The sequence below is a fragment of the Nocardiopsis ansamitocini genome (assembly GCF_030268225.1).
Taxonomy (GTDB): domain Bacteria; phylum Actinomycetota; class Actinomycetes; order Streptosporangiales; family Streptosporangiaceae; genus Nocardiopsis_D; species Nocardiopsis_D ansamitocini.
On record NZ_BSQG01000003.1, the window covers coordinates 1 to 54,935 of the forward strand.

Genomic DNA, 54,935 nt, shown 5'->3' on the forward strand with positions numbered 1-54,935 from the left:
CAGCGCCGATGGTACTGCCTCCTTGCTGGGGTGGGAGAGTAGGACGCCGCCGTAATTGATGTTGGTTGGGCTCGTTTGGTTGCCTCTTGTGGGGGTGGCTGGGCGAGCCCTTCCGCATTTGTGGGGGAAATCGAGAAAATATCGGAACGGGCCGCTCCGGTTCTTCCTCCGCACAACCAGTACGAAGGAAGAACCAGTAACCGGACGTCAATCGGCCCGGTCAGGCCGAAGGGCTGTCGCGCGGGTTTTCCCGAGAACCTTCGTGCCGTTCAAGGTAGTCCAGATAGACCGGACGCAGCGCCTCGCGCAATTCGTGATCGCCTTCGCGTTCGGCGATCAGTTCGCTGAACAGATTGGATGCCTTCAGCGCACCGGTCTCCCCGGCTTCTTGACGACCGGTGGCGGCCTCCGCAGCCGGAATGCTTTGCACCAGTTCCCAGAGGTAGGTCGCGTCCCATCGCTCACGGGCCAGGGCGACAGCGCGCCGCCGAAGTTCGTCGGTGTCGAGTCGGTCGAGATCTGCACTCATTCCCCTCCCTTACCCGTAGTGCCACGGCGTAACTTCTTCCACGCAGATCCCCGGGCCGGCTCCAGGGCGGGAAAGCCTCCTGCTGAGAGCCCCGGAGGCCCGCAACCGCGGCGGGATAAGGGAAACCGGTCCTCGCCGCACCGTCATTGACGGTGTGCCCCCGGGAGGTTTGGGAACATATAGCGCCATGGCCCTCCAGCGCTCCACGGCGGCGGGTGCCGCCGCTTTCCTGGTGCTGTGCGCGCTCTCCGGATGCGTTTCCGCCCCCCAAGACGATCCCGGTTCATCGCAGACGCAGGCCCCTCCGAGCGGGGCGCCCCCGCAAGGGGGGGATTCCCCGAGCCCTCCGGCCCCCGACCCCGGTCCGGTCGAAGGGGACCCCGACACCCCCATCCCCGCCCCGGACGCCCCGCCCGAGACACCCGGCGACCTGGTGTCCGCGATCCAACGGGCGGTACTGACCAGAGAGACCGTCCGCTACCAGGCGACCGCTTCCCTCGGCGGTATCCGCAGGGCAGAGGCCAGCGGTGGTTACGTCTTCCACGCAAAAGACTCCATCGACTTCACCGCGGACCTCGACATGCGCAGCAGGAGCGGTGACGATTACGCAGCACAGGCCGTTGCGGTGGGTGACAGGTTCTTTCTCAAGCCACCGACCACCGACGGCCTTCCTTCGGGGGCCGAGTGGGTCGGCCGTTCACGTGCGGACTTCGAGGACCCGCCCGAGCCCAGGGCCCTCTACTCCGAGGCCATCCGTGCGATCTCGGGGATCCGGGACTGGAGCATGATCGCCGCCTCCAGCGAGCTTCTTCCCTCCGGTCGGCGCACCGTGAACGGGGTGACCGGCCGTGGCCACCGGGCGACCTTCTCAGTCGTGGACGGCATGAACAACGTGAGCGGTACGGGAGGCGCATGGCGAGTGCTACAGGACCTGTCCGCCCAGGGGGTCCGGCAGATCACCTTCACACTGTGGGTCGATGACGACTATCTGCCCGTTGCGGTGATCGTGCAGATGAAAAGCGAGGACGGTCCGGCTCACGTGGATCTCACCTTCACCGACTGGGGGGACACCCTTGAATTCCCGGTCCCCGACCCGGGGGAAGTATGGAATCGGTCCTGAAACCCACGTTTCACACCCCGCGTTTCCGCCCGTGCACATAACGTGGCATTGAGTGAGCGGGCCGGTACCCGCACGCTCGGCCGAGGGCATAGGCTCGAAGCTCCGCATGACATCCGTTCAGCAAGGGGTGCAAAGACTGGTGACGACGACCAACGGCGCGGCTAAGCAGATCACGCAGCACACCCTGGACAATGGACTCCGGTTGGTGATTGCTCCGGCCGCAACCGGTCAGGTGGCCGCCGTCAACCTCTGGTACGGGGTCGGCTCCAGGCACGAGGTCCCGGGCCGCACCGGGTTCGCGCACCTCTTCGAACACCTGATGTTCCAGGGAAGTGGCAACGTCCCCAAGGGGGACCACTTCGATGCGATCGAGCGACTGGGCGGCGACATCAACGCCTCCACTTCGAGTGACCGCACCAACTACTACGAGACGGTTCCCGAACACGCCCTCGACCTCGCCCTGTGGCTGGAGGCCGACCGTCTCGCCACCCTGCGCGAGGGAATGGGGCAGGAAGTCCTGGACAACCAGCGCGACGTCGTCAAGAACGAGCGTCGCCAGCGCTACGACAACATCCCCTACGGAACTGCCTTCGAGCGCATCCTTTCCCACGCCTACCCGCCGGGGCATCCTTACCATCACCCGACTATCGGTTCCATGGCGGACCTGGACGCTGCCGACCTCGAGTACGTGCTCTCCTTCCACAAGGCGCACTACGGTCCGGACAACCTGGTCCTCACCGTGGTCAGTGCCCTCGACCCCGACGACGTGCACGAGCGGGTCAAGCACTATTTCGGCGGCATCCCTGCGCGCGACGTCATCGCCGAGGCGCCCGACGCCACCCTGGAAGGACCCATCGGCGGGCCCAAGAGCGAGGTCGTCACCGAGAACGTCCCCGCGCCCGCGGTCTTCCTCATCTACCGGGTCCCCGCCTACGGCACGCGCGAGTTCGACATCATGCAGTTGGCCTCCGCCGTACTCGGCCAAGGACAGGGCAGTCGGCTCTACCGCAGGCTCGTCGTCGAGCGCGGCCTCGCCAACGACGACGGTGGTTCGGCAGCCGACCTGGTCAATTTCCGTTACACCCCCGGCCTGTTCTTCGTGAGCATGATCGCCAGGGACGGCGTCACCGGCGACCAGCTGGAGGAGGCCATGCTCGACGAGATCTCGACCCTGGCCGACGGCATCAGCGAGGAGGAGATGGAGCGGGCCCGCGCCGTTCTGGAGCGCGACCACCTCCAGTCGATCTCCACTCCCGGAGGGCTCGCGGACTCCCTCGGCAGCTGCACGCAGCTGTTCGACGACCCCACCCTCGTCTACACCTGGCCGCAACGTTGGGCCGCCATCAGCACCGACGAAGTCGTGGAGTACGCCAAGCGTCTTCTCACTCCGGAGAATCGCCTCTCGGTCCGTTTCGAGGACGAAGAGGCCCCGGACGCCGACGCCTGATCCGTCGCCGCTGTATCAGCCCAACGCGCATCCTGATGTAGAGGAAGATCCGTCTTGAGCAACCTCCAGACCCGCCCAGTGCTCGGTGAGCCCACGCGCTACACCTTCCCCAAGCCCCAGCGCCTTCAGGTCGGGGGCGGCACTGTCGTGGCCATCGATATTCCCGGCCAGCCCTACGCCGCCATCCGGCTCGTCCAGCCGGCCGGTGGCATCAGCGAACCGGCCGATCTCATGGGTGTCGCCGCGCTGACCAACGAAGCCCTTGAGGACGGCATCCACGGCAACAGCTCGCTGGCGCCTTCGCTGGAACGCCACGGCGCGGAGTGGGTGTCCCGGATCGGCTGGGACAGCTTCATCACCGGTGTTGATGCTCCGGCCAACCGCATCGCCGACGCCGTTGGGCTGTTCGCCGAGGCTCTGCGCACTCCCGCTCTGCGTGACGAAGACATCGTCCGTCGCCGTGACCAGCTCATTGAGAGCTTCTGGCTGGAGGCGTCGGTCGCCTCCACCCTGGCCGCGCGTTCCATCGGGGGCCAGCTCTTCACCGGCCGCTACGCCACGCCTCTCAGCGGAGGGCCGGCAGGACTGCACGAACTCACGCCTGAAAACGTGCGCCGGTTCCACGCCGACTCCGTGGCCTCCGTCGCGGGCACCCTCGTTGTGGTCGGTGACCTTTCGGGCGTTGATCTGGAAGCCCTCGGAAGGACCGTGTTCGGTGACGCCCTCGCCACGCCGGCCCGCCACACCGTTGCTCCGGATCCCGCCCCGGGGGACCTGCCGCGTATTCTTCTCCTGGACCGCCCCGGCTCCGTGCAGTCCGCACTGATCCTGGCGCACCGGGCTCCGGCGCGCTCCCAGGTCGACCTGCCCAAGGTCGAAGGGATGAGTGACGTGCTGGGCGGGATGTTCACCTCTCGCCTCAACATGGAACTGCGCGAACGCCTGGGTTACACCTATGGTGTCGGGTGCCGCTTCGATCTGCGTCGCGACAGCGGTGTCTTCGTGATCAGCACCCAGGTCGAGGCGCCCACCACGGCGCATTCGATCACCGCCACGCTAGAGCAGATCGCCAAGTTGAAGGACGAGGGTGCGACCGAGGGCGAGCTCGCCGCGGTGCGCGAGTCCAACACGGTCGGTCTTCCGGTGAGCTATTCCACAGCCGGCCGTCTGGCCGGTGCCCTCGTCGAGTCCGTCGTGCACGATCTGCCCGAGGACCATGTGGACCGGCTGCGTGCAGGGTTCGAGCGGCTCACCGCCGACGATCTCCAGCAGGCCGCCCGCGATTACCTGCACCCGCAGGAGTCCGTCGTCATCGTCGCGGGAGACGCCGAGACCCTTCGGGAGCCGCTCGCCGAGACCGGATTCGGACCGGTTGAGGTTCGCGATCCCGAGACGCTTTGGGCCGTACCTGGTTCCACCACCCCCTGAATGGCAAAATCAGGCAAAGGAGAGGGAAAGCGCGGCATGTGACACAGTCCGCGGGAGATAACGAAACCGAACCTAAGTGACTGTGATGTTCCAACCACCTGCTCTAATGTCTTCAGACGTTGGTATAACGAGTGGTGCGTCTATGCCCCGACGCCACCGCCGCCGCAACCGCCCGCAGGAGGCCAGCATGGCCCGTGAGCTGATCCTGTAAGAGTCGTGTCCTCCATAGAACCCCCAGCAGAGCGGCAGGACTCCCAGCCGCCGGATTCGTCGCGCCCGGTTGTGGTCGACGACGCCCCCGAGGAGCAACGCATCCTCGCGGGGCGATACACCCTGACCGAACCCATCGGGCGCGGCGGGGTCGGTACCGTCTGGCGCGCCACCGACGTCGTCCTCGACCGCGAGGTCGCGGTCAAGGAACTTCGGTTGCCCGATGACCTGACCGAGGCCGAGCGCAGTTCGCTGCTGCGCCGCACCACCCGAGAGGCCCGGGTCGCCGGTCGCCTGACCCATCCCAACGTTGTCACCGTGCTGGACGTCGTCAACGAGGACGGCCGGCCGTGGATCGTGATGGAACTGGTCGTGGCGCGCACACTCGCCGAGATCGTCGACCTCGCCGGGCCTCTTCCCTATCCACGCGTGGCCGAGATCGGTCTGCAACTGATCAGCGCGTTGAAAGCTGCACACGACGAGGGGATCGTCCACCGCGACGTCAAGCCCGAGAACGTCATGATCAGCGATCAGGGCAGGGTCGTCCTGACCGACTTCGGGCTGGCAGCCTGGACCGGTGAGTCGGCGCTGAGCAGTTCGGGCCGAATCATCGGCTCGCCCTCCTACATCCCGCCGGAGCGCGCAAAGGCCGGCCCAGTCGGGCCTTCCTCGGACCTGTGGTCATTGGGTGCGACCCTGTACGCCGCGGTCGAGGGCCACCCGCCCTACAACCGCAAGGGCTACATCGCCATTCTGCGCGGCGACGATCTGGAAGAGCCTGAGCCGGCTGCCAACGCGGGACCGCTCGCCCCGGTGTTGGCCGGCCTGCTGCGGGTCGATCCCGAGGCGCGCCTGACCGCGGACAGTGCCACCGCGATGCTGCGCATCGCTTCACTCGCCCCCTGGGCACCCGAGACCAGCCCGGAGACAGCCGCGAAGTCGGCGGCAGAGACCGAGGCACGCAACGAGTCGGATCAGTCAGCGGCCGAAGCGATACCCGTCGCGCTGAAAGCGGGGGCAGAGGCCCTGCGCAACAACCTGCACGACCAGGTCGCGCATGTCTCCGACGCGCTCCAGCGCCATCGTCCGGAATCGGTGAGTGCCCTGCTCACCTCGATCCGGGAGTCCACCGACACCCTCGGGCTGACCAGTTCGGGCAAGCATCGCAGCAAGAGTGCCGTTCCGGTCATCATCGGTGTGGCAGCGGGGGTAGTGGCGCTGCTCGCAGTCATCCTGTGGGCGCTGGTTCTTCGGTAACGGCAAACGTACGGGTGGGGTGGAGGAAGCCTGCTCCTCCACCCCACCAGGGTCCTTTGTAGGGCCGACGGGACTCGAACCCGCACTGGCACGAACCTAAATCGTGTGTCTCTACCTATTGGACTACGGCCCTCTGTAGCTGGCTGTCCGGTCGTCTTCTCCGGTCGCGGGCGCGACGACAAAACCGTCCGTCTGAAGAGTGGCAGTTGGGGGTGCGCAAACGCAAATTCTCCGGCCCCTGTCGCACGTGCTTCTCCGGATGAGCCGTTCGGCTGCGGACAGGGCAGCCGACATCGAGCGGCGTTCTTCGTACGCTGCCGGCCGGCCGATCACCCACCCGGTGGCCGCCCCCGGGGGGCGGAACAGTCATCTGCGCCCCGCCCCCGGTGGGTCAGATGCCCAGTTCCCGCTTGACCCGATCGACGTGGCCGGTGGCCTTCACGTTGTAGAACGCCTTCTCGACCACGCGGTCCGCACCGATCACGAGGGTGGACCGGATCACACCCTGGACGATCTTGCCGTAGTTCTTCTTTTCACCGAACGCGCCGTAGCCGGTCAGGACGGTCTTCTCCGGGTCGGAGAGAAGAGGGAAGGTCAGCCCTTCCTTCTCGGTGAACGCCGCCAGTTTGGCGGTGGTGTCGGGGGAGATCCCGAGCACGGTCAGGCCGGCAGAGTTGAAGGCGCGGAGGTTGTCGCGGAAGTCGCATGCCTGGCTGGTGCATCCGGGGGTCATGGCCGCGGGGTAGAAGTACAGCACCACACGGTTGTGGCTCCCCAGGACCTCGCTGAGTGTGACGGGTTTGCCGTCGGCGTCGTCGAGGGTGAAGTCGGGCGCTGTGTCGCCGGGCTGGAGGCGGTCGGTGGACTCGCTCAACGCGTGGTCTCCTCATCGGGGTGGGGCCTGGGACTGTCGTGTTCAGCCTATTGCGCGTGGTGGGGCGCTGCTGGGAGGGTCGCAGGGCAGCCAGATGCGGCCTGTCCCGGTTCGGGATGAAGGGCCCGGGTCCGGATTCGGCGGCAGTAACGAAACGCTTCATGCCCAAGACGCGCATGAAGGGCGATCTTCACCTAAGGTTGACCAAGCCCATGCCGCGTCGGCACCGGATCATGGTGAGGGGCGGGTCCCGCAACGACTCGCACCGTCAGGACCGGTAGCACCCGGTACTGGGCCGAAGCACCTTTCCCGCTTCGAGGAGTACGCCAGCAATGTCCAGTTTCACCATGGACGAGGTCAGGAATCGCACCCGCAAGGAGCGCGATTCCTGGTGGACCGTCTGGGCGATCGATCCGATCGCTCTGCGGCTCGTCCGGTTGATCGCCAACCGCACGTCGATCACGCCCAATCAGCTGACGGTCGTGGTGCTGTTGTTGGGTTTGGGAGCGGCCGCATGCTTCGCGGTGGGCTTCTGGCCGTTCCTGATCGCGGGTGCGGTCCTGTACTACGTGTCCTTTCTCGTGGACTGCATGGACGGCAAGCTCGCGCGGTTGACCGACCGGGAGTCGCTGTTCGGGTCGTGGATGGACTACATCTTCGACCGGTTCCGGGTGCTGATGTGCGCGGTGGCGTTGATGGGCGGCCAGTACGTACTGACCGGACGGACGGTGTTCGTCTGGATGGCACTGGTCGTGGTCTTCTGCGACATGCTGCGCTATCTCAACGCCCTCCAGGTCTACAAGATGCGTCGGGAGATGCGCTCCTACCTGGCGGCAGCCCTGGAACGGGCCCGGGCAACGCTGTCGATGCTGGAGCCGGCGCAGCCAGGGGCGCCGCTCAGCGATACCGGCGAGCAGGCAGTGCTCAAGCACGGAATCTCGGTGCTGGAGCAGCTTCTTCGGTCGCAGGCGGAGAAGGAGAACCGCTATGACCGGGACGCGGGCAAACAGCCTGACGTGCAGTTGCCCAAGGTGGATCTGCACCAAGAGTTTCGGCATCGTTTTCCGTGGTATCAGCGGTTCTGGGAGTTCTTGCGGGCCCACCGGATCCGAACGCACCTGGTGAGCGGCATCGAACTCCAGATCGCGGTGTTCGTACTGGCGCCTCTGCTGGCGGTCTTCGCCCCGAGCGCGATTGTCTGGACGACCGTGCTGGCAGGCGTTTTGCTACTCGCGTTCGAGATCCTGATCGTCTATAAACTGTGGTTGTCCACCCGGGATTTCTTCCGGGTGGTCGATGGGATCGAGGGCGCGTTGAGTTTTGCGCGTACGCCTGAGAGACAGGCCGGTGGCGAGACGCCGGCCGCTGATTCATCGCAGGCGACTCTGCGGTAGCGGAAGGAAACGGGCTTTATGGAGGCAACGGGCCCCGAGGAACCCCGGCGCGACCCGGCTGTTGTGCAAGCCGAGATCGAGCGTGCGCAGGTTCGGCTTGCGTGGGCGATCGATGAGCTGACCGACCGCGCCAACCCCAAGAACGTGGCCAAACGTGGGCTGGGCAAGCTGCGCGACACCGGCGAGCTTTTGGTTGAGGAAGCTCGGGCCCTGGTCACCGGCGCGTCGGTGCGGCGTACCGACAGCCACCTGGTAGAGCCCCCGGAGGGCGCGATCCTGCTCAAGGGCGAGGACGAGGTGGTTGCGGACTACGAGTTGCGTCGTGGACCGTCGCCCGCTCTGCTCGTCGGGGTGGGCGTCGGGTTGGCCGTCGCGGTGGGCATCGCCGTGGCGGTGCGGCGTCGGGCTAAGCGCTAGACGAACCAACGAGGAGGGGTTCGGGGTGGTGACCCCGGCCCCTCCTCGTTGCGTCGGAGCCTTAGAGGAAGGTCTTTCCCTCTCCCCGGTAGGTGGGGACGGTGGCCACGACCTCGTCACCGTCGACGAGGTGAAGTTGGTCGAAACGTTCGCAGAGCTCGCCGGCTTTGGCGTGGCGCATCCAGACCCGGTCGCCGATGGCCAGGGCGTCCGCGGGTGCCCCCTTGAGCGGTGTCTGTACTTCCCCGACGCCCTCGGTACTGCTGTAGTCGAGACCGGGCGGCAGGTAGGGCTGGGGGAGTCGCGTGCTGTCGCCCGGGCCGGAGGCGGTGTATCCACCGCCGAGGGCGGTGACCACGCCGGGAGCAGGGCGGCGAACGACGGGCAGTGCGAACAAGGCGGCCGGTCGGCCGGTGAAGGATCGGTAGTGGTCGAAGAGGCGGGGTTGGTAGAGCCCGGAGCCCGCGGCGACCTCGGTCACGGCACGCTCGCGGCTGGTGATGTGCAGGCTCCCGGTGCCGCCACCGTTGACGAAGCGGAGGGGGGCGACCTCGCTGACCGCGCGTACGATCTGGGCCCGCCGCCGGGCGAGTTCGTACTGGGACTGTTGCTGGACCCATTGCAGTACCCGGCCGTAGACGGGGCGTCCCGGGGGTGCGTCACCGATTCCGGCGATCTGTGCCTCGTAGGCCATGATGCCGTCGAGGTGCAGGCCCGGGCGCCGGCTGATCAGGCGTGCGAGAGCAACGGCCTGGCCGGGGGTGCGGAGAGGGGAGCGGTGTGCGCCGATGCGGTTGCGCTGCCCGAGTGGTTGCCAGCTGGTGTCGATATCGATGCACACCCTGATGGGGGTTGCAGGGGCGGGTGCGGCAGCGGTGATGACGTCCAGATGGTCGGAACTGTCGACAACGACGGTGATCTTTGCGGCGGCCTCGGGGTCGGCCCCCAGGGCGGTGATGGCGTGGGCGTCGACGGTCGGGTAGGCGACGAGGATGTCGTGGCCGTCCAGCGTCTCGTCGGCGGCCAGCCATAGTGCTTCGGGGAGGGTGTAGGCCATGATCCCGGAATAACCCGGGGTGGCCAGGGTCGTGCGCAGAAGGTGGCGGCACCGGACGGATTTGCTGGCGACCCGGATGGGCATGCCGCCGGCGCGACGGGTGAGGTCTGCGGCGTTGGCGCGCATAGCCGCCAGGTCGACGATGGCGAAGGGGGCTTCCAGGTGTGCGGTCGCTACTTCGTAGCGGTCACGAACACTACTCATAGTGTGAGCATGTCACACGTTTGTGAAACTTTTTCATGTTGGATGGTGGAATCTCTGCCGGCGGTTACCGGACTCCCCCCGGCCGCCAAAGCGGCCTGGGTAGGCTGGTGGTCCTGCTCATCGGCTGCTTCCCAGCCGGTGTCCCGCCTCTGAGAAGGTCCTTTTGACAGACATGAGCGAGCGCGAATTCGTCCTGACCCTGTCGTGCCCCGACAGCCGTGGAATCGTTGCGGCGGTGGCCAACCTGTTGGCCGCTCACAGCGGCAACATCGACGAGAGTCAGCAGTGCGGCGACCACTACACGGGACGCTTCTTCATGCGGGTGCAGTTCAGCGTCGACGACGCGGGAGTGAGCGAGGACGCGCTTCGGGGGGCGTTCGCGGGACTCGCCGCGGAGTTCTCGATGGATTGGAACCTGTGGCGGCGTGACGTTCGCCCCAGGGTGCTGGTGATGGTCTCCCGGTTCGGTCACTGTCTCAACCACCTGCTCTACCGTCAGCGCAGCGGCCTGCTGGGGATCGACATCGCGGGTGTGGTGTCCAACCACCGCGATCTGGAGTTCTTGGCCGACTCCTACGGCCTTCCCTTCCACCACCTTCCGGTGACGTCGCAGAACAAACCGGCGCAGGAGGCCCGGTTGCTCGAGCTGGTCGAGGATGCAGAGGTGGACCTGGTGGTACTGGCCCGCTATATGCAGGTGCTCTCGGAGGACCTCTGCCAGAAGATGTCCGGACGCGTCATCAACATCCACCACTCCTTCCTGCCGAGCTTCAAGGGAGCCCGCCCCTATCACCAGGCGCACGCGCGTGGCGTGAAGCTCATCGGGGCGACCGCCCACTATGTGACGGCGGATCTGGACGAGGGGCCCATCATCGAGCAGGAGGTGGCCCGTGTCGACCACGCCGCCACCCCCGAGCAGCTGACCGCGATGGGGCAGGACCTGGAGTCGGTGGCGTTGGCACGGGCCGTCGGTTGGCACGCCGAGCACCGGATCCTCATCAACGGAGAGAAGACGGTGGTGTTCCGGTAGGCCCGGCGTGGGCCCGCTTCGAGCGGGGTCAGACGATGTCGGCGATGTCGATGTCCACACGGGCGATGACCCAGCCGAGTTGGTTGCGCGCAGCCGACAGCACCGACCGGCGCAGGACCTCGGCCGCTTCGGGGATGGGGGTCCCGGTATCGGCGCGAACGGTGAGGCGCACGGAGTATCCCTCGGTCTCGGCTTCGCCGATCTGGCAGCGCCCCACCCGGAGCCCGGGGGTCCGGTCAGCGGCCATGCGCAGGATCTTCGCGGCGACGGACTCGCGTACCTGGGTGTGGCCGTTGTCCGGAAGAGACCGGGTCGAGGGGACGTCCAGGACGCGCGTCGAGCGCCCCTCCCGCCGAACCGTGTTCATCACGTTGTCGAGGAGTTGGGGAGGGGCCGTGACGCGTTCCTCCCTGAGTTCGTCGCGGGCCGAGTCGAGGGTGGGGTCGGGCTCGGTGTGCTCTACCGCCATGGTTTCAGCGCCTCCACGAGATGGGTGCGGGCACGGTGGATGCGCCCGCGTACGGCAGTCGGTGTGGCGTCGACGATCGCTGCTATCTCCTCATAACTCATTCCTTCCAGCTCGCGCAGTGTCCAACACACTCGTTGGGGCGGGGGGAGGTTTTCCAGGGCCTTGGCCAGGGCGCTGCGCAGATCGGTCGCCACCGAGTGGTGCTCGGGGCCAATCGAGGGGTCGGGCAGCTCCGCACCATCCTCCCCGATCGGCGACGTCGGGCGTCGTGACCGGATCGAGTTCAGGGCGCGCCGGCTGACGATCCGGTAGAGCCACCCTGAGAAGGTCGCCGGATTGTCCAGTTCGGGCAGTTGTCGCCAGGCGGCGATGAACGCTTCCTGCGCGGCGTCGGCGGCGTCACCCTCGTTGCCGGTGACGCGCAGGGCGATCCGGTAGACGGGATTCTGGTAGCGCCGGACGAGCAGTTCGAAGGCGCTGGTGTCGCCGTCCTGGGCGTGTTCGACCAGGACGGAATCCGCAATGTCCTCTTCTGTGAGCATTTGGCGGCCTGCCACATCCTTCGGACGTACAATGATTGACTACTTTATGCATTTGATCAAATACATTGGGTAATGACGTGCTGGGCGGACCCCTCGTGTTGGTCGTTGATTTAAGTGACCCAGGTCACAATACTTCGACCGTGAGGATGGGGCGCTGAACCGTGTCTTCCATATGTAACGGCAGGAACCGCTATCGAAGACCTCGACAGAAGCGGACTCCGCCAAAGCGATAGGCCATTTGCCCCTAGGGCAGATGTCGAAACATAGGAGAGAACCCCATGGGCCAGCTGGGAAACCGCTTCGAAGACGTCGCCGGCAAGGCCAAGGAGACCACTGGGAAGGCCACCGGAAATCGTGGGCTTGAGCGCGAAGGCAAAGCCGACCAGGTCAAAGCCCAGGCCAAAGAAGCAGTGGACGGTGCCAAGGACAAGCTCGGCGAGGCCGCGGACAAGGTCAAGGACGCTTTCAAGCGCTAAAACGCCCGCACACTCCAGCCTCGGTGTCTATCCGCCGAGACAATCCATCTGTTCGAGTTGAGGAGACCCTTCGATGACCGAGACGCAGACGAAGACGGAGAACAGCAAGGTGCCCACCGCCCGTGACACCAGCAGGAATTCCCGCGAACTGGTGACCTCCAACGGTCGGACCTCCATCGCCGACAACGTCGTCGCCAAGATCGCCGGCATGGCGGCCCGCGAGGTCGGTGGCGTCTACCGCATGGGTGGCGGTGCGGCCCGTGCCTTCGGCGCGATGCGTGACCGGATTCCCGGCGCCAGCAGCAACAGCACTGCTTCGCGCGGAGTGGCCGTCGAGGTCGGCGAGCGTCAGGCGGCCGTGGACATCGACCTCGTCGTGGAGTACGGGGTGGCAATCCCCGACCTCGCCTCGGCGGTGCGCCGCAACGTCATCAATGGCGTCGAGCGCATGACCGGCCTGGAGGTCACCGAGGTCAACATCACCATCGACGACATCCACCTCCCGGACGAGGACGACCAGGAAGAGGACACCGGCCGCCCGATCGAGCCGCGGGTGCAGTGACATGCCGGCCAACGCCGAAGCCCGGGAACACGTGAGTTCACGAATCGCCCTACGGGTGCGGGCGCTTCCCGACGTGGTCGAGCTGTCCTCGGGCTCGTTCGGAACGTTGGCCACCCCGTTGCCCGGGGGAACGGTGGACGGGGTGGCCGTACGCGACGACATTGTCGAGGTCGGTGTGGTCGTCCGCTACGGGCGCCCGTTGCCGGAGGTCGCCGCCGACGTCCAGGCGGCAGTAGTACCCCTGGCAGAGGGGCGCGCGGTACACGTGTCCGTCGAGGACGTGATCGCAGGGCTGCCGGAGACACGCGAGGAGAGGTGAAAGGTGCGGGACCAGCGCAGGGAATTCCGGGAGTGGGTCAAACGCAACCATCCCGACCTGGGCGGTGACCCCCATGCTTTTGCCGCAGGCCTCGCGGGTCGACGCGGTAACGCAGGCCCGGTGTCCCGGCCGTCGTCAGGGGCCGGCCGGGACGCCGTCGGAGTGCATCGGACGCCACGCGGGCCATTCGGTTGGATCGCCGAGAGCCTTCGGCGCAGACGCAGGCGGCGAGCCATGGCACGCCGCCTCAAATAACGCCGCGCTCATCAACTGATCAGGAGGAATCACCATGTGGCCGATTGTGGGACTGGCATTCGGATCCGTATTGGGACTGGCGGGAGCCTTCGGAGGTTTCGGAGCGTTCGCGCTGGTACTGGTACTCGGGCTTGTCGGGTTCCTGGCAGGCCGCGCGTTCCAGGGCGAGATCGACCTCGCCGAGCTGTTCACACGGCGCAACTGACCGGGAGCGCCGATGAGTACAACGATGAACACGGCACCGCCGGTCGCGGTCCCACGGGCGCGTATCGCCGAGGAACGCGGACGCACGGTGATCCCTGATGCGGTCGTCGCCAAGATCGCGGGACGTGTGGCCGACGAGGTCGAAGGAACACGCGGTATGCACCGCGGCCTCGGTTCCCTCCTCGGAGGTAGTCCCAGGCCCGCAAAAGCACAGGTGAAGATAGCAGGAACGTCTGTGACGGTGCGGTTGAGCATTGCGGTGACCTATCCCCATCCCGTTCGACAGACCACGCGTGACGTGCGCGAAAGGGTGAGCAGACGGGTCCTGGAGCTGACTGGGCTGACCGTCCGGCACGTGGACATCGAGGTCTCGGAACTGGTCCGCGACGCCCGAACGGCTTAGTCGCAGACATCTTCGAGGGCGAGAAAGGAAGCGCACCGGTGACTTTCCCCCTGAGTGAACGACTGGCGCGGCCGCTCATGGCAAGGACCGGCAGCGACCAGGGAACGGAATTGGAAAAGGACATGACGACGGTAGAAGAGGCGTTGAGCCGCCCGGACCCGGTTGTCGCCAGGCGGGCCGACCGCGTGGCTGTCCACACCTTCCGGCCATACCGCTCCTGGCCGGCTTTCATTGCCGGAGCGGTGATCATGGGGGTGGCGGGACTGGCCGCGGTCGAGGTCATCTCCGCGCTCGCGGGCAGTCCGTTGAGTCTGCTCCCGGTTGACCGGGCCACAGGTTATGCCGGAAGCGCGCGATGGGCCGATCCGACGGTCAAGATCGCCTCGGGAGTGCTGGCGTTGATCGGCCTGGTATTGATCTCGCTCGCGTTGGTGCCCGGCCGTGGCCACTGGCTGGCGTTGCGCACCGAGGATCCCGCTTTTGTGGTCGGACTGTCCAAAGGGGCGCTGCGCAGAGCTTTGGCCGCGGCTGCGTGCGAGGTGGACGGGGTGCGCTCCGCCCATGTGACGCTTGGCCGCCGCCGGGTAGCCGTGCGCGCTCATACCGAGCTGCGCCGATCCGATGAATTGCCCGGCCTGGTTCGTGAGGCCGTGCGCCGCAGGCTGGGCGACCTGGCTCCAGTCCGTGAACTCAATGTTCGGGCGAGCGTCCGATACGCGAAGGCGTGATCGATCATGACGGTAGGTAAGAAGGCGCGCAAATCCGCGCGCGGTAACCGATGGGGACTGGCGTTCGTAGGGCTCCTCCTGTTGGCCGCCGGAGCCGCTGCCCTGGCCGCCGGCCTGGGCGCATTCGGTACGGGCGTCGCCGGTTCGCCCCTGCTCACCGACTCGGCCGCCCGGTACACCAGGGCCTCATGGGTGCCCTATGCGGTGGTGGCGCTCTCGGTGGTCCTCGCCCTGATCGCCCTCCGCTGGTTGGTGGTCCAGGGCAGGGTCGACTGGGTCGGTCGGTTGCGAATGGAACCCGAACCCCTGATGGGGACCACCGAGTTGACGGCCGGCGCGGCACGCGGGGTGTTCGAAGAGGAAGTCGGGGAGTACCCAGGCGTACGCCGCGCGCGTGTCAAGATGACCGAGTCCAGCAGTTCCCCGCACCTGCGTCTCGACCTGACCCTCAACGCCGACGCCGACGCCACCGCGGTGTGGCGGCGAGTCCGTGGTGAGGCGCTGGAGAACCTGCGATCCTCCCTCGAATTGGACCGGTTGCCCGCTGTCGTGCGGATGACAATGACCGCACCGGCCAAGAACCCCGCCCGAGAGCTCGTCTGAGCGGATCGAAGCCATCCTGGAAAGCGGCGCCGGAGGACTTCGGGGGGAGCCTTCGGCGCCGCGTTTTCTCCAGGTGCGGCCCGGGACACTGGTCAGCCCAGCAGCGCGGACAGCACAGCATCGGTGTCGCACAGGTCGTCCAACACGACGGTGGCACCCGCTGCACGAAGAGCAGCGGCGTCGGCCAGTCCGGTTGCCACCGCCACGATCTGCGCGCCGCCCTCCAGGGCGGCGCGGACGTCGTTGGGGGTGTCACCCACCAGCACCGTGGTGCCGGAACCGAAGGCCACGCCGGTCGCCTCCTGTACACGTCGCTGGGCGATCTCTACGAGCTCCGGTCGCTCCCAGTGGTCGTCGCCGTAGCCGCCGAGGTCGAATTCGACGAGGTGCTCCAGCCCCAACGCATTCAGCTTGTGCCGGGCGTTCGCCCGGGCATTTCCAGTGAGCAGCGAGGACACCACGTCCGACTCGCGTGCGCAGCGCTCCAGGACCCGACGTGCGCCGGGGAGGACCCGGCCGCGGGTCCGTAGCCGGTCGCGGTTGTGTCGGAACTCCAGATCCTCCAGGCGCAGGAACTCGGGAAACTCGTCGGCCCGATGGGAAAGGCCGTTGGCCGCCAGGGTGTCGGTGAACCACTGCCATTCGGTGCGGCCGGGGCCGCGCGTCGTGACGTGGTCGGGCATCCCGCTGAAGGCGGTGAAGGCGGTGCAGAAGACCGACCACCCGATCCCCTCGACGTCGATGAGGGTCTTGTCGATGTCCCACAGCACCAGCCGCTTGCCCACGCCCGCCCCTTACCGTCGTGCCGAATGCCCGATCACGCTATCCGATCGCCTATCTGAACCGTCGTGCCCCGCAACAGCCGGAGGGCCACGGCGTTCTGCCGGGCCGGGCCGACGGTCGGCGCCACACGCTGGATGAGTCCGGCGCGATCGATCCAGCCTTCGACCGTGGAGCCCCCGATACCGGTCAGCGTCATGGCGCCTGGGGAACCAAACGTGCCCGGCGGTGAGCAGGCCGCCCGGTCGGGGGTGCCGTGCCGCACCAACCAGTGGCCGAAGCCCATGGTCGTAGTCGGCACGAAAGGCTCCGGCGAACAGGAAGGCCGCCGTGAACAGCGACTCCGCCAGTACGTCACCGGACAGCAGCGCCCGGGGCGTGCCACGAGAAGAAAGCGACATCGCCGAATAAAACCGGGTCTCTCCTCGATCGGGGAGCCGCCCGCGGCCATCAGGAAAAGGCCGGGCCAGAGGAGTGATCTCTTCAGGCCAGAAAATGCGGCGTGGTCTGCCGGTTCTGTCGTAGTCGGTTGTTACGTTGCCGCTATGGCGAAAAAAATCTTCGTGAACCTGCCCGTCAGCAACCTGGAGGCGTCCACAACCTTCTTCGCGGGTCTCGGGTTCGACATCAATCCCCAGTTCAGCGACGACAACGCCGCATGTCTGGTGATCAGCGACGACATCTTCGTGATGCTGCTCGTCGAGGATTACTTCCAGACGTTCACCGCCAAGCAGATCTGCGACGCCCGCACGCACACCGAGGCGATCCTCGCGTTGAGTGCCGAGAGCCGCCAGGAAGTGGACGACCTGGTCACCAAGGCCATCGCCACCGGTGGGAGCCCGTCCAACGAGCCCATCGACCAGGACGGAATGTACGGCTGGAGTTTCCAGGACCCGGACGGTCACCTCTGGGAGGTCATGCACATGGGTGAGTAGGACTGAGCGCCTCGTTCCCCCGCGCCCGAGCAGTACGACCAGACCGGTCGGGGCCGACCGCGAACAATGCCGCCGGGCCGTTCAGCGTCGATGAGGGACTGCGCGGGAACGGCTGAGCCGGTCTGAGCGATATCGGGTGGAAAATAATTCTTTTGTTCGTAGAACAATTATTGAGTGGACGGTCGAAGCGTCCTGCCAGTTCTGCGTCGATCAACCGCCCGTCCGCGGAGAGCATGACGATTTTGCGCGGTCGACAAGAAAATTCGCCGGCACCCCAAGGGGAATCAGCTGGGCGATGCTGTCGTAGTGCTCGGTGACGGTCGGTATCGCCTGGTCGTGCCGACCAGGCGATACGGATTCATTGCGCGGCGAGGCGGGCCACGAAGGCCCGTGGTGCGTCGGGGGGGCTGTACCAGCTCAGCACTCGATGACGTTGACGGCCAGGCCCCCGCGGCTGGTCTCCTTGTACTTGTCCATCATGTCGCGACCGGTGTCGCGCATCGTCCTGATGACCTTGTCCAGCGATACGAAATGGCTCCCGTCGCCGCGCAGGGCGATCTTGGCCGCGGTGATCGCCTTGACCGAGGCCAGCGCGTTGCGCTCGATACAGGGCACCTGTACCAGGCCGCCGATCGGATCGCAGGTCAGACCGAGATTGTGTTCCATGGCGATCTCCGCGGCGTTCTCGACCTGCTCGGGAGTACCGCCCAGCGTTTCCACCAGTCCGGCCGCCGCCATCGACGAGGCCGAGCCGACCTCGCCCTGGCAGCCGACCTCCGCACCGGAGATCGAGGCGTTCTCCTTGAACAGGATGCCGATGGCTCCCGCGGTCAGCATGAAGCGCACGATCCCCTCCTGGCTGGCGCCGGGGGTGAAGTGCTCGTAATAGTGCATCACGGCAGGGACGATCCCGGCAGCGCCGTTGGTGGGGGCGGTCACCACGCGTCCGCCCGCCGCGTTCTCCTCGTTGACCGCGAGTGCGTAGAGGGTGATCCAGTCGCTGCCGCGCATCGGATCGGAGTCGTGCGGTGCGCCTGGGCGCAGCAGCCCGGAATCGTCGCAACTGCCGCCGAGCTGTCGGTAGAGCCGGTTGGCGCGTCTGGGCACCTTCAGGCCGCCCGGAAGAGTGCCCTCGGTGGTCACCCCGCGCCGTACGCACTGGCGCATCGCCTGCCAGATTTCCAGCAGCTCCACGCGAACCTGTTCGGGAGACCTGCCGAACGCCGCCTCGTTGGCGAGCATCACGGAGCTGATCGACCTGCCGGTTTCCCGGCACAGCGTCAACAGTTCTTCAGCGGTGGCGAAGGGGAGCGGCAACGGGGTGTCGTCGGGCTTGATCCGATCCGCGCCGGCAGCCTCCTCGTCCACTACGAAGCCACCGCCCACCGAGTAGTAGACCTTAGCGCTCAACTCGGCGCCTTCTGCGTCCAGAGCGACGAAGCGCATCCCGTTGGGGTGGCCGGGCAGGCTCTCCTTGCGGCGAAAGTCCACGTCCGTCTTCGGGGAGAAGCCAATTTCGTGCGTGCCGTCCAGTGCGAGGCCGTCCCGCCTGGTGACCTCGGCCAGCAGCCGGGGAACGGCGTCCACGTCCACGCCCTCGGGGGTCTCGCCGAGCAGACCGAGGATGACGGCGGTGTCACTGCCGTGCCCTTTACCGGTCAGGGCGAGAGAGCCGTACAGTTCGGCGCGTACCCGCACCACCCGTTCCAGCAGCCCTTCGGCGCGCAGCCCCGCGGTGAAGGTGCGAGCAGCCTTCATCGGCCCGACGGTGTGTGAGCTGGACGGTCCGATGCCGACCTTGAACAGGTCGAACACGCTGATCGCCATCACGTCCCCTTACTTGTCGCCGGCTCTGGCCGGGAGAGGTCGCGCTGCCCCGGTTCGGGGCGTTACGCAGAACGGGCGGGGGCGGCTTGTGGCCGGGCCCCGCCCGAAAGGTGTGCGCCCGAGAAGGCGCCGGTGGGCGCCTTTCGGAGAGACCCGGTGTTATTTCAGGCCGGGGTAGAGCGGGTGTGCGGTTGCCAGCGCGGAAACGCGTGCACGCAGCGCCTCGACGTCGTAGGTGGGCTTGAGCACCTCGGCGATGATGTCGGCGACCTCGGTGAAGTCGGCCTCGTCGAAGCCGCGGGTGGCCAGCGCCGGAGTACCGATGCGCAGGCCGGAGGTGACCATGGGCGGACGCGGGTCATTGGGAACGGCGTTGCGGTTGACCGTGATGCCGATCTCGTGCAGCCGGTCCTCGGCCTCCTGCCCGTTGAGGGCTGAGTTGACCAGGTCCACCAGCACCAGGTGCACCTCGGTGCCGCCGGTGAGGACGTTGACCCCCACCTCGGTGGCGTCCGGGCGGGTGAGCCGCTCGGCCAGGATCTTGGCACCGGCGATGGTACGCCGCTGACGGTCGGCGAACTCCTCGCCCGCCGCGACCTTCAACGCCACGGCCTTGGCCGCGATCACGTGCTCCAGCGGTCCGCCCTGCATCCCCGGGAAGACCGCCGAGTTCAGCTTCTTGCCGTACTCGGACTTGGCGAGGATCAGTCCGCCGCGGGGGCCACCCAGCGTCTTGTGGGTGGTGGTCGTGACGATATCGGCGTATTCGACGGGGTTGGGGTGCAGGCCCGCTGCGACCAGACCCGCGAAGTGCGCCATGTCCACCATCAGGATCGCACCGACCTGGTCGGCGATGGCGCGGAACCGGGCGAAGTCGAGCTGGCGCGGATAAGCCGACCAGCCCGCGACGAGCATCTTGGGCTGGTGCTCCTTGGCCAGCGCCTCGACCTCGTCGTAGTCGACCGTGCCGTCGGAGTCGCGTACGTGGTAGGCGACGGCGTTGAGGATCTTGCCGGAGTAGTTGATCCGCATGCCGTGGGTCAGGTGCCCACCGTGCGCGAGGTCCAGACCCAAAATGGTGTCACCCGGCTTGAGCAGCGCGAAGTACACGGCCGTGTTGGCCTGCGCGCCCGAGTGCGGCTGGACGTTGGCGTACTCGGCTCCGAACAGCGACTTTGCGCGGTCGATGGCCAGCTGCTCGATGACGTCGACATGCTCGCATCCGCCGTAGTAGCGGCGACCAGGGTAGCCCTCGGCGTACTTGTTGGTCAGAACGGTGCCCTGGGCCTCCAGAACCGCCTGAGGAGCGAAGTTCTCGGAGGCGATCATTTCCAGGGTGTCGCGCTGGCGAGCGAGCTCGGCGTCCACGGCGGCCGAGACCTCGGGGTCGAGCTGCGCCAGGGATTGGTTGAGCGAATTGCTCTGGGCGGTCATGAAGTTAACCTTCACCTTCGGTGAGCTGTGTGTACTGCTCCGGGGTGAGTAGATCGACCGGCTCTTCGGAGAGCTCCACCTTGAACAGCCACCCCTGACTGTAGGGGTCCGAACCGATCAGCTCCGGCTCGTCTACCGCGGCCTGGTTGACCTCGACGACCTCGCCATTGACCGGCGCATACAGCTCGCTCACCGACTTGTGGGACTCGACCTCGCCGCAGGTTGTGCCTGCTTCCAGGGTCGATCCGACCTCGGGCGGCTCGACGTAGACGATGTCACCCAGGGCTTCGGCGGCGAAGGCCGTGATACCGACGGTGGCGACGCCCTCCTTGACGGAGACCCATTCGTGCTCGTTGGTGTAGCCCAGCTCCGCGGGAACGCTCAATTCAACTCTCCAGGAGTGTTGTCCATTATTCAGCAGCGGCCGGGGGGCTCGTGCGCCACCCCGTGCCGCGTCGTCCCGTCCCGCCTCGTCAAGGAGTTGCGGGTGGACGCACCAGTCGCGCGGAAGACTACTTGTCCCGCTTGTAGAAGGGCAGCCGAACCACGTCCATCGGTTCGGCGCGTCCCCGAACGTCCACTGCGAACTCTCCGCTGGACAGGTCGGTTCCGGCCTCCACGTAGGCGACCGCGATGGGTTTGCCGATGGAGGGGGAGGGGGCTCCGCTAGTGACGGTTCCCACAGAAACACCGTCGCGCAGAACGTCGTAGCCCTTGCGCGGTACCCGTCGGCCGCGGCCGACGAGGCCAACGAGGGTGTGGGTGGGACCGCTGTCGGCCCGGGCGGTCAGTGCCGCGCGACCGACGAAGTCGTCGGGCTTGTCGAGTTTGACGACGCGGCCCAGGCCGGCCTCGTAGGGGGTGCGGTCCAGGCTGAGCTCATTGCCGTACAGCGGCATCCCGGCCTCCAGGCGCAGGGTGTCGCGGGCGGACAGTCCGGCTGGGATCAGCCCGGCGGGCTCGCCGGCCTTGAGAAGGGCGTCCCACACCGCGGGGGCGTCGGAACCGGGCTTCACGAAGATCTCGAAGCCGTCCTCGCCGGTGTAGCCCGTACGCGCCAACAGTACGGGCTGACCTGCGACGGTGTGGCGGTACCCGGCGTAGTACTTGATGGTGGACAGGTCGGCGTCGGTCAGCGGAGCCAGGATCTCCACGGCCCTGGGGCCCTGGACGGCGATGAGGGCGTACTCGCTCGATTCGTCGGCAAGCACCACGTCGAAGCCGGACGCACGCTCGGTCAGCGCGGCGAAGACCGTGTCGCTGTTGGAGGCGTTGGCCACGATCAGGTACTCGTCCTCGGCGAGGCGGTAGACGATCAGGTCGTCGATGACGCCGCCGTGCTCAGCGGTGATCATGGTGTAACGCGCGCGGCCCGGGGTGACAGCGGAGAGGTGGCCCACCAGTGCGTAGTCGAGGAAGGAGGCCGCGCCCGCACCGCGTACCAGAAGCTCGCCCATGTGGGAAAGGTCGAACAGGCCCGCGGCCTCACGCACGGCCTTGTGCTCGGCGGCCTCGCTGGCGTAGCGCAGGGGCATCAGCCAACCGGCGAAATCAACCAGATTGGCGTTCAACGCTTGGTGGGTCTGGTGCAGCGGGGTGGTGCGGGCACCTTCGGGGGCCTGACTCATGAGCACTCCTGGCGGGGATGGACGCGGACAGGGCTGTGGACTCCCATCCTCCCCCTCTGTCATCTGTGCCTGAGAGGTTCACCGCACACGGCGGCTTGCACCTTCGGCGAGGGGCATGCGCGCCCCTGCTTTCCAGAGTGTTCTCGCCCGTGCGGTCCATCGCGCCTGAGAGGTTCTCTGGGGAGGGTTTGCTCCTTCGGCGGTCCGCGCTGGCTGCGGCGGACACTCTCCCGCACAGGGTCATCGAGTGGGACCCAGCCTAGCAGCGCGCAGCCAGACCGATCTGGGACCGTCCCCGCCGGGGTGTAACGCGCGTTCACTGTTGCAGTCGGCGCGGCACACCCCGGTCGCGGGGTAGCCGGTCAGACGTTGACCTTGCGGCGACTGCGCACGGCTTCGGCGAGCCCGGTGAGCACGCTCTCCGTGGTCTCCCAGTCCATGCACTTGTCGGTGATGCTCTGGCCGTAGGTCAGATCGGCGGGGTCGCCGAGCTTCTGCGCACCGGCCACCAGGAAGCTCTCCAGCATGACACCGGTGATGCCGCGCTGCCCCTCGGCAACCTGGGCTGCGATGGCCTCGGCCACGCCCGGCTGACGGGTGTGGTCCTTGCCGCTGTTGGCATGACTGGCGTCGATCATCAGCCGTCGTGGCAGTCCGGCAGCCGCGATGGTCTCCAGTGCCGCACCCACCTGGTCGGCATCGTAGTTGGGGCCGGAGCGCCCGCCCCGCAGGATGACATGGCAGTCGGGGTTGCCCGACGTGGTCACGACGGCGCCCGCTCCGCTGGGGTCGATCCCGAAGAAGGTGTGGGAGGCGCCCGACGCCCCTACGGCGTCCACGGCGACCTGGACGTCTCCGTCGGTGCCGTTCTTGAAGCCGACGGGCATGCTCAGGCCACTGCCGAGCTGACGGTGGACCTGGCTCTCGGTGGTGCGCGCCCCGATGGCACCCCAGGCCACGACGTCGGCGATGTACTGCGGAGTGATGGGGTCGAGGAACTCGGTGCCGGAGACCACGCCCAGCGAGGCGATGTCCAGCAGCAGTTTGCGGGCGGTGCGCAGGCCGCGGTGGACGTCGTAGCTGTCGTCGAGGCCCGGGTCGTTGATCAGGCCCTTCCAGCCCAGCGTCGTGCGCGGCTTCTCGAAGTAGACCCGCATGACCACGCACAACTCCGAGCGCACGGAGGGCGTCAGCGCCTTGAGACGGCGGGCGTAGTCCAGGGCGGATGCGGGGTCGTGCACCGAGCACGGACCCACGATGACCAGGAGCCGGTCGTCCTCGCCGTCGAGCACGCGTTTGACCTCGGAGCGGGCGTCCTCGATCAAGGCGGCACGCTCTGGGCCCATCGGCAGCTCGGCCAGGATGTCGCGCGGGGCAACGAGCGGCTGGTAGCTGTCTACACGCGTGTCATTGGTACTGGGCATGGGTTCCTCGTCCTCGTTCCCCTGGTGACTCACTCGACCCTAACGCGGTCTGCTTTGTTGATCTTTCCCCGACCCCGGCTGATTCGATCCCCGAGACGGTGACCAATACCCGGAGACGCCACGGAGGGTAGGAGGCGGCGGGCTGTACCCGGGCGTCGGTGGTTTCGACGGATCGCGGGGTGTCGCACCTCTAGGATGAGTCCGATGGACGAGTTGTGCGACGGTCAGGATCCTTGGCGGTCCGGCCGTCAGACGGTCTCCAGCCGATACCGCACGGGTGGGCGCGCTGCCCCGTCGACCACCCCGCAGAGCCGGCCTGCGCCATGTGTGCCCCACCGTTGCGCTCCGGCCCCTGCCCGCTGCCCCGATCGGGGAGCGCGGTCACGGCTTCCTCCCCCGCGTACCCCCGCGGCAGGGCGGTCCTGTTGCCGGACGAAGCCGAAAGGTTTCGGTGCCGTTCACGCCGGCTCCCCGCGTCCGCAGCCGCTCACGTGCCGAGGAGATGATCGCCCACGGTGAGCAGTGCGGCGCCGGCGTGCCCGCCTGCGTCTGCGTGTTCGCACCGTTTGTTGAGACCAGCCTCTCCTGACGCCCGGCTCCTGCCACGACCACCCCAAGCCTCGTTGAAAGAAGGGCGCTTTCCATGCGCACGCTGTATCCGCCCATCGAGCCGTATGACAGCGGCATGCTCGATGTCGGCGACGGCAACCGGATCTACTGGGAGCTCGCGGGAAATCCCGCGGGCAAACCGGTGGTCTTTTTGCACGGCGGCCCTGGGGCGGGCTGTTCGCCCGACCACCGTCGTCTGTTCGATCCCCAGCGTTACCGTGTCCTGCTCTTCGACCAGCGCAACTGCGGGCGCAGTACCCCGCACGCCAGCCGAATGGACACCCAACTGCACGCCAACACCACCTGGAGTCTCGTCGGCGACATCGAGCGCCTGCGAGTGATGACCGGGGCGGACCAGTGGCAGGTCTTCGGCGGCTCGTGGGGGAGCGCGCTGGCCCTGGCCTACGCCGAACAGCACCCTGAACGGGTGAGCGAGATCATCGTGCGCGGAATCTTCACCTTGCGCAACGAGGAACTGCGCTGGTTCTACCAGAGTGGCGCGTCGTTCTTGTTCCCGGACGTGTGGGAGTCCTACCTCGCCCCGATTCCCGTCGAGGAACGCGACGACTTGATCGGGGCGTACTCGGAGCGGCTCAATTCCCCCGATCGCGATGTCAGGCTGGAAGCGGCGAGGGCCTGGAGTGTTTGGGAGGGGTCCACGATCACCCTGCGTCCCGACGAGAAGGTGCGCGCCAAGCACGCCCAGGCCGACTACGCGCTGGCCTTCGCGCGGATCGAGAACCACTTCTTCGTACACGGCGGCTTCTTCACCCCGGGCCAGCTCATCGAGAACGCCGGAAAGCTCGCTGCCATCCCGGGGGTGATCGTGCAGGGGCGCTATGACGTGTGCACCCCGGCCACCACGGCCTTCGATCTCCACCGGGCCTGGCCGGAGGCGGAGTTCCACCTGGTCGATGATGCCGGGCACGCCTTCAGCGAGCCGGGGATCCTGCACCAGCTGATCGAGGCGACCGACCGGTTCGCTCAGGACTAGGTGCGGCAGAGTTTTAGGGGCGGCCATTTCCGGGAAGCTGAACCGGGGTGGCCGCCCGAGCGGCAGGCAGGCGCCGGGCCGATGCCCGGAGAGGCGAGCCCGACCGCGACCTGGCGGTTTCGGGTCCTGGCCACCACGGCGAGCGGGAGCGGCACATGCGGGTGAAGGTCGATTTCGATCGGTGCGAGAGCAACGCGGTCTGTATGGGGATCGTCCCCGAGGTATTCGAAGTCCGCGACGACGACTACCTCTACGTCCTCCAGGAGGAGCCCGGACCGGAGCTGCGCCCGGAGGTCGAAGAGGCCGCCCGGCTCTGTCCAAAGCAGGCCATCAGCGTCGAGGGCTAGGGAGCGGCCGCGGCCAAGGCGTCGGTCCAGGCGGTCGGTTGCTCCAGGAGTTTTCGGTAGCGCATGGTCTTGGGCGTCGAACGCAGCCCGAGCACGCCGACCAGCATGCCCGCGCGGCCGAAGAACGCGACGAACTTGCGGCTCTCGGGGGACCCGTGCACGATCTCCACGGAATCGGCGGGTGTCGCCTGGCCCAGCAGCTGAACCTTTGCGCCGTACTGGTCGGACCAGAAGTAGGGAACCGGTTGATAGGCCCACCGCGTTCCCGACCCCGCCAGCAGATTGTGCGCCACCACCGCTGCCTGCTCCCCGGCATTGGTCCAGTGCTCCAGCCGGGTGCGTCCGCCGTAGCGAGGATGCGGCCAACTGGCGAGGTCGCCCGCGGCGTACACCCCCGGCAGGGAGGTTGCGCAGTGCTCGTCGCAGCGCACCGCCTGGTCACCGGCGTCCAGCTCGACCCCCGACCCGGCGAGCCAACCGGTGTTGAGGTTCACGCCCAGCCCCGCGACGACTAGGGACGCCTCCACCGTGCTGTCGTCGGCCAGACGGACCCGCTCGACCCGTCCGGTGCCCTCCAACGCGCGGACGCCCACGCCCACCCGCAGGTCCACGCCGTTGTCACGGTGCAACTCGGCCAGCACCGAGCCGACCCTCGGATCCACCGTCCGGGTCAGCGGCGTTGCTGCCGCTTCGATCAGGGTGACCTCCAGTCCCAGCGCGCGGGCGCTCGCGGCGACCTCGGCGCCGATGAACCCGGCACCCACCACTGTGATCCGCTCGTGCTCGGCGAGTTCGGCACGCAGCGCTTCGGCGTCGTCAAGGGTGCGCAGCACGTGCACGCCGGACAGCGTCGTGTCGGGGCGGCGAGCAGCGCCCCCGGTCGCGATCACCACGCTGTCGCCGGTCACCCGGGAACCGTCGGAGAGTTCTACCGCACGTTCCCCCGGGTGCAGGGCCAACGCCCGCACCCCCAGGCGCAGGTCGAGGTCGAGCGCGGACAGTTCCTCGGGGCCGCGCAGCCGCACACCCGCCCCTGTCCCCTTGCCCGTCAGCAATTCCTTGGACAGCGGCGGGCGCGAGTAAGGCTCGTGCGCCTCCTCGCCGACCAGGGTGATGGTTCCGTCAAAGCCGGCGCCCCGGAGAGCCTCCGCGGTGCTCAGGCCGGCCAGGCCGGCGCCCACGACGACGACTTCGCGCATGTGCTCTCCTCGCAACACGAACTCCCTGCGGACGCTGGAAATTCTAGGACCCGGCACTCACGGCGGGACGGTGCCGCCGGAATCAACTTCGCGCCTCCGATGCTGTTGCCCCGAACTCCGGGGCAACAGCATCGGAGGCGCGGGCCCGGTGGCCGGCCGCAGGCAATCGGCTCAGCCGAGCGGGCGGATCACTCCGACGACTCCTCCGCCTCCGGTCACGTCCGTGGCGAGCAGGTCCTCGGTTCCGGAGATGTCGGCCCCCACCGAGGACAGCGCGGTGAGCGCGACCATGGCCCCCGCGCGGGGCAGCGGGTCTCCGTCGCTGATCTTGACCGCGGCCGTCTCACCGGTGGGCGCCGCGACCACGATGACGCCCTCGGCGCCGATCTTCGAGGTCGCTCCGGGCAGAGCGCGCATGAGCACGGTGTCCACCCGGCCCTCACCCGCCACGTATTCCGGGAACGCACGCATGGCGGCGTTGATCGTGTGTTCGATCGATCCTTCGGGAGCCAGCGCCATCGCCTGGAACCCTCGGGCCAGACCGGTCAAGGACACCGCGAGTTGGGGGGCGCCGCAGCCGTCCACCGCCGTGTGCGCGATCGGTTCGCCGCACTTCTCCTCGACCGCTTCACGGATCAGCAACTGGAGCGGGTGGGAGGGGGAAAGGTAGCCGCGGAGGTCCCAGCCCCGGCGCACACAGGCGTCCAGCATCGCGGCGTGCTTGCCCGAGCAGTTCATCAGTGTGCGGCTGGGCGCCCCGTCCGCACGGAGCAGGGCGTCGCGGGTCCGGCGGTCCATGGGCCAGTCCTCGGGGCAGCCCAGGTCGGCTTCGGTGAGCCCGGCCGCGGCCAGTGTCGCGGTTACGCTGGCCACGTGGATGTCGGCTCCACTGTGACTGCCCGCCGCGATCGCCACCTGGCTTCCCGTCAGTCGGGCTCCTGCGCGCAGGGCGGCCAACGCCTGGAACGGCTTGGCGGCCGAGCGCGGGAACATGGGGGCCGTCACGTCGCCCAGGGCGTAACCCACCTCCCCCGCGGCGGTCAGCGCTACGACCGCTCCGTAGTGCACGCCCTCCCGCATTCCTGAACGGGTCACTTCGACGAGCGGGACGTAGGCGGGCGGTGCGCTCTGTGCCATCACTGCTCCGTGGTCAGTAGTGGGAGAAACGAAAACTTTCATCCCATCTTTACCTACCGTCGGAGCCTTCCGGTCCGGGGTCGGTCACCGTCCGAGAAGGCCCAGGCGTCCGGTCGCACGGATACGCGCCACGACAGGTACGGGCAAAGGGTTGCGTCGGTGCTGACGGGTAGGGTCAGGGCTTGGTTCGCGTTTGGGCGCGTGAGGGGCGCGGACCGGCCGGAACGCGCCGCCAACACGCGAGGAGACGAAGACGTGTCGCACGAGGATCACGCCGGCCGCAGAGCCGTGCACATCGGTGCGCTGACCCGGGGCAGAGGCGGTCACCGCGCACTCGACCTGGAGTACGCCGTGGTCGACGTCGAGACGACCGGGCTCTTGCCGGAGAAGGGGGCCAGGGTCTGCGAGATCGCTGTCGTGCGCATGCGCGGTGACGGCACGGTGCTGCGCGAGTTCACCACGCTTGTCGACCCCCGGATCGCGGTCACCGGACAGGAGTTCCACGGGATAGCCGACGGCGACGTGGTGGGTGCGCCCAGGATCGGTGAGCTCACCGGTGAGCTCACCGAGCTCTTCTCCGGAGCGGTTCTCGTGGGACACAACCTCGACTTCGAGGACGCCTTTCTGACCGCTGAACTCGTGGCCACGGGACTGCCGGCCGGGCTGCCCGGTCTGTGTACCTTGCGCACCCTGCGTTCCCAGGTCGAACTGGAGCGCTACTCGCTGGCCCGGGCCAGTCATGCCTTGGGGGGCGACTGGCCGACCGGGCAGCACACAGCACTGGGCGACGCACGCGCCTGCGCACAGTTGCTTGCGGAACTGCTGCACAACGCGCCGGGCGAGTTGCGCTACCTCGGCCCCGACCCGGTCGTGCTCGCGGGTCGACCCTCCGCTGCTGCAAGGGCGAAGCCGCGGCGCTCGGTCAGCGTTTCACCGCGGCGCCCGGCCGGCTCCGCTCCGCGACCGGCGCCGGTGGGACGGCTGCGACCCTGGCCGCGGTTGTGGAACCGGCTCGAGCTCGATCCCCGATTGTGCGTCGGGAGCTTCGGGCCCCCTGAGCGCTCCCTGGCGCTGGCCGAGGCCCTGCGCAGGTTCCGCCGCCGCCGGACGGCCTCGGTGATCGCTGCTTTCACTGCGACCGTTGCCACCGCAGCCCTGGCGGCAACAGTGGCCGGCAGTGTCGGCCGGGAGGTGGGGGACGCGTCGGGCTGACCCTCTTCGCGCGGCCCCGGCGGGTTCAGGAGTTCCTCAGAGCCCTGAGAGGGCGAGGAAGAACGCGATGATCAGCATGCTGCCGCCGATCGTGGTGAGTGTTGCGCGGCCCTGCTCGGTGAGGCGGATCGGAGCGGTGTGCGGATGTCGTCTGCCCGGGGGTGACGCAGGGGAGGCGGGAACGGCCCTGGACGGGCGAAAAGGGAGGCGGTTGAGCACCGCGGCCGCGACCAGCAGGGCACCCAGGACGATCAGCGCGAGCGACACTGTCGGTGGTTCCTTCGGGGGGAGAGGACGAACACCAGTTGGTGTGCGATTCTCGCCTATCAGAAGCGCCGTGCACACCCGTGCACCTGGGGCGGGGGGAGTTCCGAGCACGCCAAAAAAACGGTGTGTGACCGAAGCGTGGCTCTGTGTTTGTGCTACTCGTCCCGGCTTGCTTCCAGAGCGGTTTCGCGGGTGACGCCGAGGGCGCGCAACGCGAAGACCGTGACCAGTGCATGGGCCTCGGGCAGCGCGGTCTCGCCGCGCAGAAGGGGGAGGCGTTGGGCGCCGATCAGGGCCAGGACGAGCTTGGCGGTCGGCTCCAGGGCCACCTCGTCGAACTCTTTGGAATCGGTTCCCTCCCGCACGATCTCCACCAGTAACCGCTGCATAGGGGCGACGTGGTCGGCCAGGGCCTGGTAGGCGTGCGGCCCCAGACTGGCACCGAGTTCTGCTGCGGCCGGATGGGGATGCTCGATGATCCCCTCCAGTTGGAACCGGACGAAACCGGCCAGTCGGCGTGCGGCGGATGCGCCCGCAGGCAGGTCTGCTTCGCACCGCCGCATGAAATTGACGGTCACCTGTTCGGTGAAGGCGAGAAGAAGAGCCGGCTTGTCCGGAAAGTAGTTGTAGAGAGCGGTGCGGGTGATCCCGGCGGCCGAGGCGACATCGGTCATGGAGATCTCGTCGATTCCCTGGTCGCGGGTCAGCGAGGCCACCGCGTCCAGAATCCGCTCGCGGACCTGGGCGCGGTGTGCTGCGATGGTCGGGGCCGAGATCTTGGGCATGGACCTATCGTTACACGCCATCCGGGTGTTCTCGTTGTCGCTCCGCGTGTCCGGGGGCTCCGATTCCTGTCGGGGGCCTGCGGTACGGCCGGTGGTGGAACGGGCCTGCTGAACGCCGGTGCGTCCGGACCAGCGGGAGGGGGCCGGACGCACCGGCGGCTGCTCGATGGTGCGGGCTCCCGGGTGTTCTGCCCTTCAGGCGGCCTGAGGGGTCGAGTGCACGCGGCCGAGGTCGGCCATCATTTCGTTGTTGAACTGGTAGGCCAGTCGGGTCTCCGCGATTACCCGCTCCTGCTCGGCGGTGGTGAGGGGGAGCCCGTCCAGCGCGGCCCGATAGGCGTTCTTGAATTTCGGCAGGCTCTTGATCTCGTCGAAAACGTAGAACTCGATGCCTTGAACACCCTCGAACCGGTAAGCGTCGCGCACGATCCGCTTGATGAACTGGCCGCCGGAGAGGTCGCCGAGGTAGCGGGTGTAGTGGTGTGCGACGAATCCCGCCGGCCACTGCGCCATCTGGCGGATGCGGGCCGCGTAGGTCACCGTGGAGAGGGTCGGCCTGATGGACTCGCGCCACAGCGGCCCGCACAGGTGGGCCAGATCGCGTTCCAGCGCGGGAAGCCGGTGGAGCTCGGGGAAGTACACCGCCCGGCCAACCGGGTCCTCGGCAAGCGTCCGGCCGACCTCTTCGAGTGCTTCGTAGACGAAGTAGTGCTGGGCGACCAGTTCGGCGTAGCCCTCTTGGGGGAGTTCCCCGGCAAGGAGCGCCTGGGAGAAATCGTGGCTTTCGGAGCCTTCGTGCGCACGCCAGGTGCCCGACCGCAACTGCTGGGCGAAGCTGGCCGGTTCGATGGTCTGCGGTGTCGCCTGCTCTGTGCTCACGGGGGTCACTCTCTCTGGTCACTGCCGGGCGGGCCGCCGATCCCACTCGACCGTCGCCGCAGCCGGACGCTTTATCTGACATGATGTCATCAAGAGTCCGGTTTCCACAAGCTTTTACGACAGACTGTCGTAAAAATAGGAGCCGGCGGCATGAGCGGGCTCGATCGTCCGACCACGGCGCCCCCGTCGCGGGCGAGGGGCGGGCGGGTATCCTGACAGCGGACATCACGGTGATGGGGCCGGGTTGCGGTCCTTCGCCGTGGGCACCGCCCATCTCTCCGGCGGTACCGCTGGCGGGAGAGTGAAAGCGGCCATTATCGTTTGAACCACGTGTATCGTCCGCGCCTCGGCCCCGCACCGGGTGATCACGATGCCCCGACAGGCCCATGGCGTCGGGGCTCGGCGCGGTTGCACCGGACGGAGGGTCCGGGGGCTGGAGGATCCGCTGCCAGGCGCTGCAGAGTTGGCCTACCCAGAGGCGATGTGTGGACATTAGGAAAACAGAGCACGAGTCGCTGAACGAGCCGGACCCCGGAGAGACGGGGGACCCGCTGTTGCAGGGATCCGTCGAATCGGTCGACATCCTGCTCATCGAGGACGATCCGCAGGACGCCTTCCTCGTCGAGGAGTTCCTCGCCGATACCGCGCTCAGTGCCAATATCACTTGGGTGGCCACCCTCGCCGAGGCCAGGCAGCACCTGACCTCCTTCCGGGGGTGCGTGCTGCTCGACCTCAACCTGCCCGACGCCGGCGGAATGGATCTCCTTCGCGAAGTCCTGACGTCGGCCACGTCCGCCGCGGTCGTCGTCCTCACCGGTCTTGACGACGAGCACGAAGGCGTTGCCGCGGTCGCCGCAGGAGCCCAGGACTACCTCGTCAAGGGCCACGTGGACGGTTCGCTGCTGGCCAGGAGCCTGCGCTACTCGGTCGAACGCCAGCGTGCCGACGAGAACGCGCGTCAGCTGCGCGAAGCCGAGCTCTACGCGCGCGAGAACATGCGCCTCGAACGGGGCCTGTTGCCCCAGCTGCTGCTCGACCGCTCCCCGCTGACACCCCGTTCCTTCTACCGACCCGGCCGCAAGCGTGCGTTGGTCGGCGGCGACTTCTTCGACGCGGTCGACAAGGACGGCACCACGCACGTCATCGTCGGCGACGTCAGCGGGCACGGGCCGGACGAGGCCGCACTGGGGGTGTGTCTGCGCATCGCCTGGCGGGCCCTGGTCATGGGAGGGGTACCCGAGGAGCAGCTCCTGCCCGCGCTGGAGGAGATCCTGATCTCCGAGCGCGCCCAGGACGAGATGTACGCGACCCTGTGCCAGATCAGCCTGGACAAGGACTCCGAGGACCCGCGCATCCGCCTGTTCGGCCACCCCCCGCCCCTGGTCCTCACCGACCGGGTGGTCCAGGTGGAGGCGGTGCCCCGTCCACCCCTGGGACTGTTCCCCGAGGCCGAGACCCGCGTCGAACGTTTCCCTTTCCCCCGTGGTTCCACGCTCATGCTCTACACCGACGGCCTGGTCGACGCGTACGAAGGAAGCGGGACCGAACGCCTCGGCGTAGCAGGGCTGAGCCGGATCGTCGAAGGCGTCCTGGGTAGCGGAGTGTCCATCGTCGACCTGCCCGAGCGCCTTGTCGATGAGGCCGAGAGCCACAACGGCGGTCCGCTCCAGGACGACGTCGCCATGTTGCTCGTCACCCATGGGGAATGACCGGATGAACTCCACCGACGAACTCAGGACCGGCGCGAGCCCGACCTCCGGAGGCGTTTTCGCTCGCCCGTGGTCGTTGCGGCGCAGAGTGACGGTGCTGCTCATCTCGGTGGGGCTCGTCCTGATCGCCTCGGTCTCCACCATCGTCGTCTCCGCGCTCCAGGCGCGTGAGGCGGTGCTGCGCCAGGTCGACGAGCTGACCCCCGCCTACAGTGCGGTCGAGCGGACGTTGTCGGCCTATCTCAACCAGGACAGCGGGATCCGGACCTACGCCCAGACCCGCGACGTCGAGTCCCTGCTCCCTTACTACGAGGCGCGCCAGACCTTGCAGGAGGGCCAGGACACCATCGAGACGACGGCGGGGGCCAACGCCGAGATCGATGCCGACCTCCAGGCGGTACTCGACGCGGGCGAGGCGTGGAACACCGAGTTCGCGGAGCCGGTGTTGGAGAAGGTCCGCGCAGGAGAGCCGATCTCCCCGGCGCACTACCAGTTGGGCAACGAGCGCTTCGCCGACTTGCGGGAGGCGGTCGACCAGGCCCAGACCCGGATCAACTCCGAGCTGATGCTCGCCCAGGACGAACTCGGTTCGGCCACCCAGCAGCTCATCGCCCTGCTGGTCCTGGTGGGTGTGGTCGTGACGGTGTTGTGCGTGTTCCTCTGGGTCATGCTCCAGCACTGGGTGCTGCGTCCCTTGGACGATCTCGGCCGCCACCTCCAACAGGTCTCCGACGGCTACTACGCCCACCGCATCGAACTGGAGGCACCGCCCGAGATCGAGCGGGTGGGGCGAAACGTGGACGCAATGCGTGAGCGGATCGTGCACGACCTCGACGAGGTGGGTACGGCCCGCCGCACCCTCCTGGAGCAGTCGGAACTCTTGGAGCGCCAGACCGAGGAACTGCGCCGCTCCAACCTCGAACTGGAACAGTTCGCCTACGTCGCCTCCCACGACCTCCAGGAGCCGTTGCGCAAGGTGGCCAGCTTCTGCCAGCTGCTGCAACGCCGTTACCAGGGCCAGCTCGACGAGCGCGCCGACTCCTACATCGACTTCGCGGTCGAAGGGGCCAAGCGTATGCAGACCCTCATCAACGACCTGCTGGCCTTTTCCCGGGTGGGCCGCACCAAGAACTTCACCACCGTCGACCTGGACACCGCTCTCGCCGATGCGCTGCGCAGCCTCGACTCGGCGCTGGAGGAGGCGGAAGCCGTCGTCACCGGCGATCCCCTCCCGACCATCCACGGTGACCGCACCCTGCTCACTCAGGTGTTTTTCAACCTGATCGGCAACGCGGTCAAGTTCCGTGGCGACGAGCCGCCGCAGGTCCATATCAGTGCGCGTCAGGAAGGGGCGGAATGGGTCTTCTGTTGCGCCGATAATGGGATCGGCATCGAGCCGCAGTACGCCGAACGCATCTTCGTGATCTTCCAACGCCTGCACACGCGGGACAAGTACGGGGGCACCGGGATCGGTCTGGCCATGTGCAAGAAGATCGTGGAATTCCACGGCGGGCGCATCTGGCTAAACCCGGACCCCGACGAGGAAGGCTCGGGGACCCGGATCTGCTGGTCGCTGCCAATCGACGCGGACAAGGACGAGGAGCCGGCCGAAGAGGCCGCTGCCGAGGCCCCCACGCCGGCCGGGAGCCCCTCGTCCGGTCCCGACAAGGTTGAGAAGGTCTGAAATGAGCGAGGTCACCATGGTGCAACCCATTGAGGTGCTGCTGGTCGAAGATGACCCGGGCGACGTTCTCATGACCAAGGAGGCGTTCGAGGAGCACAAGGTGGGCAACCGCCTGCACGTGGTCTCCGACGGTGTGGAGGCGCTGAGCTTTCTGCGCCGCGAGGGCGAGTACGCGGACGCTCCCCGGCCGCATCTGATCCTGCTCGACCTCAACCTGCCCCGCAAGGACGGTCGTGAGGTCCTGCAGGAGGTCAAGCAGGACCCCGATCTCGCCCGCATCCCCATCGTCGTGCTGACCACCTCCGAGGCGGAGGAAGACATCATCCGCAGTTACCAGCTGCACGCCAACGCCTATGTGGCCAAGCCGGTCGACTTCGATCAATTCATCAAGGTCGTCCGCCAGATCGACGACTTCTTCGTCACAGTGGTGCGTCTGCCCCGGGGCTGACGTCGCGGACGGCGGATGACCGACGTCACCGGGGCCGCCCTTTCGCCGACAAACGGCCCTGAATACAATCGGTCAAGTAGGAAATCATGGCCGTAATGGGCCATTTCCAGCGCATGTCGTCGGGAGGCAGCCGCGGTCCGTGGTGGCCTCCCGTCCGTGCGTCCGCCGACGTCCTAGGAAGAGCGACCCGATCATGCGCCGTATCGCAGCAGCCGCCACCCTCGCCACCCTCGCGCTGGGGGCCGCCTCCTGCGGCGCGCCCTCCGAGCGCGAGGACACCGGTGAGCAGGCATTGACGGTCGGCGCGACCGCCGTTCCGGCGGGGGAGATCCTGGAGTTCATCCGCGACGAGCTCGCCGAGGAAGCGGGCCTGGATCTCACCATCCAGGAGTTCGCCGACTACAACGCGCCCAACGCCGCCCTCGCCGAAGGAGAGTTGGACGCCAACCTCTACCAGCACGAACCCTTCCTCGCCGACTACAACGCCAACAGCGGTACCGACCTCGTGGCGGTCGCCGACATCTACCTGCCGCCCCTCGGTCTGTACTCCTTCACCGTCGACACGGTCGACGATCTCCCCGATGGGGCGACGGTCGCCCTGCCCAACGACCCCACCAACGAGTACCGCGCGCTGCTGCTGCTCCAGGAGGGCGGTCTGATCACCCTCGCCGACGGGATCGAGGAGAGCGCGTTCTCGTTGTCCGACATCACCGACAATCCCAAGGAACTGGAGTTCCAGGAGGTCGACGCCGCACAATTGCCGCGTTCCCTGGAGGACGTGGACGCAGCGGTCGTCAACGCCAACTACGCCTTGGACGCGCAACTCGACGCCAACGAGGACGCCATTCTGATGGAGCAGTTCGAGGGCAGCCCCTACGTCAATGTGTTGGCCACCACCGCGGCCAACGCCGACGACCCGCGGGTGGAGACCCTGGCCGAACTGTTGACCTCCGCCGAGGTGGCCGCCTTCATCGAGGAGGAGTACTCGGGCGCGGTGATCCCGGTTCCCTCTTCCTGAACGCGATCACGCCACGCGCCGCGAACCGCGGGATCGTCTGCGCCATCGCGTTCTCGGCTACGGTTGGTACATGACCCTGCCCAAACCCCGCGACCGCTCCGGGCCCTATCGCGTCTGCGTGGTGTGCCTGGGCAACATCTGTCGCTCCCCGATGGCGGAAAAGGTCCTGGCCGCGGATCTGGCCCGTGCCGGTCTCGCCGACGCGGTACGGGTGGACAGCGCCGGCACCGGCGACTGGCATGTCGGCGCCGAGATGGACACCCGTGCGGCCACCACCCTGCGCGTGCACGGGTACTCCGGCCCCCACACCGCCAGGCGCTTCGACCCGTCATGGTTCGCCGAACGCGACCTCGTCCTGGCCATGGACACCGACAACCTGGCCGTACTGCGGACGCTGGCCCCCGACGGGGAGGCCGAAGCGCGGACACTACTGTTCCGCTCCTTCACCCCGGGCATCGGCCCCAACCCCGAAGTGCCCGATCCCTATTACGGCGGTGACGACGGTTTCACCAACGTGCTCAGCATGATCGAGGCCGCGAGCAAGGGTCTGACCACCGAGCTCGTCGCGCTGCTCGGTACCGAATAGACAACGACGAGACGAATGGGGCTGCTGGGCGTGGAGTCCGTCGCAGATCGGGTCGCCGCACTGACCGGTAGGGAAGTGGCAGCCACCATCGCGCTGGGCGCCAGCCACGAGTGGCAGTTGCACCGCGTGGAGCTCGCCGATGCCACGTCCGTCTTCGTCAAGGAGACAGCGACGGAACGGCCCGAGCTGGAGGGCCTCTTCCGTGCCGAGGCACTGGGCTTGAACTGGCTGGCCGGTTCCTTCGGCTCGCCCGTCCCCCGCGTCCTGGGGTGGGACGCGCGCACCCTCGCCCTCGACTGGGTCGAACAGGACGAACCGAGCCCTGCGGCGGCCGAACGCTTCGGTCACCAGCTCGCAGCCATGCACCTGGTCGGCGCGGACCGCTTCGGCGCCGACTGGCCCGGCTTCATCGGTCCGCTTCCCCTGGACAACACGCCGACGCGCAACTGGCCGGAGTTCTACGTCCAACGTCGTGTGCTTCCCTATCTGGAGCGTGCGGTGAACCGTGGAGCACTCACGCCGGCCGACGCCCGGCTGGTCGAGAAGGTCCTGGACCGGGTGGAGGAGTTGGCGGGGGAGCCCGAGCCTCCGGCCCGTATCCATGGAGACCTGTGGAACGGCAACGTCATGTGGGGCACGAACGGGGTCACCGTCGTCGACCCCGCTGCGCACGGCGGTCATCGCGAAGCGGACCTGGCCATGCTGTCGCTGTTCGGGCTGCCCCATCTGGACCGGGTCCGCGACGCCTACAACCACGCCGCTCCGCTGGCCGACGGCTGGAAGGCCCGCATCCCCCTGCACCAACTGCACCCGCTCCTGGTGCACGTGTGCCTTTATGGTGCCGCCTACCGCACCACCACGATCGAGGCGGCCCGCACCGCGCTGCGCGTCGAGTCCTGAAGCCGGGACAGCATTTCACGCGTCCGATTCGGCTCCAAGGTCTGGATCGGTGCGAACCCCTCCAAAACGCATCCTCTAGAGTCATGGTCGTGAACTGGTCTGCACATCAGCCCCCCGACCCCTGGGGACAGCAGCAACAGCAGCCTGCCGCGCCTCGGGCGACGGGCGGTCTCAGCCCGGTCGCCCTGGTTCTGTTGGCCATCCTGTTGGTTGCGGTCCTCATCATCGCCGTCACTGTCGTCGTCACCAGGCTCAACGCCAACGGTACCCAGGCAGCGCCGGCCCCAGCCCCCGAGCCGGTCACGGCCTCGGAGTCCGAACCGGCCCCTGCCCCGGATCCCTCGTCCACCGGTTCCGCGGCCGGCCCCGATGTATTCCAGGACGGCTGGCAGCGCGCAGCCTCCGCCAAATGGGGTTTCGTCTACGAGATCCCCCCGCGTGAGGACGACTGGCTCTTCGACGGGCCCACCTATATTCGCGGCTTCGAGGGCGACGACGGCACGGTCGAGATCGGGATGAGTGGAACATCGGTCTATCTGGACAAGGTCTGCGCCGGGTGGGGCAGCCGCGGTGTCATCGGTGCGCAGGGAATCACCGACAGCGACGACACCGAGGAGATGTCCGAGGGCGCTGCATTGAGATGGGCCCGGTACGCCTACGACGACGAAGGCGATCCCGGTCTGACCGTCCGATCGGTCGAAGAGTTCGACAGCAACGACCTCAGCGGTCACCACGCCATCGTGGATGTCACGGTCCCGGGCGGGGGCGACGGCTGCATTCCGCCCACCGCGGTCGTGCACACGCTGGCGGTCCCCGGTGCAGAGGACGACACGACCCGGATCCTCGTCATGATCCTGGACACCGGAGTCGAGGACGCACTGGCCGAGGAGACCGTGGACACGGTCATCTCCACCCTGCGCGACGTCAACTACGAGGACTGATTCCCGGCAACACGTTCGGTCACTTCCTGCCCGCGGGCTTGACCCCCGGTGTCCAGTTCAGGGCACTGGCCCGCTCCATGAACTCGTCGCTGTCGATGTCGCCGCGTGCGAAGCGCTCGGCGAGCAACCGCTGTGCTCCTGCCTCGGGCGGCTCGACGTGCGGTCGCATCCACGGAGCGCGGCCGCGGCGGGCACGGAGCACCAGGAACAGGACGACCATTGCCAGGATGAACAGCATGATGACTCCAAGGGCGTGAAAGACGGGTGGCGGGCCGAAGGCTTCTGCCCCCAACCCAGGTCTGTTGCCGGGCCCCCACCCGTGGGGCGGGCCGGTGAACATGGCCATGAGCGTGGTCGGTGGATGTGTCATGTCCCCAGCCTGCCGATGGTGTCGGAGCGCGTCGTCCCCCGTCGAGCGGCTCTGCGACTGCGTCGTGCAACGTAGTCCGGCTGCGTCGGCAGGCTGACGACCAGCGGTACCGCCACCGGCTACCGTCGAGGACACTGGTCGGGGGCAGGGGTGGGGATGAGTCGCAGGATCGTCAAGGTGCTTGCCGTCGACCTTCCCCTGGCGGTGTTCCTGGGGTGCATCGCCATCAGCACGACCTATGCCACGACCCGAATGGGCTGGCCGCCGGCCCACGGCGATTGGCCGTCGCACCCGTTCTCGCCCGAACCGGTGGTGCTCCCTCTCGTCTGCGCGGGAGTGCTCGCAGCCTGCGTAGGGACGGCGGTGCGCAGGCTCCGCCAGCGAATCGCCCTTGCTGTCACCGTCTCCGGGGCGACCGTCGCACTGGCCGGGGGAGGCATGCTGGGGCCGATCCTGCTCATGGTCCTGTTGGTCCTGTTCTCTGTCGCACTGGTTCACCCACTGCGGGCCTGGGCCCCACTGTCCCTGCTGTTCGTGCCCCTGCTGCTCGCTCCGCGCCTGGGGGAGCCCTACTTCGGCCTGCTCGACGGCCGACTGCTGGCCGGCGCGACCTTCGGCCTGGGCCTGCTGTGCGCGGCGGTGGCCCTGGGCGCCGTCGCACGCACCCGCAGGGAGGGGGCGCGGTCGGCCAGGGAACAGGAACTGCACCGCTACGCATACGAGGAGCGGCTACGCATAGCGCGCGAGGTCCACGACGTGGTCGGGCACAGCCTCTCGGTCATCAGCATGCAGGCGGGGGTGGCATTACACGTGCTGGACCGGCGTCCCGATCGGATCGGCCCTTCCCTGGAGGCGATCCGCACGACCAGCAGGGACGCTCTGGAGGAGCTGCGCGGCACACTCGCGGTGTTTCGCGATCCCGCGGCCGTCCCCGACCGCGCGCCCCTGCCCGGCCTCGACCGGCTGTCGGACCTGGTGTCGGCCTTGGCCGCGGCAGGACGAAGCGCCGAGGTCACCGTCGAGGGCGAGCCGGTGCGGTTGCCTGCCGCGGTGGACCACACGGCCTACCGGATCGTCCAGGAGGCACTGACCAACGTGGTGCGCCACGCGGGTGGATCGGCGGCCGAGGTGGTCCTGGAGTACCGCCAGGCAGGGATCGGCGTCATGGTGACCGACAGCGGTCCGATCCTGCCCGCCGAGCCGCCGGACGAGGGCAACGGCCTGGCCGGCATGCGCGAGCGTGCCCTCGCGGTCGGCGGTACCTTCGAGGCGGGGCCGCGCACGGGCGGTGGGTTCGCCGTGCGCGCGTGGTTGCCGGTGGACAGGAGCCGACAGTGAGCATCAGGGTGGCCGTGGTCGACGACCAGGCGCTGGTCCGTATGGGGCTGGCGGTGCTGATCGACGCCGAGGACGACATGGAGTTGGCCGGGGAGGCAGCCGACGGGCGTGCCGCGGTGGACCTGGTCCGCCTGGAGCACCCGGACGTGGTCCTCATGGATGTGCGGATGCCTGTCATGGACGGGATCTCCGCACTGCGTGAGATCGCTGCCGACGACAGCCTGTCCGCCACCCGGGTCGTCGTACTGACCACCTTCGAGCTGGACGAGTACGTCTTCGACGCGCTGAGCGCGGGAGCGGCCGGCTTCTTGATCAAGGACAGCGAGCCCGCCGAGATGCTGCGCGCGGTGCGGGTCGCGGTGCAGGGCGATTCGCTGCTGTCGCCGTCGGTGACCCGGCGGCTGATCGCCGCCTTCGCGGACGGTTCGGTACCGCGAAGAGGGCGCCATCCGGAACTCGCCCGCCTCACCGACCGCGAACGCGAGGTGCTGGCCCTGGTGGGCGAGGGCCTGTCCAACGACGAGATCGCCGCGCGCCTCGTGGTCAGCCCGGCGACGGCGCGCACCCACGTGAGTCGGGCCATGGTCAAACTCGGGGCCCGTGACCGGGCCCGACTGGTGGTCATCGCCTACCAGTCGGGCCTGGTGCGGTGAGCGTGTCGGCCTAGCCCTTGACGCTGCCGGCCAGCAGGCCGCGCACGAAATAGCGTTGGAGGGAGAAGAACACGATCAACGGCACCACGATGGACACGAACGCACCTGCCGTGAGGCGTTGCCATTCGTCTCCGCGGGTGCCTGCCATCTCGGCGAGCCTGACGGTCAGGGGGGCCGTCTCGGCGCTGCCGCCGGCGAAGATCAGCGCCACCAGCAAATCGTTCCAGACCCAGAGGAACTGGAAGATCCCCAGTGATACCAGTGCGGGCACGATCAGCGGGACCACCAGCCGCCGGAAGATGACGCCGTGCCCGGCGCCGTCCACCCGAGCCGCCTCGAAGAGGCTGCGCGGGAGCTGGGAGATGAAGTTGTGCAGCAGGAAGATGCCCAGCGGCAGCCCGAAGATCGTGTGGGCCACCCATACGTTGGTGAACGCCAGGGCGCCCTGCAGATCCCAGGCGGGCATCAGCTGGATCCCGGCGATCGTCACACCCTGGGAGAAGAATCGCAGCAGCGGTACCAGGGACATCTGGAGCGGGACGATCTGCAGCGCGAAGATCCCGAGGAACAGCCAGTCGCGACCGGGAAAGTTCACCCAGGCCAGGGCATAGGCGGCCAGTGCCGCCAGCACCACCACGAACACGGTCGCCGGCAACGTGATGACGAACGAGTTCACGAAGTACGTGGCCAGTTGCCCCTGGCTGGCAGTGCCGAACAGTACGTCCCGGTAGTTGGCCAGGGTGACCTGCGGATCGCTGAAGAACGTCCACCAGCCGGTCGTCTTGAGCTCGCGCTCGGGACGGAAGGAGGAGATGAACAATCCCGCGGTCGGCAGGGTCCAGAGCGCGGCGATCACGATCGCCGCGAGGGTCGCCGTCGAGCTCGACAGCCGTTTGCGGACCCGGGCGGCCGAGGTCTCCCGGCTCACGCGGGGTTTCGGTGCGGCGGCGGGCGCGGTGGGCGGCGTCTGCGTCTGCTGGCTCATCCCTGCTCCCTCACACGTCGGTTGGTGCGCATCTGCACGATGACAAGCGGGACCACCAGGACGAACAGGAACACCGCGAGTGTCGAGCCTTGGCCGAGCTCACCATAACGGAACGCCTGTGCGTACATCTCGTTGGCGATGACGCTGGTGTTGTACTGGCCGCCGGTCATGGTGCGCACGATGTCGAAAACCTTGAGGGTCTGGACCGAGATGGTGATCAGGACGACGGTCAGCGTCGGCCACACCGTCGGCAACGTGATGCGCCAGAACTGCTGCCAGGCGTTGGTCCCGTCGATCCGGGCAGCCTCGACGATCTCGTCCGGGATCGCCTTGATCGCAGCCGACAGCACCACCATCGCGAATCCGGCCTGGACCCAGATCAGTACGACGATCAGCAGAAGCGTGTTCAGCGGGGCGTTGAGCAGCCATAGCTGCGGTTCGCCGCCCATCCACACGATGAGCTGGTTGAGCAGGCCGATCTGGTCGCCTTCGGGTGGACGGTAGGCGTAGACGAACCGCCAGATGATGCTGGCGCCCACGAACGAGATCGCCATGGGCATGAAGATCAGCGACTTGGCTATCGACTCGAACCGCTTGCGGTCGACCAGGATCGCGTACATCAGGCCCGTCGCCGTTGCCAGCACCGGGGCGAAGATGACCCACAGCAGTGTGTTGCGCAGCACCGTCAGGATCTCGGGCTGGCTGAACATCCAGACGTAGTTGCGCAGACCCACCCAGTTCTGGCCGGTGCCGTCCGAAAACGACAACAGACCGGTCCGGAAGGCCGGGTACACCAAACCCAGTAGCAACAGAATTACTGCCGGACCCAAAAAGAGGGCGGCTTGCCACCACTCGTGCTTGCTCTTGGGGCCGCGGTCGATGAAGAAGAGCAGGCCGCCGATGACTCCGAGGAATGTGGCGACGGCAATGAGTAACCAGACGAGCTTGGGAAGCTCGTTCAGAATGGAGAAGCCCATCCTGTCCCTTCCGTGAATCGGGGCTGTCCGGGGGCCGCTCCCGACAGGAGCGGCGCCCAGACAACCGTCTCCGTTAGGAGGGCCAGGAGTTCTCGATGTAGTCGAGCGTGGTCGTGGTCTCCTCGCCGTTGATCCAGTTGGTCATACCCCGCCAGAACGTTCCCGTCCCCACCGCGGCCGGCATCAGGTCGCTGCCGTCGAAACGGAACACGGTTTCGGGGTCGCGCAGGATTTCGGCCCCCAGCCGGTCGGTGGGTGTTTCGAGGGTGTCCAGGTCGAGTTCCTGGTGAGCCGAGAACCATGCGCCTTCGGCGGCGCGTCGGTCGGCGTAGTCGGCGGTGGCCAGGTACTCGCGGACCGCTACGACCTCGGGCCGGTCGGCGAACGCGCCGACGAACTCGCCGCCGCCCATGACGGGGGTGCCGTCCGCGGGGTCGACCGGCGGAAGGTTGAAGGCGAAGACATCGCCGTCCTCGGCGACCGTGGTGTCCTCGGGCCACTGTGCGGCGTAGAAGGAGCCCATCAGGTACATGCCGCAGTCACCGTCCAGGATCGGCATGCCTGCGTCCTGGAAGGAGGTCGTGGCGATGCTCTGGACGCTGCCGTAGCCGCCGTTGACGTAGTCCTCGTTGCGCAGGATCTCGTCGGCCCTGCCGAAGGCCGAGGTGATCTTGTCGTCGTTGAAGGGGATCTCGTGCTCGACCCACTGGTCGTAGACGTCGGGGCCGCCGTCGCGCAGGATCACGTTCTCGATCCAGTCGGTGGCCGGCCAGCCGGTGGCGTCACCGGATTCGATGCCGACGCACCAGGGCTTGGTGCCGTCGTCGGCGATGGCGTCGCTGACCTTGATCAGGTCGTCCCAGGTCTCGGGGACCTCGTGGCCGTTCTCGCTGAAGAAGCTGGGGGAGTACCAGACGAAAGACTTGAAGTTGGCGCCCAGCGGGGTGCCGTACAGCTGGCCGTCGACGGTGGCGTAGTTCAGCCAGTCCTCGCTCCAACCGGTCTCGGCCAGTTCCTTGACGCTGTCGGGTGCGGGGACAGCGGAGCCGGCCTCGACGAAGCGCTTGAGCAGCCCGGGCTGGGGGAACAGCGCGATGTCGGGGGCATTGCCGCCGTCCACCTTCACCTGGACCTGGGCCTCGAACTCGCCGCTGCCCTCGTACTGGATGTTGATCCCGGTGCAGTCGGCGAACTGCTGCCAGGACCGCTCCATCCGTTCGGCCTCCTCGTCGCGGATGGAGGCGTAGATCTCGACACTGCCTTCGTTCCCCTGCCACTGGGAGAAGGCCTCGCATTCGGGGGACTCCGGGTCGGCTGCCTGCGTTCCACCTCCTTCCAGATACGAGCACCCGCTGGCGAGGAAGGCCAGCGAGAGCGTTGCCGCGATCGCGCTGCGGTTTCTCTGGGACATCGGCATTCACGTACCTCCAGGAACGCTTGACCAAAGGTGTAGACCAAGGCCTCGTGAGCTTTGATGCAAGTAGTTTTGCTGGTGAAAGTCCACACATTTGCCGCCTCATCGGCGTAACGGTTTTGTCACGTGGGGGGAGTGCCTGTTAAGCGACGGTTTCGCCCTCAAGTACAGCCGTGATGGCGTGATCGCTCACGGCGAACACGCGTCATGGAACAAAACTCGACTCTTCTTTATTGAGTCTTAGTGACTCAAGAAGGAGGGTCCGATGAGTGACACGAAGTCCGGCGTGACGTTGCCCGTCCTGCCGCTTGACGACGACGTTGTTCTTCCCGGCATGGTCGTACCGGTCGACATTTCCGAGGCCGAGGTCAGTGCCGCGATCGAGGCGGCCCAGGCGGTGGAGTCCGCAGGGAAGGGGGCCGCGGGGCGTGCCGGGGGCAAACCGCGGGTGCTGATCGTGCCGCGGGTGGACGGCTCCTACACCGGCGTGGGTACCGTGGCGCTGATCGAGCAGGTCGGGCGCACCCCTGACGGAGACCCGGCCGCCGCATTGCGCGGCGTGGTCCGGGCGCGGGTCGGCGGCGTCACCACCGCTCCCGCGACCGCTGTCGGCCGGTCGTCGGGCGACGTGCTGTGGGTGGACGCGACCACCCACGACGACGCCGCCCCGGAAGGTGGCTATCCGGGCCGGGTCCAGGAGCTCGCCCGCGAGTACAAGACCCTGCTCACCACCTACCTGCAAAAGCGTGGCGCCTGGCAGATCCTGGACGGCGTCCAACAGATCGACGACGCCGGACTGCTCGCCGACCGTGGTGGCTACTCCCCGTTCCTCAAGACCGCCCAGAAGCTGGAGCTCCTGGAGACCTACGACGTTTCCGAGCGGCTGGGGCTGCTGGTCGAGTGGACCCGTGCCTACCTGGCCGAACTGGATGTCTCCGAGACCATCAACAAGGACGTCCAGGAGGGGGTGGACAAGCAGCAGCGCGAGTTCCTGCTGAGGCGCCAGATGGAGGCCGTGCGCAAGGAACTCAACGAGCTGTCGGGCAAGCCGGGCAGCGAGGAGGAGGACTACCGCGGACGCGTCGAGGCGGCTGCGCTGCCCGAACACGTCGCGAAGGCTGCCCTCGCCGAGGTGGACAAGCTGGAGCGGGCCGGTGACTCCTCGCCGGAGGCGGGCTGGATCCGCACCTGGCTCGACACCGTCCTGGACATGCCCTGGAACGAGCGCACCACCGACGCCTACGGCATAGGCGAGGCACGTGGTGTTCTCGACGCCGACCACTCCGGCCTGGACGACGTCAAGGACCGCATCATCGAGTACCTGGCGGTGCGCAAGCGCCGCGAGGAGAAGGGGCTGGGCGTCATCGGCGGTCGGCGCAGTGGTGCGGTGCTCGCCCTGGTGGGGCCGCCCGGAGTCGGCAAGACCTCGCTCGGTGAGAGCGTGGCGCGTGCCATGGGTCGCTCCTTCACCCGGGTCGCCCTCGGCGGGGTGCGCGACGAGGCCGAGATCCGTGGCCACCGCCGGACCTACGTCGGCGCGCTCCCGGGCCGGATCGTGCGGGCCGTCAAGGAGGCCGGGACGATGAACCCGGTCGTGCTGTTGGACGAGATCGACAAGGTCGGCAGCGACTACCGGGGAGACCCCAGCGCAGCACTGCTGGAGGTGCTCGACCCCGCGCAGAACCACACCTTCCGCGACCACTATCTGGAGGTCGACCTCGACCTCTCCGACGTGGTCTTCCTCGCCACGGCGAACGCCCTGGACACGATCCCCGGCCCGCTGCTGGACCGGATGGAACTGGTGGAGCTGGACGGCTACACCGAGGACGAGAAGGTCGTCATCGCCCGGGACCACCTGCTGCCCCGTCAGTTGGAGAAGGCCGGCCTGGACGCCTCCGAGGCCGCGCTCACCGAGGACGCGCTGCGTCTGATCGCGGGGGAGTACACCCGGGAGGCGGGGGTGCGCTCGCTGGAGCGCTCCATCGCCCGTGTGCTGCGCAAGGCAGCGGCCTCCGTCGCACTGGGTGAGCGGGAGCTGCCGCTCACCGTCGACGCCGCAGACCTGCCCGACTACATCGGCAGGCCGCGCCACACACCCGAGTCCGCCGAGCGGGTGTCCGTCCCCGGTGTCGCCACCGGGCTTGCGGTGACCGGGGCGGGCGGTGACGTGCTCTTCGTCGAGGCGTCGCTGGCCGACGCCGAATCGGGGGCCAGTGGACTGTCGCTGACCGGTCAGCTCGGCGACGTCATGAAGGAGTCCGCGCAGATCGCGCTGTCCTATCTGCGATCACGCGGTGCCGAGCTGGAACTTCCGGTCGGTGACCTCAAGGAACGGGGGGTGCACATCCACGTTCCTGCGGGAGCGATCCCCAAGGACGGCCCCAGCGCGGGCGTCACGATGACGACGGCCTTGGCTTCCCTGCTCTCGGGGCGTCCAGCTCGCTCGGACGTGGCGATGACCGGAGAGGTCTCCCTGACGGGCCGGGTGCTGCCGATCGGCGGGGTCAAGCAGAAGCTGCTCGCCGCGCATCGGGCGGGCATCGGCACGGTGCTCATCCCGGCACGCAACGAGCCCGATCTGGACGATGTGCCCGATGAGGTGCTGGAGCAGCTCACTGTCCACCCGGTCAGCGACGTGCGGGAGGTACTCGCCCTCGCGCTGGAGCCCGCGCACAGCACGCAGACGGTTGCGGTGCAAGAGGGGTCAGGAGCAGCAGCCTCCGCGTGATGGACCGACGGCTCTCCGGCCCCGGAGGTGCTCTCCGAGGACGCGTGGCCGCTGCCGAGCGAGTGGACGCCGGGCCGCCGGGCAATCCGGCGGCCCGGCCGTCGTAGGACCGATGGCTGTGTCGAACCGTTCACCACGACCGAGGAGCACCCCGTCCGCGCCGAACCGCGCCGCACGTCGGCGGAGCCGTAGTAGCGGGCTCGACGGCCTGCCGTCGGCGGCCGGTCCTCCCGCCTCACCGCGTACAGCGATCGGGCAGCCGAAGCGGGGTCGTCGGTCGGGTGCCCGCCACGAGGGGAGCGGCGGTCTCCCATAAATTGGAGGGATGACCACCGCTCACGACACCGACCCAGCCCTGCACGTCGCCCTGATCGGCTACGGCAAGGGCGGCGAGGTGTTCCACGCCCCGCTCATCGACGCCACCCCCGGGCTGCGGCTCTCGGCCGTGGTCACCGGCAACGACGAACGTGCGTCCGCTGTGCGCGACCGCTATCCCCGCACCGAGGTGATCGCCTCTGCGCAGGAGCTGTGGAAGCGTGCGGGTGAGTTCGAGATCGCCGTTGTCACCACGCCCAACGAGACCCACGCGCCGCTGGCGCGGGCAGCCCTGGACGCAGGGCTCGCCGTGGTCGTGGACAAGCCCTTCGCGCTCAGCCCGGTCGAGGCACGCGACCTCGCCGACCACGCGCAGCGTCTGGAACAGGTCCTCACGGTCTTTCAGAACCGCCGTTGGGACAGCGACTTCCTGACCCTGTGGCAACTCATCGAACACGGCGAGCTCGGCCGAGTCCATAGGTTCGAGTCCCGGTTCGACCGCTGGCGTCCCCGGCCCAAGGGGTCCTGGCGCGAGAGCGGCCGGGTCGAACAGGGAGCCGGCCTCCTCTACGACCTGGGGGCACACCTCATCGATCAGGCGGTCAACCTGTTCGGCCCGGTCGCCACCGTCTACGCCGAACTCGACTCCCGTCGTCCCGGTGTCGGCTCCGACGACGACACCTTCCTCGCCCTCACCCACCGCGGGGGCGTCCGGTCCCACCTGTGGATGAGCGCACTGGCGGCTCAGCTCGGCCCGCGCTTTCGGGTCCTGGGCGACCGCGCGGCGTTCACCGTCCACGGCCTTGACGGCCAGGAGGCCCGCCTGGGCGCCGGTGAGCGCCCGGGTGGACCGGACTGGGGGCGGGAGCCCGAGTCCGCTTGGGGGCTGCTCGGGGTGGAGGGCGACGCCAAGCCCGTTCCCAGCGAGCGCGGCGACTACCCGGCTTTCTACGCGGGGGTGCGCGACTCGGTGGGCGAGGGGGAGCCATTGCCCGTGGAACTCCACGAGGTGGTGCACGGCCTGGACGTGATCGAGGCGGCTTTGCGCAGTGCCCGTACCGGTCAGGTCGTCCAGGTACGGGAGGGCTGATCCACAACGGGCGGGCTCACCCCAGGCCCTCGGCCAGCAGGCGCGGCCCCTCGTTGATCACGAAGGACCGGAAGGCCGCCACCGCCGGGGTCTCGGTCTGGCCGATGCGTCGCACCAGGCCGATCGTGCGGTGGGCGCCGGGAGTGTCGATCGCCAGTTCCGCGGTCCCCGGCAGCAGGCCGTGCGGGTGGGCCGGCAGCACCGCCACGCCCAGCCCGGCCGCCACCAGACCGCGGACGGTGTGGGTCTCGTCACCCTCGAAGGCCACCTGGGGTTCGAACCCTGCCCGGTGGCACAGCTCGTCGGTGAGGTGGCGCAGGCCGCGACCGTGCTTGAGCGCGATCAGGGGTTCGGTCGCCACCACGGTGAAACCGACCCGGTCGCGCTGGGCCAGCGGATGGGAGTCCGGGACCACCAGTCGCAACGGCTGACGGTGCAGCATGTGCTCCTCCAGGTCGGGCTCCCCGGGCAGAGGAGAGGTCAGCGCCACGTCCACCGACCCCTCGCGCAGTCGTCCGACCGACGCCGCCCACACGTCCTGGAACAGTGTGAAGCGCGCTTCGGGGTAGCGCTGGCGGAACCCGCGGATCAGTGCGGGCACCACCTCGGCTCCCAGGGTCGGGAGGAAGGCCAGGGTGACCGTCGTCGCCGTTGCCTCGGCCACTTCGCGTCCGCCCGCTGCCAAGGCGTTGAGAGCGCGCCGCGCGTGTGGGAGGAGAACCGCTCCCGCCCTGGTCAGGCGTACCCCGCGTCCGGTTCGTTCGACGAGGACCACCCCCAGCTCCTCCTGGAGCCGGGCCAGGGAACGGCTCACGGTCGGTTGGGGAACGCCCAGCTCCTCGGCGGCGCGAGTGATGTGTTCGGTGCGTGCAACTGCTTCAAACGTGCGCAGTCGGGGGGCAAGAACCCGGGTGATCAAGGCGGTGTCGTGATCATTCATGTAAAACAGTATGAACTATCTGCAACTCATGCATTAGACGTATTGATTCATGCTTTCTATGGTCGGAAGGTGACCCGAACCAGCGCTGCTCCGCCCGCACCTGGCCAGACCGGATACCGCGTCGGCAGCAAGGACTACCGACGCGTCGTGACGGCCATGGTCGCCGCGGGGGTCGCGACCTTCGCCCAGTTGTACGCGGTGCAGGCGGTACTGCCGGGGATTGCCGTGGCCTTCGACGCCTCGGCCTCGGCCGCCGCCCTCGCGGTCTCTCTCGCCACCGGTGGCCTGGCGGGGTTCGTCCTGGTCTGGAGCGGGATCGCCGATCGGTTCGGCCGGGTCCCGGTGATGACCGGGGCGTTGGTGGTGTCCACGCTGCTGGGTTCCGCGGCTCCCTTCGCCCATGAGCTGTGGCTGCTTCTGGTCCTGCGCGCGCTTCAAGGGGCAGCCCTCGGCGGGTTGCCCGCGGTTGCCGTCGCCTACCTGGCCGAGCGGATCCACCCGAGCGACCTCGGGCGGGCCGTTGGTCTCTACATCGCGGGCAACACCCTGGGCGGAATGAGTGGCCGGCTCGTGGCCGGAGCGGTCGCCGATCTCGGCGGTTGGCGGTGGGGAGTGGGCGCCGACGCCGCGCTGGGCATGCTCACCCTCGTCGTCTTCTACGTCGCGATCCCACGTTCCGGTTCCCTTCCGCAGAGCTCGGGCGAGGGCTCCGGCCGGGGGCTGGCCTCCCGACTGGGCGCGAGCCTGCGCGACCCCGTGCTGCTGGGCCTCTATGCCCAGGCCCTGCTCTTGATGGGTGCCTTCGTCACCGTCTACAACTTCCTGGGTTTCCGATTGCTCGCGCCCCCTTTCGGGGTGTCGCAGACGGTGGTGGCGCTACTGTTCACCGCCTACCTGGCGGGGATGCTCAGCTCCTCGGTGGCCGGCTGGCTCGTCGATCGGGTCGGTCGGTACCGGGTGTTGCTGCTCGCCGCCGTGGCAATGGCCCTGGCTGCCGCGGTGCTCGCCCTCCCCCTGCTGGGGCTGGTCGTCCCAGGGTTGGTGCTCTTCACCTTCTCCTTCTTCGCAGCCCATGCCACCGCATCGGCGTGGGTGGGGCAGCGGGCGACTTTCGCCCGGGCCCAGGCCGCGGCGCTGTATACCCTCGCCTACTACCTGGGATCGAGCCTTTTCGGCTGGCTCGGCGGCGTCGTCTACGACCGGCTCGGCTGGACCGGGATGAGCGCCTATGTAGTGGTGCTGTGCGCAGCCGCACTGCTGTGCGGGCTGCCACTGCGTGCGCGGCGCTGACGCCCACCTGGCGCGCCTGCTGCCCGTCAGCGGGTGGTGCGTTCCCCGCCATTGACCGCTATCACCTGGCCGGTGATCTGACGAGCGGTGTCGGAGGCGAGGAAGTGCACCGTGCCGGCGACGTCTTCCGGAGTGCCCGCGCGTCCCGTGCTCGCAGCAAAGATCAGCGCGTCCCGGTGCTGGTCGGTGAGCCGGTCCCGGAAGAACTCGGTGCCGGCGATGTAACCGGGCGACACCACGTTCGCCGTGATGCCGCGCGGGCCCAGTTCGGCGGCCAGGCTGATGTTCCACGCCGCGAGGCCTGCCTTGGCGGCGCCGTAGGATCCGGCCGCCTTGTCCGCGGCGATCGAGCCGATACTGATCACCGTGCCGCCACCGGTGAGGCGGTCGCTCACCGCTGTGGTCATCAGTACGGCCGTGATCAGGTTGGCATCGAGATTGGCCCGCCAGTTCGCCGCGACCGCGGCGAGGTCGGCCGCCTCGGGACGGTCGAAGTCGGTGTTGCCGCCGGCGCAGTTCACCAGTACGTCGACGGGGCCCAGCCCCGTGGCGAACCTGCTGACCTGATCGGCGTCGGCCGCGTCGCACGCAGCGGCGCGTACTCCCGCGCCCAGGTCCTCGACGACCGACTCAAGGGGGCCGTGGCGGCGCCCGGTGATGATGACCGAGTCGCCTGTGTGGGCAAATGCGGCTGCCACGGCGCGGCCGATCCCGGTGCCACCACCGGTGACGATGACTGTTCGCTGCACAGGGTTTCTCCTCAGGTATCGTTTAGGGCTAAATGGCAACATATCATTTAGCTCTAAAACAAAAGGAACGTGATGAGCGGCAACCTGGATCCGACCGACCCGATCGACGACATCGCCCTTTCCTGGTCGCGCGAACGCCCCGGGACACCGATCGAGGGGATCGGTATCGTCACCCGCATCTGGCATGCCGCCAAACTGCTCGGGGAGGAGCGGCGGCGGGTACTCGCCGCCGCGGGGGCGGATCCGGCGACCCTCGACCTGCTCAGCGTGCTGCGCCGCAACGGTCCGCCCTACCGGTTGACCACCCGCGCACTCGCCGAACGCACCATGGTGACCCCCGGAGCGATCTCCCAGCGCGTCGCCCGCGCCGAACGCGACGGTCTGGTCGTGCGCCAGCCGCACGACGACGGATCGAGAGCGGTCGTCGTCACGCTCACCCCAAGCGGTCACGAACTGGTCGAGCGCCTTGTGGACGAGGTGCTCAGTCGTGAGGCCGCCCTGGTCGCCGGGCTCACCCCGGACCAGCAGGCGGCCCTCACCGCCCTGCTGCGCGCCCTCCTCGCCGACCTGCACGGCGCGCTGGGGGTCCAGCCCCCCTCGCACGTCGGTACCGGCGACCTCTGACCCCGCCGAGACGTGTCGCTGCCCCTCCTGCCGGTGGTCCAGGTGGTCGGCCCGCACACGAGTTCTTCCCGAGCAGGGGACTCGGGCCGGCCGGCTTCTCGCCCAACCGCCTCCTGTGCCGTGCAAGCGCCCCCGGGGTCCACGGCCACGCCCCGGCGGAGCCGCGCGACCGGCCCAACGGCACCCCTGCGCGCAACGGACGACGAAGAACCTCGGGCATCCGGTCTGCGTTCTCACCGGGGCAGCGCTTTTGTGCACTATGAATAGTCGGGTGGCACAGGTTCTCGTCATCGCAGACGATCTCACCGGAGCGAACGCGACCGGGGCGCGCTTCGCGCGCTCCGGCCATCGTGTCGCGACCGTCGCGCCGGAGCACGTCACCCGCGCGGCGGAGGACTACGACGTCGTCATCGCCAACCTCGACAGCCGGCACATGCCGGCCGAGCAGGCCATGGACCTCGTCGTCGACGTGATCGAGGCCGTCTGGCCGGTCGGCCTGGTCGTCAAACGGGTGGACACCACGCTGCGCGGCAACATCGGTGCAGAGACGGAAGCGGCCTGGCAGACTCTGCGCGACCGGTATCCCGCCGCCACCCGGGTGCGAATCCTGATGGCCCCGGCCTTCCCCTCCTCGGGGCGCACCACCTCCGGTGGGATCCAACTGCTCGACGGCGTCCCGCTCGAGCGCACCGAACTCGCCCTGGACCCGATCAGCCCGGTGGGAACGGGGGCCGTGGCCGACGTCCTCGCCCGTCAGACCACCCTTGCGGTGCGTCACGTACCGGTCCGTCAGGTCACCCGGGACCTTCTCGCCGCGGAGCTCTCCGCAGGTGACGAGCCGGTGGTCCTCTGCGACGCACTCACCGAGCCCTACCTTGCCGACCTGGCCGAGGCGGCAGCGCAGGCCAGCCGTGAGCAGGGCATCGTCTGGCTCGTCGTGGACTCCGGGCCCACCGGTGCGCTGCTCGCCGAGGCGCTGCACCTGCGGGGGGAGAGCAACGTCACGGGGCCGCTGCTGGCCGTCGTGGGAAGCGCCACCGACCTGTCGCACCGTCAACTGGCGGCCGTCGCCCGCAGCGGCCCCGCGCGGTTCATCGACGTCGACGCCGAAGCACTGGCCGGCGGTGCTCCGGAGTATGCCGAAGAGGTGCTGGCATCCCTGGTCGACGCGCTCACCACGTACGTGTTCCCCGACGTGGTCATCATGCGCACCACCCTGTCGGCCACCGAACTGGCGTCGCTTCCGATGCGTACGCGCCACACCCTGCCGGGCCTGTTGGCCGGCCTCGTCGCCAGGGCCGTCCACGACGCCGAGCACGAGGCGGGCCCCGCAGGGAGGCCCAGCGGGCTGTTCACCAGTGGCGGGGACGTCACCTCAGCGGTCCTGGACCAACTGGGGGTACATGCCTTCGAGGTCGGCGGTGAGGTCCTGCCGCTGGTGGTGCACGGTGTGGTGGCGGGCGGTCCTCTGGACGGGGCACCCCTGGTGACCAAGGGCGGAATGGTCGGTGAGGACACGGCCGTCCTGGAGTGCCTCGGCCGCTTGCGCCGCGCCGTCCAGGCCCGCCTGCGCACCGTGCGCTCGGAGGTCTCCGAACACGTGCTGTTCGCGGTTGAGGACGCGCACGGCCCGGGGTGAGAGTCCCACCCATCCGTGGGGCCCGGCGGCTCCGAATACGTCTTCGGCGGCACTACTTCCAGGAGAGGCGGGAAACCATGAAGAGCTGGGTCCTGATCGGGATCGGCGCGTTGTGCGTCCTCATCGGTGCGGTGTGGGGCCTCCAGGGATGGGGCTACCTCCAAGGAAGCGTCATGACCGGTGTCACCCTGTGGGGCATCGTCGGCCCCGTGGTCCTGGTAGCCGGTCTCGGCCTGCTGGTGTGGGGGATCCGCGCCCGGCGCTGACCGAGGGCTGCGCCACGGGGGATCCTGGACTACAATCCGGGAAATTTACCCACGTCACCGCGGTGTCCTCGGTGGCGAGAGGAGGACGATGCGCCCGATCTCCCGTGACACGGTCCAGCGTGTTCCCAAGGTCGTCCTGCACGACCACCTCGACGGCGCCGCGCGTCCCGCGACCCTGGTCCAGCTCGCCCGGGTATCCGGTTACCAGGGCCTGGTCACCGAGGACCCCGAACGGCTCGCCGCGTGGTTCCGCGCGGTGGACGAGCCCCGCTCGTTGGAACGCCACCTTGCCCGCTTCGACCCGCTCGTCGACCTTCTCCAGACGCCCGAGGCCCTCACCCGCGTCGCAGCCGAGTACGTGCAGGACCTCGCCGAGGACGGTGTCGTCTACGCAGAAGCCAAGATCGCCCCCGAGCAGCACACCCGTGCCGGGCTCACCCGTGAACAGGTCGTCGACTCCGTCGTCGAGGGGATCCGCGTCGGCACGGCCAAGGCCCGGTTGTTCGGACGGACGGTGGACGTCCGGCTGCTGCTGACCGCGATGCGCCAGGCCGCCGACTCGCTGGAGATCGCCGATCTCGCTGTTCGGTACCGGCACCGGGGGGTGGTCGGTTTCGACATCGCCGGCCCCGAGGCAGGTTATCCGCCCACCAGACATATCTCGGCCTGCGAGTACGTCAAACGGGAGAACTTCAACCTGACCTTGCACGCGGGAGAGGGATTCGGGCTCTCCTCCATCTGGGAGGCGATCCAGTGGTGCGGTGCCGACCGGCTCGGCCACGGGGTGCGAATCGTCGACGACATCGCCGTGGGGGCGGAAGAAGGAGGGACGGAGGGGCCTCGGCCCAGCGCCAAGCTCGGTCAGCTCGCAGCCTATGTGCGCGACAAACGCATTCCGTTGGAGCTGTGCCCCGCCTCCAACGTACGCACCGGCGCGGTCCGTGCACTCGCAGAGCATCCAGTGGACCTGTTGCGCCGGCTGCGCTTCCGGGTGACGGTCAACACCGACTCCAGGTTGCTCGCAGCCACCTCGATGACCGACGAGTTCACCGCCCTGGCAGACGTGTTCGGCTACGGCCTCCGCGAGCTGCGCTGGTTCACCGTCAACGCGATGAAGTCCGCTTTCATCGGCCATGACGAACGCCTCGACCTGATCGAGCGCGTCATCAAACCCGGCTACGCAGCCGAGTACCGCGACCACGCGGGCGCGGCCTTCTTCCGTCAGGAGGACCAGTGGTGAACGGGCGCACTTCCGACTCACGGGGGTCGGACGTGGTGCGTTCGCG

At 68.0% G+C, this 54,935-nt stretch carries 57 protein-coding genes, 1 tRNA gene and 1 riboswitch; of the genes, 34 read left to right on the forward strand and 24 right to left on the reverse strand.

Annotation, left to right across the window (positions count from 1 at the left end):
• Positions 1-220 precede the first annotated feature (220 nt).
• Entirely contained in the window at positions 221-529 is a 309-nt protein-coding gene (locus QSJ59_RS09695) for a hypothetical protein (protein WP_285758811.1), read from the reverse strand.
• 187 nt (positions 530-716) lie between these two features.
• Between QSJ59_RS09695 and QSJ59_RS09700 the strand changes: the two genes are divergently transcribed.
• The 4 genes from QSJ59_RS09700 to QSJ59_RS09715 all read left to right on the forward strand — a co-directional run bounded on the left by QSJ59_RS09700 (position 717) and on the right by QSJ59_RS09715 (position 5,991).
• Positions 717-1,649, forward strand: a complete 933-nt coding sequence (locus QSJ59_RS09700) for a hypothetical protein (protein ID WP_285758813.1) — start codon at positions 717-719, stop codon at positions 1,647-1,649.
• Positions 1,650-1,755: 106 nt separating this feature from the next.
• A complete protein-coding gene (locus QSJ59_RS09705; protein WP_285758814.1) occupies positions 1,756-3,096 on the forward strand; it encodes a M16 family metallopeptidase in 1,341 nt (446 codons plus the stop codon).
• A gap of 54 nt (positions 3,097-3,150) precedes the next feature.
• A complete protein-coding gene (locus QSJ59_RS09710) occupies positions 3,151-4,524 on the forward strand; it encodes a M16 family metallopeptidase (RefSeq protein ID WP_285758816.1) in 1,374 nt (457 codons plus the stop codon).
• A gap of 282 nt (positions 4,525-4,806) precedes the next feature.
• Positions 4,807-5,991 (forward strand): serine/threonine-protein kinase, encoded by a 1,185-nt coding sequence (locus tag QSJ59_RS09715; protein ID WP_432707471.1) that lies wholly within the window; start codon positions 4,807-4,809, stop codon positions 5,989-5,991.
• Between the two features lie 59 nt (positions 5,992-6,050).
• Here QSJ59_RS09715 and QSJ59_RS09720 read toward each other — a convergent pair.
• Positions 6,051-6,124, reverse strand: a tRNA-Leu gene (locus tag QSJ59_RS09720).
• Positions 6,125-6,382: 258 nt separating this feature from the next.
• Positions 6,383-6,865: a thioredoxin-dependent thiol peroxidase gene (bcp, locus tag QSJ59_RS09725; protein WP_285758819.1), complete on the reverse strand. Its 483-nt coding sequence runs from the start codon at positions 6,863-6,865 to the stop codon at positions 6,383-6,385.
• Between the two features lie 332 nt (positions 6,866-7,197).
• Between bcp and QSJ59_RS09730 the strand changes: the two genes are divergently transcribed.
• Entirely contained in the window at positions 7,198-8,259 is a 1,062-nt protein-coding gene (locus QSJ59_RS09730; protein WP_285758820.1) for a CDP-alcohol phosphatidyltransferase family protein, read from the forward strand.
• Positions 8,260-8,277: 18 nt separating this feature from the next.
• Positions 8,278-8,676, forward strand: a complete 399-nt coding sequence (locus tag QSJ59_RS09735; RefSeq protein WP_285758822.1) for a DUF3618 domain-containing protein — start codon at positions 8,278-8,280, stop codon at positions 8,674-8,676.
• Between the two features lie 61 nt (positions 8,677-8,737).
• Here the strand turns inward: QSJ59_RS09735 and QSJ59_RS09740 are convergent, their stop codons facing one another.
• On the reverse strand, positions 8,738-9,937 hold the full coding sequence (locus QSJ59_RS09740) for an amino acid deaminase/aldolase (RefSeq protein WP_285758824.1): 1,200 nt from the start codon (positions 9,935-9,937) through the stop codon (positions 8,738-8,740).
• A 172-nt stretch (positions 9,938-10,109) separates the two neighbouring features.
• On the opposite strand from QSJ59_RS09740, the gene purU reads away from it, so the two are divergent.
• The gene (gene purU / locus QSJ59_RS09745; protein WP_285758826.1) at positions 10,110-10,967 is read left to right on the forward strand and encodes a formyltetrahydrofolate deformylase; all 858 of its coding nucleotides are present in this window, start codon (positions 10,110-10,112) and stop codon (positions 10,965-10,967) included.
• Between the two features lie 28 nt (positions 10,968-10,995).
• Here purU and QSJ59_RS09750 read toward each other — a convergent pair whose 3' ends face one another.
• On the reverse strand, positions 10,996-11,436 hold the full coding sequence (locus QSJ59_RS09750) for an Asp23/Gls24 family envelope stress response protein (RefSeq protein WP_285758827.1): 441 nt from the start codon (positions 11,434-11,436) through the stop codon (positions 10,996-10,998).
• Positions 11,427-11,978 (reverse strand): RNA polymerase sigma factor, encoded by a 552-nt coding sequence (locus QSJ59_RS09755; protein WP_285758828.1) that lies wholly within the window; start codon positions 11,976-11,978, stop codon positions 11,427-11,429. Before QSJ59_RS09755 ends, QSJ59_RS09750 begins: the two co-directional genes overlap by 10 nt.
• Positions 11,979-12,256: 278 nt before the next feature.
• Between QSJ59_RS09755 and QSJ59_RS09760 the strand changes: the two genes are divergently transcribed.
• From QSJ59_RS09760 to QSJ59_RS09790, 7 genes are all read left to right on the forward strand, one after another.
• On the forward strand, positions 12,257-12,454 hold the full coding sequence (locus tag QSJ59_RS09760) for a CsbD family protein (RefSeq protein ID WP_285758829.1): 198 nt from the start codon (positions 12,257-12,259) through the stop codon (positions 12,452-12,454).
• A 73-nt stretch (positions 12,455-12,527) separates the two neighbouring features.
• The gene (locus QSJ59_RS09765) at positions 12,528-13,016 is read left to right on the forward strand and encodes an Asp23/Gls24 family envelope stress response protein (protein ID WP_285758831.1); all 489 of its coding nucleotides are present in this window, start codon (positions 12,528-12,530) and stop codon (positions 13,014-13,016) included.
• 1 nt (position 13,017) lies between these two features.
• A complete protein-coding gene (locus QSJ59_RS09770; RefSeq protein WP_432707459.1) occupies positions 13,018-13,335 on the forward strand; it encodes a hypothetical protein in 318 nt (105 codons plus the stop codon).
• Positions 13,336-13,624: 289 nt separating this feature from the next.
• Complete coding sequence (locus QSJ59_RS09775; RefSeq protein ID WP_285758833.1) at positions 13,625-13,795, forward strand: hypothetical protein; 171 nt, start codon at positions 13,625-13,627, stop codon at positions 13,793-13,795.
• Positions 13,796-13,807: 12 nt separating this feature from the next.
• Positions 13,808-14,197: an Asp23/Gls24 family envelope stress response protein gene (locus QSJ59_RS09780; protein ID WP_285758835.1), complete on the forward strand. Its 390-nt coding sequence runs from the start codon at positions 13,808-13,810 to the stop codon at positions 14,195-14,197.
• Between the two features lie 122 nt (positions 14,198-14,319).
• Complete coding sequence (locus QSJ59_RS09785; RefSeq protein WP_285759547.1) at positions 14,320-14,925, forward strand: DUF6286 domain-containing protein; 606 nt, start codon at positions 14,320-14,322, stop codon at positions 14,923-14,925.
• A gap of 6 nt (positions 14,926-14,931) precedes the next feature.
• Positions 14,932-15,528 (forward strand): Asp23/Gls24 family envelope stress response protein, encoded by a 597-nt coding sequence (locus tag QSJ59_RS09790; protein WP_285758836.1) that lies wholly within the window; start codon positions 14,932-14,934, stop codon positions 15,526-15,528.
• Positions 15,529-15,620: 92 nt separating this feature from the next.
• On the opposite strand, the gene QSJ59_RS09795 is transcribed toward QSJ59_RS09790, so the two are convergent.
• Both QSJ59_RS09795 and QSJ59_RS09800 read right to left on the reverse strand, forming a co-directional pair.
• Positions 15,621-16,313 (reverse strand): haloacid dehalogenase-like hydrolase, encoded by a 693-nt coding sequence (locus QSJ59_RS09795; protein WP_285758837.1) that lies wholly within the window; start codon positions 16,311-16,313, stop codon positions 15,621-15,623.
• Between the two features lie 32 nt (positions 16,314-16,345).
• Positions 16,346-16,609: a hypothetical protein gene (locus QSJ59_RS09800; protein WP_285758839.1), complete on the reverse strand. Its 264-nt coding sequence runs from the start codon at positions 16,607-16,609 to the stop codon at positions 16,346-16,348.
• Between the two features lie 244 nt (positions 16,610-16,853).
• On the opposite strand from QSJ59_RS09800, the gene QSJ59_RS09805 reads away from it, so the two are divergent.
• A complete protein-coding gene (locus QSJ59_RS09805; RefSeq protein ID WP_285758841.1) occupies positions 16,854-17,243 on the forward strand; it encodes a VOC family protein in 390 nt (129 codons plus the stop codon).
• Positions 17,244-17,660: 417 nt separating this feature from the next.
• On the opposite strand, the gene QSJ59_RS09810 is transcribed toward QSJ59_RS09805, so the two are convergent.
• From QSJ59_RS09810 to QSJ59_RS09830, 5 genes are all read right to left on the reverse strand, one after another.
• Positions 17,661-19,070 carry an L-serine ammonia-lyase gene (locus QSJ59_RS09810; protein WP_285758842.1) on the reverse strand — a complete coding sequence of 470 codons (1,410 nt, stop codon included), beginning with the start codon at positions 19,068-19,070 and terminating at the stop codon, positions 17,661-17,663.
• 159 nt (positions 19,071-19,229) lie between these two features.
• A complete protein-coding gene (glyA, locus tag QSJ59_RS09815; protein ID WP_285758845.1) occupies positions 19,230-20,504 on the reverse strand; it encodes a serine hydroxymethyltransferase in 1,275 nt (424 codons plus the stop codon).
• Positions 20,505-20,508: 4 nt separating this feature from the next.
• Positions 20,509-20,889 (reverse strand): glycine cleavage system protein GcvH, encoded by a 381-nt coding sequence (gcvH, locus tag QSJ59_RS09820; protein WP_285758846.1) that lies wholly within the window; start codon positions 20,887-20,889, stop codon positions 20,509-20,511.
• Positions 20,890-21,016: 127 nt separating this feature from the next.
• Positions 21,017-22,132 (reverse strand): glycine cleavage system aminomethyltransferase GcvT, encoded by a 1,116-nt coding sequence (gcvT, locus tag QSJ59_RS09825; RefSeq protein ID WP_285758847.1) that lies wholly within the window; start codon positions 22,130-22,132, stop codon positions 21,017-21,019.
• A 142-nt stretch (positions 22,133-22,274) separates the two neighbouring features.
• Positions 22,275-22,375: riboswitch (glycine riboswitch) on the reverse strand.
• A gap of 119 nt (positions 22,376-22,494) precedes the next feature.
• Positions 22,495-23,556 (reverse strand): 3-deoxy-7-phosphoheptulonate synthase, encoded by a 1,062-nt coding sequence (locus QSJ59_RS09830; protein ID WP_285758849.1) that lies wholly within the window; start codon positions 23,554-23,556, stop codon positions 22,495-22,497.
• A 643-nt stretch (positions 23,557-24,199) separates the two neighbouring features.
• On the opposite strand from QSJ59_RS09830, the gene pip reads away from it, so the two are divergent.
• Both pip and QSJ59_RS09840 read left to right on the forward strand, forming a co-directional pair.
• Complete coding sequence (gene pip, locus QSJ59_RS09835) at positions 24,200-25,159, forward strand: prolyl aminopeptidase (RefSeq protein ID WP_285758852.1); 960 nt, start codon at positions 24,200-24,202, stop codon at positions 25,157-25,159.
• A 155-nt stretch (positions 25,160-25,314) separates the two neighbouring features.
• The gene (locus QSJ59_RS09840) at positions 25,315-25,506 is read left to right on the forward strand and encodes a ferredoxin (protein ID WP_285758854.1); all 192 of its coding nucleotides are present in this window, start codon (positions 25,315-25,317) and stop codon (positions 25,504-25,506) included.
• On the opposite strand, the gene QSJ59_RS09845 is transcribed toward QSJ59_RS09840, so the two are convergent.
• Both QSJ59_RS09845 and QSJ59_RS09850 read right to left on the reverse strand, forming a co-directional pair.
• Positions 25,503-26,705, reverse strand: a complete 1,203-nt coding sequence (locus tag QSJ59_RS09845) for an NAD(P)/FAD-dependent oxidoreductase (protein WP_285758856.1) — start codon at positions 26,703-26,705, stop codon at positions 25,503-25,505. The two genes, QSJ59_RS09840 and QSJ59_RS09845, sit on opposite strands and share 4 nt — an antisense overlap.
• A 171-nt stretch (positions 26,706-26,876) precedes the next feature.
• Entirely contained in the window at positions 26,877-27,842 is a 966-nt protein-coding gene (locus tag QSJ59_RS09850; RefSeq protein WP_285758858.1) for an asparaginase, read from the reverse strand.
• A gap of 255 nt (positions 27,843-28,097) precedes the next feature.
• Between QSJ59_RS09850 and QSJ59_RS09855 the strand changes: the two genes are divergently transcribed.
• Positions 28,098-29,054: a 3'-5' exonuclease gene (locus QSJ59_RS09855; protein ID WP_285758859.1), complete on the forward strand. Its 957-nt coding sequence runs from the start codon at positions 28,098-28,100 to the stop codon at positions 29,052-29,054.
• Between the two features lie 36 nt (positions 29,055-29,090).
• On the opposite strand, the gene QSJ59_RS09860 is transcribed toward QSJ59_RS09855, so the two are convergent.
• From QSJ59_RS09860 to QSJ59_RS09870, 3 genes are all read right to left on the reverse strand, one after another.
• Entirely contained in the window at positions 29,091-29,321 is a 231-nt protein-coding gene (locus QSJ59_RS09860) for a hypothetical protein (RefSeq protein ID WP_285758861.1), read from the reverse strand.
• Between the two features lie 155 nt (positions 29,322-29,476).
• Positions 29,477-30,106 carry a TetR/AcrR family transcriptional regulator gene (locus tag QSJ59_RS09865; RefSeq protein WP_285758863.1) on the reverse strand — a complete coding sequence of 210 codons (630 nt, stop codon included), beginning with the start codon at positions 30,104-30,106 and terminating at the stop codon, positions 29,477-29,479.
• A 195-nt stretch (positions 30,107-30,301) separates the two neighbouring features.
• A complete protein-coding gene (locus tag QSJ59_RS09870; protein WP_285758865.1) occupies positions 30,302-30,985 on the reverse strand; it encodes a biliverdin-producing heme oxygenase in 684 nt (227 codons plus the stop codon).
• A gap of 515 nt (positions 30,986-31,500) precedes the next feature.
• Here QSJ59_RS09870 and QSJ59_RS09875 point away from each other — a divergent pair.
• From QSJ59_RS09875 to QSJ59_RS09905, 7 genes are all read left to right on the forward strand, one after another.
• On the forward strand, positions 31,501-32,694 hold the full coding sequence (locus QSJ59_RS09875) for a PP2C family protein-serine/threonine phosphatase (RefSeq protein WP_285759548.1): 1,194 nt from the start codon (positions 31,501-31,503) through the stop codon (positions 32,692-32,694).
• Positions 32,695-32,698: 4 nt separating this feature from the next.
• Positions 32,699-34,378 (forward strand): sensor histidine kinase, encoded by a 1,680-nt coding sequence (locus QSJ59_RS09880; protein ID WP_285758866.1) that lies wholly within the window; start codon positions 32,699-32,701, stop codon positions 34,376-34,378.
• 1 nt (position 34,379) lies between these two features.
• Positions 34,380-34,826: a response regulator gene (locus QSJ59_RS09885; RefSeq protein WP_285758868.1), complete on the forward strand. Its 447-nt coding sequence runs from the start codon at positions 34,380-34,382 to the stop codon at positions 34,824-34,826.
• Between the two features lie 193 nt (positions 34,827-35,019).
• The gene (locus QSJ59_RS09890) at positions 35,020-35,844 is read left to right on the forward strand and encodes a MetQ/NlpA family ABC transporter substrate-binding protein (protein ID WP_285758870.1); all 825 of its coding nucleotides are present in this window, start codon (positions 35,020-35,022) and stop codon (positions 35,842-35,844) included.
• A 70-nt stretch (positions 35,845-35,914) separates the two neighbouring features.
• Complete coding sequence (locus QSJ59_RS09895; protein ID WP_285758872.1) at positions 35,915-36,430, forward strand: low molecular weight protein-tyrosine-phosphatase; 516 nt, start codon at positions 35,915-35,917, stop codon at positions 36,428-36,430.
• A 15-nt stretch (positions 36,431-36,445) separates the two neighbouring features.
• Entirely contained in the window at positions 36,446-37,330 is an 885-nt protein-coding gene (locus QSJ59_RS09900; RefSeq protein WP_285758873.1) for a fructosamine kinase family protein, read from the forward strand.
• A gap of 89 nt (positions 37,331-37,419) precedes the next feature.
• Positions 37,420-38,271 (forward strand): DUF8017 domain-containing protein, encoded by an 852-nt coding sequence (locus QSJ59_RS09905; RefSeq protein WP_285758874.1) that lies wholly within the window; start codon positions 37,420-37,422, stop codon positions 38,269-38,271.
• A 19-nt stretch (positions 38,272-38,290) separates the two neighbouring features.
• Here the strand turns inward: QSJ59_RS09905 and QSJ59_RS09910 are convergent, their stop codons facing one another.
• Positions 38,291-38,641: an SHOCT domain-containing protein gene (locus tag QSJ59_RS09910; RefSeq protein ID WP_285758876.1), complete on the reverse strand. Its 351-nt coding sequence runs from the start codon at positions 38,639-38,641 to the stop codon at positions 38,291-38,293.
• A 156-nt stretch (positions 38,642-38,797) separates the two neighbouring features.
• Here QSJ59_RS09910 and QSJ59_RS09915 point away from each other — a divergent pair, with 156 nt between their 5' ends.
• Positions 38,798-39,979, forward strand: coding sequence for a sensor histidine kinase (locus tag QSJ59_RS09915; RefSeq protein ID WP_285758877.1), 1,182 nt, complete (start codon positions 38,798-38,800; stop codon positions 39,977-39,979).
• Complete coding sequence (locus QSJ59_RS09920) at positions 39,976-40,632, forward strand: response regulator (RefSeq protein WP_285758878.1); 657 nt, start codon at positions 39,976-39,978, stop codon at positions 40,630-40,632. The genes QSJ59_RS09915 and QSJ59_RS09920 overlap by 4 nt, the downstream gene beginning before the upstream one ends.
• A gap of 10 nt (positions 40,633-40,642) precedes the next feature.
• Here the strand turns inward: QSJ59_RS09920 and QSJ59_RS09925 are convergent, their stop codons facing one another.
• The 3 genes from QSJ59_RS09925 to QSJ59_RS09935 form a co-directional block, all read right to left on the reverse strand.
• Complete coding sequence (locus QSJ59_RS09925) at positions 40,643-41,617, reverse strand: carbohydrate ABC transporter permease (RefSeq protein WP_285758881.1); 975 nt, start codon at positions 41,615-41,617, stop codon at positions 40,643-40,645.
• Entirely contained in the window at positions 41,614-42,594 is a 981-nt protein-coding gene (locus QSJ59_RS09930) for a carbohydrate ABC transporter permease (RefSeq protein WP_285758882.1), read from the reverse strand. The genes QSJ59_RS09925 and QSJ59_RS09930 overlap by 4 nt, the downstream gene beginning before the upstream one ends.
• 73 nt (positions 42,595-42,667) lie before the next feature.
• Positions 42,668-44,005 (reverse strand): ABC transporter substrate-binding protein, encoded by a 1,338-nt coding sequence (locus QSJ59_RS09935; protein WP_432707460.1) that lies wholly within the window; start codon positions 44,003-44,005, stop codon positions 42,668-42,670.
• A 268-nt stretch (positions 44,006-44,273) separates the two neighbouring features.
• Here QSJ59_RS09935 and lon point away from each other — a divergent pair, with 268 nt between their 5' ends.
• Both lon and QSJ59_RS09945 read left to right on the forward strand, forming a co-directional pair.
• Positions 44,274-46,736, forward strand: coding sequence for an endopeptidase La (lon, locus tag QSJ59_RS09940; protein WP_285758886.1), 2,463 nt, complete (start codon positions 44,274-44,276; stop codon positions 46,734-46,736).
• A 325-nt stretch (positions 46,737-47,061) separates the two neighbouring features.
• Positions 47,062-48,141, forward strand: coding sequence for a Gfo/Idh/MocA family oxidoreductase (locus QSJ59_RS09945; protein ID WP_285758888.1), 1,080 nt, complete (start codon positions 47,062-47,064; stop codon positions 48,139-48,141).
• 16 nt (positions 48,142-48,157) lie between these two features.
• On the opposite strand, the gene QSJ59_RS09950 is transcribed toward QSJ59_RS09945, so the two are convergent.
• The gene (locus tag QSJ59_RS09950; protein WP_285758889.1) at positions 48,158-49,081 is read right to left on the reverse strand and encodes a LysR family transcriptional regulator; all 924 of its coding nucleotides are present in this window, start codon (positions 49,079-49,081) and stop codon (positions 48,158-48,160) included.
• Between the two features lie 69 nt (positions 49,082-49,150).
• Here QSJ59_RS09950 and QSJ59_RS09955 point away from each other — a divergent pair, with 69 nt between their 5' ends.
• Complete coding sequence (locus tag QSJ59_RS09955; protein ID WP_285758890.1) at positions 49,151-50,371, forward strand: MFS transporter; 1,221 nt, start codon at positions 49,151-49,153, stop codon at positions 50,369-50,371.
• Positions 50,372-50,397: 26 nt separating this feature from the next.
• On the opposite strand, the gene QSJ59_RS09960 is transcribed toward QSJ59_RS09955, so the two are convergent.
• Positions 50,398-51,120: an SDR family NAD(P)-dependent oxidoreductase gene (locus QSJ59_RS09960; protein ID WP_285758892.1), complete on the reverse strand. Its 723-nt coding sequence runs from the start codon at positions 51,118-51,120 to the stop codon at positions 50,398-50,400.
• A gap of 72 nt (positions 51,121-51,192) precedes the next feature.
• On the opposite strand from QSJ59_RS09960, the gene QSJ59_RS09965 reads away from it, so the two are divergent.
• The 4 genes from QSJ59_RS09965 (at position 51,193) to QSJ59_RS09980 (ending at position 54,889) form a co-directional block, all read left to right on the forward strand.
• Positions 51,193-51,744: a MarR family winged helix-turn-helix transcriptional regulator gene (locus tag QSJ59_RS09965; protein WP_285758894.1), complete on the forward strand. Its 552-nt coding sequence runs from the start codon at positions 51,193-51,195 to the stop codon at positions 51,742-51,744.
• A gap of 271 nt (positions 51,745-52,015) precedes the next feature.
• A complete protein-coding gene (locus QSJ59_RS09970) occupies positions 52,016-53,383 on the forward strand; it encodes a four-carbon acid sugar kinase family protein (protein ID WP_285758896.1) in 1,368 nt (455 codons plus the stop codon).
• A gap of 77 nt (positions 53,384-53,460) precedes the next feature.
• Positions 53,461-53,649 (forward strand): hypothetical protein, encoded by a 189-nt coding sequence (locus QSJ59_RS09975; protein ID WP_285758898.1) that lies wholly within the window; start codon positions 53,461-53,463, stop codon positions 53,647-53,649.
• Positions 53,650-53,737: 88 nt separating this feature from the next.
• Positions 53,738-54,889: an adenosine deaminase gene (locus tag QSJ59_RS09980; RefSeq protein ID WP_285758900.1), complete on the forward strand. Its 1,152-nt coding sequence runs from the start codon at positions 53,738-53,740 to the stop codon at positions 54,887-54,889.
• The last annotated feature ends 46 nt before the right edge of the window (positions 54,890-54,935 follow it).

Coding starts and splice junctions, on each gene's coding strand:
- QSJ59_RS09770 (WP_432707459.1), top strand. CDS start 13,018: ATGCCGGCCAACGCCGAAGCCCGGGAACACGTGAGTTCACGAATCGCC.
- QSJ59_RS09735 (WP_285758822.1), top strand. CDS start 8,278: ATGGAGGCAACGGGCCCCGAGGAACCCCGGCGCGACCCGGCTGTTGTG.
- QSJ59_RS09890 (WP_285758870.1), top strand. CDS start 35,020: ATGCGCCGTATCGCAGCAGCCGCCACCCTCGCCACCCTCGCGCTGGGG.
- QSJ59_RS09980 (WP_285758900.1), top strand. CDS start 53,738: ATGCGCCCGATCTCCCGTGACACGGTCCAGCGTGTTCCCAAGGTCGTC.
- purU (WP_285758826.1), top strand. CDS start 10,110: ATGAGCGAGCGCGAATTCGTCCTGACCCTGTCGTGCCCCGACAGCCGT.
- QSJ59_RS09945 (WP_285758888.1), top strand. CDS start 47,062: ATGACCACCGCTCACGACACCGACCCAGCCCTGCACGTCGCCCTGATC.
- QSJ59_RS09805 (WP_285758841.1), top strand. CDS start 16,854: ATGGCGAAAAAAATCTTCGTGAACCTGCCCGTCAGCAACCTGGAGGCG.
- QSJ59_RS09975 (WP_285758898.1), top strand. CDS start 53,461: ATGAAGAGCTGGGTCCTGATCGGGATCGGCGCGTTGTGCGTCCTCATC.
- QSJ59_RS09900 (WP_285758873.1), top strand. CDS start 36,446: ATGGGGCTGCTGGGCGTGGAGTCCGTCGCAGATCGGGTCGCCGCACTG.
- QSJ59_RS09810 (WP_285758842.1), bottom strand. CDS start 19,070: ATGGCGATCAGCGTGTTCGACCTGTTCAAGGTCGGCATCGGACCGTCC.
- QSJ59_RS09700 (WP_285758813.1), top strand. CDS start 717: ATGGCCCTCCAGCGCTCCACGGCGGCGGGTGCCGCCGCTTTCCTGGTG.
- lon (WP_285758886.1), top strand. CDS start 44,274: ATGAGTGACACGAAGTCCGGCGTGACGTTGCCCGTCCTGCCGCTTGAC.
- QSJ59_RS09755 (WP_285758828.1), bottom strand. CDS start 11,978: ATGCTCACAGAAGAGGACATTGCGGATTCCGTCCTGGTCGAACACGCC.
- QSJ59_RS09865 (WP_285758863.1), bottom strand. CDS start 30,106: ATGCCCAAGATCTCGGCCCCGACCATCGCAGCACACCGCGCCCAGGTC.
- QSJ59_RS09850 (WP_285758858.1), bottom strand. CDS start 27,842: ATGGCACAGAGCGCACCGCCCGCCTACGTCCCGCTCGTCGAAGTGACC.
- QSJ59_RS09695 (WP_285758811.1), bottom strand. CDS start 529: ATGAGTGCAGATCTCGACCGACTCGACACCGACGAACTTCGGCGGCGC.
- QSJ59_RS09740 (WP_285758824.1), bottom strand. CDS start 9,937: ATGAGTAGTGTTCGTGACCGCTACGAAGTAGCGACCGCACACCTGGAA.
- QSJ59_RS09785 (WP_285759547.1), top strand. CDS start 14,320: ATGACGACGGTAGAAGAGGCGTTGAGCCGCCCGGACCCGGTTGTCGCC.
- QSJ59_RS09775 (WP_285758833.1), top strand. CDS start 13,625: ATGTGGCCGATTGTGGGACTGGCATTCGGATCCGTATTGGGACTGGCG.
- QSJ59_RS09765 (WP_285758831.1), top strand. CDS start 12,528: ATGACCGAGACGCAGACGAAGACGGAGAACAGCAAGGTGCCCACCGCC.
- QSJ59_RS09760 (WP_285758829.1), top strand. CDS start 12,257: ATGGGCCAGCTGGGAAACCGCTTCGAAGACGTCGCCGGCAAGGCCAAG.
- QSJ59_RS09895 (WP_285758872.1), top strand. CDS start 35,915: ATGACCCTGCCCAAACCCCGCGACCGCTCCGGGCCCTATCGCGTCTGC.
- QSJ59_RS09965 (WP_285758894.1), top strand. CDS start 51,193: ATGAGCGGCAACCTGGATCCGACCGACCCGATCGACGACATCGCCCTT.
- QSJ59_RS09910 (WP_285758876.1), bottom strand. CDS start 38,641: ATGACACATCCACCGACCACGCTCATGGCCATGTTCACCGGCCCGCCC.
- QSJ59_RS09930 (WP_285758882.1), bottom strand. CDS start 42,594: ATGGGCTTCTCCATTCTGAACGAGCTTCCCAAGCTCGTCTGGTTACTC.
- QSJ59_RS09780 (WP_285758835.1), top strand. CDS start 13,808: ATGAGTACAACGATGAACACGGCACCGCCGGTCGCGGTCCCACGGGCG.
- QSJ59_RS09950 (WP_285758889.1), bottom strand. CDS start 49,081: ATGAATGATCACGACACCGCCTTGATCACCCGGGTTCTTGCCCCCCGA.
- QSJ59_RS09925 (WP_285758881.1), bottom strand. CDS start 41,617: ATGAGCCAGCAGACGCAGACGCCGCCCACCGCGCCCGCCGCCGCACCG.
- QSJ59_RS09915 (WP_285758877.1), top strand. CDS start 38,798: ATGAGTCGCAGGATCGTCAAGGTGCTTGCCGTCGACCTTCCCCTGGCG.
- QSJ59_RS09790 (WP_285758836.1), top strand. CDS start 14,932: ATGACGGTAGGTAAGAAGGCGCGCAAATCCGCGCGCGGTAACCGATGG.
- QSJ59_RS09840 (WP_285758854.1), top strand. CDS start 25,315: ATGCGGGTGAAGGTCGATTTCGATCGGTGCGAGAGCAACGCGGTCTGT.
- QSJ59_RS09880 (WP_285758866.1), top strand. CDS start 32,699: ATGAACTCCACCGACGAACTCAGGACCGGCGCGAGCCCGACCTCCGGA.
- QSJ59_RS09830 (WP_285758849.1), bottom strand. CDS start 23,556: ATGCCCAGTACCAATGACACGCGTGTAGACAGCTACCAGCCGCTCGTT.
- QSJ59_RS09750 (WP_285758827.1), bottom strand. CDS start 11,436: ATGGCGGTAGAGCACACCGAGCCCGACCCCACCCTCGACTCGGCCCGC.
- gcvT (WP_285758847.1), bottom strand. CDS start 22,132: ATGAGTCAGGCCCCCGAAGGTGCCCGCACCACCCCGCTGCACCAGACC.
- QSJ59_RS09885 (WP_285758868.1), top strand. CDS start 34,380: ATGAGCGAGGTCACCATGGTGCAACCCATTGAGGTGCTGCTGGTCGAA.
- QSJ59_RS09935 (WP_432707460.1), bottom strand. CDS start 44,005: ATGTCCCAGAGAAACCGCAGCGCGATCGCGGCAACGCTCTCGCTGGCC.
- pip (WP_285758852.1), top strand. CDS start 24,200: ATGCGCACGCTGTATCCGCCCATCGAGCCGTATGACAGCGGCATGCTC.
- QSJ59_RS09705 (WP_285758814.1), top strand. CDS start 1,756: ATGACATCCGTTCAGCAAGGGGTGCAAAGACTGGTGACGACGACCAAC.
- glyA (WP_285758845.1), bottom strand. CDS start 20,504: ATGACCGCCCAGAGCAATTCGCTCAACCAATCCCTGGCGCAGCTCGAC.
- QSJ59_RS09845 (WP_285758856.1), bottom strand. CDS start 26,705: ATGCGCGAAGTCGTCGTCGTGGGCGCCGGCCTGGCCGGCCTGAGCACC.
- QSJ59_RS09730 (WP_285758820.1), top strand. CDS start 7,198: ATGTCCAGTTTCACCATGGACGAGGTCAGGAATCGCACCCGCAAGGAG.